Below are 41,125 nucleotides of genomic sequence, written 5' to 3' on the forward strand. Positions count from 1 at the left end.
AACACGGAAGGCCAACTTATATAGAAATGAAACTGAGTGATATTGAAAAATTGTTTGAAAGAAGATAGATTAAACTTGTTGAAGTGATCTTTATTGAGATAGTTCTTCTAGTTATTAAGGAGTCAGTATAGAATGTAAATATTTGTTTTGTAGATAAAGAGTGGCTGCTAATAACCCTAATTTTTTAGACTACAAAGTAGGACAGAAAGTAAGAAGTTGTAGGCTAGCGAAGAGATATACTCAAAAGGATTTAGCAAGTAAAATCGGTACAAAATATCAGGTCATACTACAGTATGAAAAAGGAAAGCGTAAAATTTCAATCAGAAGGTTATATAGCATCGCAGAAGCACTATCAGTTAGCATTATAGATCTTATTCCTGAACACACAATATCAAATGAAAACAGTTATCTCGAGAGTGAGGAGAAAGAGATATTAGATCTAGTAGAAAAGTATGAGAAAATTGAGAATCAAGAATTACGTAATGTAGTTTATTCATTAATTACATCTGCACAGGCTAGCAAGGAAAATAGTAGAAAAGTGGCAAGAATAGAGGTGGCAAAGAATCTAGTTAAAGCAGGAGTTTCTGTTGAAATAATTTTCCAAGCAACGGGCTTATCAACTGAAGAATATAGTAATGCAGAGGAAAAAACTACTTCTGTAGACTATAGGATGGGACAAAGGATAAAAAAGCTAAGGATAATGCGAAAGTACACTCAGGAAGACTTGGCAAAAAAAATTAGTACAACGCGTCAAAAAATAAGCGACTATGAACAAGGAAATATTGCTGTTCCACTTGAAAAGTTATATGAAATAGCAAAGGCGTTATCAGTCAGCATTAAAGATCTACTTACAAGGCGACATAGTGAAGCAAGCAGTGGTTTAATAGAGAAATACAGGGAAATTGAGGATCAAGAGTTACGCAACGGATTTTATGTACTGATCAAATCTTTATCTGAAGGTATGGAGATTATTGCAGGAAAGGTCAAGAAAGCGGAAAAAGCCGAAATTGCAAAGAATCTACGTAGATTAGGAATTTCTATCGATATTGTTTTACGAACAACTGGGGCAACTGAGCTACTTTTTTAAAAATACAACTTAAGAAATATCTTTTGCATTTTACATAAAAAATAAACAAAAAAAATGAAAAATTGATTTGACTTCGCCCGAAACCTATGGCTTTATGCCAATACTACCAAGAAAACAGTAGTAAATAATTAAAAAAAATTAGTAGCTAATAGGAGGTATATCTTATGAATAATAATAATAAAAGTAAAGATAAAAATGAATTTAGAGAAGAAATAGAGAGAATACGACAAAGCGGGGGAGGAAAGGCTTTACTTAATCATGAAATAGTAGCAATATTTCTAAGTGTAGTGCATGGTAAGACCCAAGCCCAAGCTATTGCTAGAAGGTTAACAGACAAGTATTCTGGAATAAGTAAGATCTTCAGCCAAGAGATGGATGATCTGAAAATGGTAGAAGGGGTGACTGATGATACAACAGCGATAATTTCGTGTGTTAAGGAAACTTTAGAGAGGGCACCAACCGAAGAGTTCAAGGAAGAACCGGTAATAGACGATTGGGAAAAGCTCGCAAAATATTTGAGTACGAGTATTGGTTACTCAGAAAGAGAAAATCTCAAAGTAATGTATTTGAATAAAGGGTATCGTTTAGTAGAAAAAGAGACTTATACTGGTACAGTTGATCATATACCTTTTTATATAACAGAAATAACAAGAAAAGCAGTACTTGCAAGAGCAACATCAATTATAATATCTCATAACCAACCTGGCGGAACTGTAAAGCCATCAGAACGTGATGAAGCTATGACTAAAGACTTAGCTTCAGCTTGTGCAACCATAGGTATAAAGTTAGCAGATCACATTATTGTTGCAGGCAACAACTATTTTAGTTTCAAGGAAAAAGGATTGTTATGACTGTGCTCGAACTTTTCTTTTCAAGTTTTAAGCAGTAATTTGAACCTAAAAAGCTTTTCTGATCCAAAATTGTATTTATGTTTTTTATTTTTGTTGAAATATAAATATACAAAAGTATTTGCAAATTACGGATTTATGTTTTATAATTCCTGGAAAAGAGCATATTGGGTTAATAATAAAGTCACAAATTGCGCTGTAGACTTAGATAATATGTTTAATATAGGAGGCTATATGACTAATAAAAAAATTACAGTAGTTGGTAATACTCGTAAGTTCAACATTGATCTTAGCAAATTACCGGACGAAATATTAAGTGATCTTGAAGGCATAAGTTGTACTGATATACAACAGTCTAACTTTGTGAGCAAAATTAATAAGCCTGGAGGCGCGATGCCTTCCCCTAGTAGAGATGCTCGTGAAAAGTCAATCAACTTTGGGAAAGGACTTGATCTTATTTATGGCACAAAACCTTTGGGTGATCAAGAAAATCCATTTGTCTTATTGCAAAAAATAAAGCCAAGTGCAAGCGAAAATAAAAAGTTGAGCTGGTTTAAAAGTGCAGTGGTAAAAGCAGGCAGCCCAAAAGAGATGCATAAAGTTGTGGATCAAGCTCTATCTGCTGGCATAAGAATAAATGCATGTCATGAAGGAGAATGGAGCTTTGCTGAGTATGTAATACTGGGTATGCATTTTCACAAGTTCAAAAAAGGTGATCAGAAAAAGATAATGAGTAAATTAATACTGAGAGGAGCAGAGTTTCATGACAATCTGTTGCAGAATAAACTGGTAGATGAAATTTATAAAGAACTGCAACCAGAGGTTCAGCCACAGATAGATAAGCAACTTAGGGAACAGAGAAAAATTGGTGAAAATGCTGTTCGAGGAGGAAACGTAATAGGTGTAGAGATAGACAACAAAACATGTATTACGGAATTTTCTGAGGATAGCACAGTAGAGGTGGCAAAAGTACTAGAGGGCTTAAACAGAAGTAGTATCATAAAAATGGGCGATAGCACAATAGAAGTCGAAAGCGAGAAAGGAGGTAAAAGAGACTATATAGGTGTGTCAGGCACCTTTGAGATAACATTTCCTACAAGCATTGGTGGGCTAGGAGTTGTAGTATACCACGATGCAAAAAATTACGGTCAAGTACAAGTGAGAGTAGCAGATAGGGAAATGTGGGATGAGCTACAAAGAAGAGGAGAAGTAGTAGGGAAAGATTGCCTCTTTGGTGGAATGACAGTTGAAGAGGCGGTAAAGAGAGGAAATTTTCCGGGGCGTGGCATCTTGGGTGAAAATAAGACCATAGAAGAAAGAGAGACAGTTAGTGAAGCATTGTCTTCGTCTTTGTGGGCAAATAGGGTACAAGGAGGTAGTCAGGAAACCTTTAGGGCACGTTAGGAGAGGAGTTTTTTTCCGTCCATTTGTAAAAGGATCTAAAGCAACTTCCAATTTCACAGTAAAGTTGAGCTATAGCAAAAAATCCTGTAATAGTATATTTTTTTGTGAAGGAAAGTGACCACCCCCTTAGATTACGAAGTAGGACAAAAAGTAAGAAGTTGTAGGTTAGCCAAGGAGTATACTCAGAGAGATTTAGCGGAGAAAATCGGTGTAAAATACTGGGTAATACTCCATTATGAAAAAGGAAAGCGTAAAATTTCAATCAAAAGGTTATATAGCATCGCAGAGGCATTATCAGTTAGTATTATGGATCTTATTCCTGAACACACAATATCAAATGAAGAAAATTATCTCGAGAGTGAGAGGAAAGAGATATTAGATCTAGTAGAAAAGTATGAGAAAATTAAGAATCAAGAATTACGTAATGTAGTTTATTCATTAATTACATCTGCACAAGCTAGCAAGGAAAATAGTAGAAAAGTGGCAAGAATAGAAGTGGCAAAGAATCTAGTTGAAGTAGGAGTTTCTGTTGATACAATTTTCCAAGCAACGGGCTTATCAACTGAAGAATATAGTAATACAGAAGAAAAAACTGATTCTGCAGACTACAGGGTAGGACAAAGAATAAAAAAGCTAAGGCTGATGAGAAAATATACCCAAGAGGGCTTAGCAAATAAAATTGGTGTAACACCCCAGAAAATATATGACTATGAACAAGGACATATAACCGTTCCACTTGAAAGATTATACAAAATAGCAGAGGCATTATCAGTTAACATTGCGGTTTTACTGTTAGGGCAAATAGAAGAAGTTGTGGCAAGAGATGAACTGAGCGGTTTAATAAAGGAATATAAGGAAATTGAGGATCAAGATTTACGCAACGGATTTTATGTACTGATCAAATCTTTATCAGAAGGTATACAGATTATCGAAGAAAAAGTTAAAAAGGCAGAAAAAATAGAAATTTCAAAGAATCTACTTAGATTAGGCATTTCTATTGACATTGTCTCGCAAGCTACTATATGAGAGATTTATGGTGAAAAAAGTAGGAGGTATGTTTGTTTCTATAAGAAAACCGGCTATTAAAGGTTACTATAACCCAGAGTATATAGACTCTATTGATTATAAAGTAGGGCAAGAAGTGGAAATTTGTAGGTTAATACAAAGATATACTCAGATAGACTTAGCAGATGAAATCGGCGTAACATATCAGGAAATACACAAATATGAACAAGGGTATAATCCTATCTCAATTGAAACATTATATAAAATAGCGAAAGCATTATCAGTTAATACTGCAGATCTACTTCCTGAACCAAAAGTACTAAATGAAGATTGTTATTTTGAAGGTGAGGCAGAAAAAATATTAAGCCTGGTGAGAATGTATGAAAAAATTGAGAATCAGGAATTACGCAAGGCAATCTACTCATTGGTTGAATTTGCCAAGGGCTACAAAGAAAGCAGCAGAAAAGAAGCAAGAGAAGAAGTGTCAAATAATTTAGTTAAAGAGAACATCTCTGTTAGTATTATCTTACAGGCAACAGGCTTATCTACTTGCAAATATACAGAAAAGAAAGTACGTACTGATTCTATAGATTACAAAATAGGGCAAAGGGTAGAAATCATACAGTTAATACGTGGGTATACACAAGAAGATTTAGCAAATAAAATAGGTGTAACACCTAAGGAGATAAACGACTATGAGCAAGGGTACATTGCCATTCCACTTGACACATTATATGAAATAGCAAAGGCATTATCAGTGAAAGTAAGGGTTTTACTGCCTGAAATAAAAAAAGATGAGAGTAATGAAGTAGAAATAAGTGAGACTGAGAATCAAGAATCATGGAGTAGATTGAGCGCATTAGTTGAAACTCTGTCTAAAAGTATGAAGGTTGTTAAGGAAAAAGTTAAAAAAGCAGAGAAAATCAAGGTTGCAAAAAATCTAGTTAAGGCAGGTGTTGCTATTGAAATCATCTCTCGAGCAACTAGCTTATGTGCTGGGGAATTTGCGTAATTTGAATCCCAATTGAAACTTATAGCAAAAATTTCATATAGAGCTACCTGGTTATTTTTTAAATTTTGAATATAAAAACCGACCTCCACAGAAGAGCTTACAGAGGTATTTATGGTCTCGGACGTCCTTTTTCATCTTTTTACAGTTACCACCATAATATAGCTCTAAAGCCTGTTAAATGGGACATGGCAATTTTCCTCGTATTTATGCCATAAAAACACCTATTTTTGATCTGTAGCTTTAATAAATGCAATCCAAAATAGCAAGTGGGCTATAAAGGCAACCCCATTCTTCTTCAGTTAAAATTTTAACACCCAGTTCCGTAGCCTTTTTATACTTTGATCCAGGTTTTTCGCCGACAACCAAGAAGTCCGTTTTAGGCGATACACTTGAACTCACAATTCCGCCTAAAGATTCTGCCTCTGCTTGCATCTCCTTTCTCTCTCTTGACAGCTTGCCAGTAAAAACCACTATTTTTCCGCTAAGAGGGGAATTAGCACTTACAGGCTCAATCTTTAGTTGAGAAGCGAGATTCTTTACCATTTCAACATTATCCTCTTCAGAGAAAAATTCCTCCAAGGAAGTTATAGTTTCTTCGCCTATGCCTATTATGCTCATTAATTTATCAGGAGCTTCTCTATCATAAGGTAATTGAGCCATCCAACCATCATAAGATTTGTAATGATTAGCTAGTATTTTTGCTGCACGCGATCCTACAAGTCTAATTCCCAAAGAAGATATAAATTTTTCAAGAGTTATGGTTTTTCTACTATTGATAGAATTCAATAAATTAGATATTAATTTTTCACCCCACCCTTCTTGTTCACTTAAGTTGAAATTTTTTAGTTTTTCTTCCAGAGCAAAAATGTCAGATATTTTCCTTATCAAACCAAGGTCATAAAAGAACTCTATTTGCTTATCGCCAAAACCTTTAATGTCAAGGACTTCCACAAAATGTTTTAACTTTCCTATTTGTTGTGCTGGGCAAACGTTTCCTCCAGAACATCTAGCTGCAGCTTCAAATTTATCTACTGCACATCCGCATTCATGGCAAGTATCGGGAAAAACAAACTTTGGTGTATTACGAGGACGAAACTTTTTGTCCACTTCTACAATCTTTGGAATGACGTCGCCTGCTCGAGCTACTACTACAACATCTCCTTCCCTTATGTCCTTGCGCTTGATTTCATCTTGATTATACAGATTTGCTTTAGTAATGAGAACTCCGCCTATGTTTATCGGAGCTAATTGAGCAACTGGTGTTAATTGGCCAGTTCTGCCTACCTGTACCGATATCTTCTCTATTTTAGTTTTTCCATGAGCTGCAGGAAATTTGTGAGCTATGGCCCATCTAGGAGCTTTATTTGTGTTACCTAGATGATCTTGTAGCTGTAAATTATTGACTTTATAGACTACCCCATCGACATCATAACCTAATTCATGGCGATTATCATACATTCTGTTATAAAACTTTAGCATTTCATCCACATTGTTTGCCAAGCATTGATGTTCATTAATGCAGAAACCAAATTCTTTCAGTTTATTTAACACTTCAAGCTGTGTTTTCTCTGTACCACCAATTAACGAGTATGCAAAATATTTCAGCGGTCTCCTAGCGGTAACTTCTGGATCCAATTGTCTTAGTGAACCTGACGCTGTGTTGTGTGGATTTGAGAAATTCTTATTTAACTTCAGAAAGTCATCATTTCTGATATAGACTTCCCCTCTCACCTCCAATCTACCCTTTATACCAGGTAAAGCTTGAGGAAAATCCTTTATGGTTTTTATGTTATCAGTGACATCTTCGCCTAAATTACCGTCACCGCGCGTTGCAGCTTTAATGAGTAAGCCATTTTCATAAATTGCAGTGAAACTTAAGCCATCAATTTTCAGCTCACACATTATTTTCAGCTCATCTGTATTTAGGAGTTCTCTGGACTTAGCAATAAATTCTTCAACGTCTTCTTGGCTGTAAACTTTGATTAACGAGAGCATAGGCACAATATGCTCTACCTTGGAAAACCTATCGTCAGGTGAAGCACCAACAGTTTGAATATCTGCTTTTTTCACCAGCTCATCGTATTCTGCATCAGTGATTTCTGGTTTATTTTTCCGATAGTATAGCTCGTTGTGGTGTTTTATTTCCTTTTGTAGTTTTAATGTATTTTCAGTCATAATTTTTACCTCAACCACTGTTTCAGTATACAGCGTCAATTGTAAATAAATTATTGACCGTTATATTCGCTTAGCTGGTATTTTACAAAGAAGCCACTAGCTTTGCTACTGCTTTTATATTTAATATATAATATTTAAATAAAAATAGAAAAGTATTTAATATAGATGTCTATTATTTGGAAACTTGTTTAGATTCTTCTTTTATTGATTCGACTTTGAATTTCTGCTGGCTCAGCTACTTCTTTGGCTTCTGCTGCTAATTTGCATTAATTTCTTTAGTGTTTTGACTGTAATAAACTTGGGATTGCCAATTGGCTAGATGTTTCATGACATCCGATTATGCTATGTGTTGATTTAGCGTCAATTAAGCAACCATAAGCAGCAACCTTAAATATAACTTTCTTTACTCTTTCAACTGCTATACTTAGAAAGTATAGAAATTGTCTCAGAAAAAGGCTGTTAAGTCAAATTTGTAAGTCAATGCTTAGTGTTATCATTAGGCTCGTTGTTAAGCTCATTATAATCAATAACTCTACTACCAGCATCATTAGGCTTATCAAAAAGAGTAGCTTTAGCAGTTAGGAGATCATACCCACGATTGTAGTCTAAAACACCATATCCATTATTATCTACAGCATTTTTATCTGCTCCTCCCTCTTCCACAAGACACTTTATTACTTCAAGATGACCCACGCGAGCAGCTATATGCAATGCAGTAGCACCAGTTTTGGCAGTAGCATTAATATCAGCTCCCTTTTTTATTAAGTATCTCACTACCTTAAGGCAACCTCCTCCAGCAGCATAAAATAGGAGAGTACAACCATCTTCATCTCTTAAATTGATGTCATACCCAGCTTTCTCTATAAAAAATCTGACTACCTCTAAATCACCATGAGAAGCAGCAGTATGTATAACTGTCCTCGTTCCTTTAGTGTTGTCTCGTACTCTTTTTGCCTCATCCGTAATCATACCAACCTCCTAACTTATAATAAAGTCTAGTAGTAGCTGCAAGGTTATTGTCTGCATAGGCTTCTTTTTCTATGAGATATTATCACCATACTAACCTTACTATGACCCAATATAACAGAAGAAGGCCGTTAAGTCAAGCTTACAAGGGTATTTTTGAAGAGTATTATTCTCTGGAAATTTGCTCGGAGTCTTTCTTAGCTGGCTCAATTACTACATCTTGAATTTCTTCTTCCGGCTTAGCTACTTCTTTAGATTCTGCCTCTTTAGATTTTGCTGCTAATTTGCGTTGTTTAATAACTTTCTTTAACGTCTTCACAGCTATAAAATTAATACTGAAAACACATGCAGAAGTTATTGCTAGTGCTGGCAGAGGAGCTAGACTGAATGTTGGTAAAATTGCCACGATTGTAGCAGATGTCAGTAAAAGCGCTAACTTTTTGCTTCCAATGATCTTATTTTTTTTAACCTTTATTGGGTTTAATTTTTTTGCTTTTAGCTTTTTGAAGCCTTTTTTGAACGTATTGCCCTTTTTTAGCTCTTTTTTTACAGGTTTTATTTTAAAGCTTTTTATTTTTTCTTTTATTCCTTTTTTATCTTTTTTTTGCTTTAGAGGTTTTCTCCATCATCTTTAGAGGTTGCTCATGTAGCGGTTTTGGCTTATCGTTTGAAGTTTTAGCTTCTTGCCCCTTAGCATGTTTTTTGGGCGAAATTATGTTTTTTAAACCTTTCTTTGCTTTGTGGTATAATTTCTTTAGTTTGCTTGGCATCGTTCAATATTGCAGAATCTATCTATTACTTCCTGGTTGTCCTCTATCATTGCCTTTGCCTCTTGCTGAAGAGATTTGATATTTTTTGATGTAATATTATCCATGTCAGGTGATGCTATTTTCAATTGTGATTGTATACGTATATATTTATCAGCTATAACTTGATCAAGTTGGTAGTTAACTGCATCTAAACTTGAGGCAAACATTACGTTCAACAGAGGTTTTATCCAACCTATTTTTCCAAATCTCCTTGAATTAGTTATACTTCTATCTGTTCTGCCAGTACCTATAGATAACAGTATAATATCGTCATTTGGAAATAACCTCTTACTACTTGCATATGCACAAGCTGCTGGATTATTTGCAAATACCCCACCATCCACTAATACTCTGTCTATCTGGTCAATTTTTAGATGTTTTGGTATGAAATAAGTAGGTGCAGCCGTTGTAGCTCTGAGTGCATCTTTTAGCCTGATAAAATTTCTATCTTCTCTCCAGCTCTTAAAAAAGAAAGGACGGTTGTTATGAATATCATAACTGGTAAGCAGTACATTACTTAAAGTGTTTTGTAGAGTATCATCACCAAAATATTTATCCAGTATAAATTCAATATTTTTATGTGGGTATTGTGCACAATTAATCCAAGATAATATTGATCGCCTGAAGAACGAAGACTTGAAAATATATGCTCCGTACTCTTGGTAAAGTTCAACCAAATCATTGGCAGAGTATTGAGGATTTCCCTGTTCATCTTTTTTACACAATCCTGCTACAACAATTCCACCGGTTGAAGTACCTGCTATAAGATCAAAGATTTCAGCTACCCTCTTTCTTGTTCTTTTTTCTATTTCTGCTAGAATAATGGCAGGTATTATCCCTCTAATGCCACCTCCATCAACGGATAAAATGTATTTAATCAATTGTAAATTTAGGTAAGGATATTAAGATTTAATTTTTCCGCTTAAAACCTGCAATTTAAACTCATCTAATTCTTCAGAAAGATTTTTTACCCTTTCCTCAAGTACTAACACTTTTTCCATTAAACCATATTCAATAAGTTTATCGTGAAATTGTACCCTTGAGTCTAGCTTGGATAACCACCATATAAATGCTACTGTTTGTATTAATAACGTGATAATTACTGTAATTGGGATTTTTTGATTTTGCATGTTTCTCCTAACTGTGTAATCTTTCAACTACTTCTTGTTTCCGGTTACGAAATATTACTGCTCAGATTCATGTTCTTTTTCAGCATTATAGAGCAAGTGTATAATTTCATCGTATGGTTTATCTTTATTGTGCCGTGATCTTAGCACAGCTACATCTCTTGGGTTTTTTCCATCTATATCTCTAATATTAGGATTTGCGCCTTTCTCCAATAAAAACTTAATAACTTCTAGGTGTCCTTCACCTGCAGCGTGATGTAAAGCTATTCTTTTAAATGCATTTCTATCAAGTGCGTTTATATTTACTTTTTCCTCTTCTATTAAAAATCTGATAATGTCTAAACATCCTTTTCTTGCTGCACAATGTAACGTTGTTCCACTCAAGTTTGGAGCCATATCCTTTACTAAAAGTTTTACTATTCCTAAGTTGCAATTACTAGTAGCCACTTGTAATGTTTTGTTATAATTATCTGTAGCTTTAGATTTTTGATAGCAATAAGTAATAACAACGCATACTATTAATAGTATGAACCATACGAAATGTAGTTTATCTCTTTCATTATACTTTATTTTTTTCATATTTGGCACACAGTTTCTTAATATTAAATAGATCATTACTCATTTTTTTCTTAACATTACTTACTCAAAGATGCTGACAACATAGTAAGGTAACCCGAGCTATTTAAAGTATGCTCCGCTCTATTAATTATCCATTCACCATCTAACGCTTGATTAAAACCTAGAAGATTAAGTTTAGCTTCTGCAAAAATTTGAGGATTACCAGGCATAGTTACATCTAAAGTTTCATTGTTACGCTTCAATTGTTTCAACTTGGCATTTGCTGCACTTAGTGCTGACTCTGCATTTGAGTAAAGTTCCAGCATAATATAACTTGGCTCACCGCTACCAACTGTTTCTTTAATAGTTTCGCCCTTTTCATAGCTATGCCACTTTGCCAGTACTGAATTATACTTATCACGTACGGTAAAATGCACTTTCCAATTTATCGTGTCTTGAGGTCTAATAGCTGTTGTTCCTAAAGCTTTTCCAGTTGCCGATTTTGCTTTGCCTTTTGGAATAAAAAGTATATATCCGCCAGCTAGCTTTGCCATTCCTTCACGCTCTGTTGCGATCTTTGTTAACAGACTTATATCACTTTCATCTATTTGGTTAATATGTGGTATCAACACATTTTCAAATTCTTCTGCAACTCTGCATCCATATCCGTGCTTTTCTGCTATTTCCTTAACCAAGTTACCTAGAGTAATTTGATGCCATTCTTTAGATACTTTCTCTTTTAATGATAGTCTTAAATTTGTTCCATGACCCTTTATTAGCAAGGTTTTAGGCGGACTCTGCACCGTAATTTCATTAATTGTATATACACCCATGGGCATCACTCCGATTTCCCTGTACCCTAAAGAAATATTCAATTCATTCGGAATATTTAAGTTTTCATCTCTGTAATCAACACACACTTCAACTACATCGTCTATTGTTCCTGATTCATCTGTAAGGCGCAATGATATGACTCTATCTTTCATTGATTCACATTTATCTATTATAAAATCTGGCTGCATTTATTCCCAGACCTTTAATTTTGACTTTTGTATTATTTTCTGAATAGTAGGAAGCTTTATCTTTAATCTTGCAGGCAAAAAGCTTCCGTATTCTGCAAGGCCTGGATTTTCAAGCAATACTTCCTCCACTGCTCCACTACTATACCCATAATGCTTCCAGCAAATCAGGTCTAGCATTTCTCCTTCTTTGGTTAAGTAATATATAGTCATCTATAGCTCTTCAAACTCAAACTAAATTCAACTTTTCTTGGTAGTCCATTAGGTAAAAAATACATCTGCTTTTCTTCTAACCTGGTAATTACGAACTGTCCTAAAATATTACCTAAACTATCTACTAAAACATGTGGTTTTTCAGCTTCTTTCATATTCTTTAATTGATTGAGCCCATTGAGATTATGTAGATAAATCGTTCCTTCTAAATCTATATCTTCTATACCTTGACCGATATTTTGTAATAGTGGCATATTTTCAATACACTCAATTGTGCTCCAACGATTTTCTCTATTATACTTTAAACTTGTTGGAGCAAACTTATACGGACCAAGAGACAACATTTTAATAAACAGGGTCTATGGTATCAAACAGAACATCACGTGATTTTTCTCTTATCCTTTTTATTACTTCATCAGCAAGGTTACGAACATCTTGATTTGGTGCTGCTTGTACACTTATGTTGAAATAATTATGTTGAGTTTGGTTAAAAGTTTTATTTTCATATTTGCTTTTTACGTACTCTTTCAGATTGAGATCTTTCTCATCTACTATAGATTTCTTTTCTGCAATAGCATGTTTAATTTTAACATTATTCCAGCTATTTTTAGAAATTCCTTTCATCACACTATTATTTGATAAAGGATTCCCATTATTAAAAACACTATTTTTAGAAAGTAAATTGCTAGCTTCTCCATCAACTAACGAAATAACAGTTTTTCTCTTCTCAAATTCTTTTATTGGACTATTTTCTGACACTTTCCCAAATACGCTACTAACTGTATCTCCCACCCATGAAAAAGCCTCTCCTATCGGTTTTATGATTGATTTCCAAAAACTAGCAAAGAATTCCTTCACTTTTTGCCAGTTAGTTATCACAAGTGCTGCACCTGTGATAAGTCCAGTAATTAAAAGTCCTATAGGATTACTCATTACAGCAAGTGTTATTGCTCTTAGTCCTGTTATTACTGCAGGAAAAACTGTAGCTGATAAAAATGAAAATACTCCAAGTAGGTTTGCTTTCAGACTAAAAATCGTACTTCCTAGCAATGTAAATCCGTATCCTAGTCCTACTGCTACAATTTTTAAACTTATCAAGGCTGCTACAGTACCCATGATCGCCGTGGTTAAAGTTGGATATTTTTCTGCAAACTCTGCTATATATCTAGTTTTTTCTTGTAAAAATTCAGCTATAGATTTTAAAGTAGGCAGCATCACTGAGCCCAGGTTCATACCAACTTCAGCTATTGCATTTCGAAGAAGTCGTAATTTATTAGCTGTAGTGTCTGCACGATTTTTGAATTCTTCTTGTAGAGAGCTCTTGTACTTTTCTGTATTAGCCAATAACTTTATTGCATCTTCGTATTTGTTAAAACTTCCAGCTAATAATGCAATATCATCTTGATATTCCTGACCGAAAAGTTTCATAAGGATTGTAGAACGCTCCTGGTTATCCATTTTCTTTAGAGTTTGAAAAAAGTAAAGTAGTGCTTCTTCCCCATTTTCACTTATCCTTTGTACCATTTCTTCTGCGGCTATGCCCATTTCTTCTAGTGCTGCCTTAAACTCTTTTCCTTGACCTTCAGCAGTTTGAAGCTTAGAAAGTAAAGCATTTATAGCAGTTGCAGCTTTCGCTGGTTGTTTGCCTAAGCTAATGAAAGCATTTACTAAGCTGCTGGTTTGTTCAAACTTTAATCCAAACTGTTTTGCAGTACCACCAACTATAGCAAGCGCTTGTACCATATCCTTTACTTTAGCAGCAGTGTTATCTGATAAGTGATTGATTACATTACCAACGTGTTCCATCCCACTAACATCAATTCCATAAACATTTGAAAGTTTAGCTATGGAATCACCCGCTTGCTCTGCAGACATATCAAATGCTGTTGACATTTTTGCTACTACTTCTGTAAACTTAAAAAGGTCTTCTTTCTTGATACCAAGTTGACCGCCGCTTGCAGCTATTTGTGCCAGTTCTGCGGCTGATAATGGTATAGTACGTGACATCTCTTTTAACTTCTTTGCAAATTTAGTTGCTTCATCCGTTCCTTTTTTAAAATCTACCACTTTTGTAACATCAGCCATAGCACTTTCAAAGTCAATCGCAACTTTAACTGGAGCTGCAAGCGTTAGCCCTAGCCCAATAGTCTCTACAATTTGTGACTTAAAATGTGCTTTACTTGCTAAAAAACTTTGGTGACTACGTATTGCAGACCCAAGCTTACCATACTTACCTTTTAGCACTTCAATAGAAGAACCAAGTTTATATTGATCTCTTACTAAGGATTTAATATCCTTTCCACTTTTCCTTACTTCTTCATTTAATGAATGCAAAGCATCTCTCTTTTTCAAATATGCTTCTTTTGCTTTTGTTGCAGAAAACTTAGCTTTATCAAACTCAGCTTTTAAAGTTTTGCTTGGTTTCTCTATTGTTTTCATTTGTTTAGCTAAAGATTTTACCTGATCTTCAAAGCCCTTCCAAGACCTCCTGCTAGTCAAAACATCACTACCCAACTGCTTAAACTTTGATACTGATTTTAAAGATGAGTCAAGCTTTCTTATATTCTCACCAAGACGGGTAAGTTGACTACTGCTTCCCTTTATTACAGTATTAAAACTGTCATCAAGTACCGCACCTATTTTTATTGATAATACTGACATTTGAACTCCCTAGCTAATTTGCTCCATGAAATAAACTCACTAATCTCCATATCAAGAATGTGCTCAACTCCACCACCTATGATAGAGCCAAGCACTAGTATTTCTAATCTCAAGTTTTTTGGATAATCGGTGAAAAAAAATCCTTTAATACCTCTTGAACTTTCACATAATCAGCAATATCTAACTCTTCAATCGCTTCTTTTGCAACTGATGTCAAATTGGCAGTCAAAGTTACTTCCTTACTCAGATCACTACCATTAAGGCGTTCTATTGCCAAATAGTCTCTAACTTTTGGACGTCTAACAGTAAGTTCTGAGACAGAAATACCATCAACTGTTATTGGGTTATTAAGTGTTATAGCTTGCATGTTCCTCCTTAAAAAGTTAATTAAATAAAAGTCTATATCGGCTTTTACATAACTAATTTCTTTGTATGGTGCTATAAATAGGATTAGCTTTGACAAGAATCTTTTCTGTGTTCAATTGAAGTAATAACTACTGTATGTTCTGGTACATCTATATAATAAAGTATACCTCACCCGTAGACTACGTTGTCCACTTAAGTTATGCTTTAATGGCTTTCCAAGTCCAATTGGATCAACTGTTAGACGCTCCATTATTGCCTTCTTAATCATTAACTTTACTTTTGCTGGAAGAGCCGGAATGTCTTTCTTTATGACAGATTCTGAATAGTCTATATTGTAAGGCTTAATCCCAGAAGGCATCTTGATGTTTAACCCTCTTTTCTTTATAGCGTTCGTCAGCAATCTTAGATAATTCCATATCTTCAATTTCTTCTTCCATTAATTCAGTTAATAACTTTAAAACGGACTTGTCTTGAGATTGTGCTACACTAACAAGTAAACCAGTTAGCTGCTCTATGGAATTTTTATGAGCTTTAGAATCCATATTAACTATATACCTACAACTTCTTATGTTTTAACATTTTTATGTAATTTTGTCAACCATATTAGATCCCTAAAACCGTTTGTAGCAAAGCCATCTGATCAACACCATTTATCTTTCTTATCATATTTTCAGCATCGATCTCTATCAGCTCACTGCCACCTATGGTAAGTTTATAGTAATGAGCAGCTACAGTACACTTCAGCGTTGCTTTTTCAGCAGGTTTCCAGCTACCAAAATCAAATTCTTTAAAAATGCCTCTTAAATTGATTATTACTCCTTCAATATCATTACCTTGCATTCCACCACGGAGCGTCAAAGCTACTGAATTTCCATTTATCAACCCAAATAGCCGAAAGAGCTCTGTATCGTATTCAGCAAAAGTGAAATCTGCTTCAAGCTTTTCCATGCCCATGTCAATATTTATTGGAATATCCATACCACCAGCACGGTACTCTTCTGTTTTTATGGTAAGCTTTGGTAGCGTTATCTCATCAATTTTTCCTGCATAACCCCGACCATCTACAAATACGTTAAAATTTCTCAGTATTTTGGGTAACACTTCGCTTTCTCCTAACTTATTACACTATTATTTACAAGATGGGATCTGAATATTATTTGCTCAGCTGGATATGGCGGTGTAAACTCAAAATCAAAAGACACTTTTCCGCTTGCAATATTTGCCGGTGTATTGAGTTCGGGAGTTGCATAACATTTTCCACTGATAATTGCTCCTTGCGCTTTTAAACTTGCAAGGTAAGAATTCACCCCCTCAATCACATCATCTATATAAGTTTTGGTGATATTGCGATCAACTGCCCAGAGATGAGCTCGAAGTAAACTATCGTTAATTAAATCTGCAGTGCGCCTTACTGATAGAAAAGCCCATTTCGAATCGTTTGAACATGTTCTATTTCCCCAAAGCCTATAGCCATTTTGATGAATTATCGTTGTTACTTCATTTTCATTTAAATGGTTTGCTCTACAATTTGTATTACCGAGCGTAAAATCAATAGGCCTGCTTGTTCCAACAATACCATTTATCTCTTTATTTGAAGGTGAGTGCCAAAATCCTTGTTCGCTATCTACTTTTGCTATTAAACCAGCTACAAATGGGCTTGCTGGCAAGGTTCCTTCTTTTCCTTCAATAAATACCTTAACCCAAGGGTCAACTACGTAAACTCTTGAGCTGCCTACACTTTTTCTCCATTTTATTGCTTCTTCATCATTAGTATTTGGTCCATCTGCAACAATAATTGCTCTTAATTTTTCTGCTATGGAAATTAAAGCACTCACTACTGGATTTACTCCATCTATTTCAGGTAACTGATGAGTAAACTGAGGTGCAATTAATATTCTTGGAGCAATATGAACTATGCTTTCACTACTGAGGAATGCCTCTATCCCTTGATACTCTCCAGTCTCTTTATCAACACCGCCAATTATATTTTGGATAGTTTCACTTTCTTTGAGCTTTGAATCGCTGTTTTCACTTTCTTTAACTCGAATAACTACTACTGTTGCACCAATCTGGGAAAATATTCCGTTTGTTGCAGAAGGTAAACTGCCACTCTTTCCAAGTCTTGCTGCTTCTTTTAAGCTTCCTGCAATTAACACTGGTTTATTTAGCGGAAACTTTTGCTCATCTGCTTCAGGTGCAGTACCAATTACACCTATCACTGATGATTTAGCTGTACGTACTGTCTTTGCTCCTGAGGTTACCTCAATAACATTTACGCCATGTAAAAATTCTTCAGCCATTTCTTTGTATTTTTTTCCTGAAATCATCTAGCAAAGTCTGTAGCTCATTTTCACTTTTGGCTTCTTCAATCTTTCTTTTGGCTAAATCTTCAAGCTCTTCACATTTAATTATTGCTTTTACTGCTTTTTTCACTTTTTCCTCAATTATTCTTGCCATTTCAATAACCGTAATACCACGGACTTTTGCTAAAGGTTCTATAATTTCTTTATCCTTTTCATCTATAGATTCTGGTGCTGCTAGAATGCTTTTTGCGGCTTCCGCTTGAATCTCATAAGATTTAGCTTTTTGGTGAGAATGACCTGCATATTGGTGAGTATGATTATCATAATAGAAACGCATACTATCAAATGCACAAAGCTTCGCATTATCCAGTAACTCCTTTTGTATATCTTCTTTAGTACGCTGAGCAATTTTTCCTCCTTCTGTTAAACAATAGCTTTTTTGCCAATCAAAATCTTCTGGTGCTTCATACCAATCATTTTCAGTTGGCTTGCTTTCAAGTGTTGTTGTTTCTACTTGTTTATCATTTTCAAATCTAATGTAGATAGACATTGTTTGTTACCTCCAAATCTCATACGTGTTAGATAATCCTGGACATTGCCAACCCCTGAGCGTCCTTTCCACATCTACCTCAAGCCCTGTGGTGAGAAAATTGCTACGTATGTTATAAATCCCCCACTGAATAAATTGACCATAGTTGTGTACATAATTTGATGCAAGCATACCTTGACTAACTTGTGTTCTGGAATACAGATAAAATGATGTGTAAAGTAATATTGCAACTGTTTTTCCTGCTGGAATCTCCACATTACCAGATCCGGCTAACTTGCTATCAGAACTCGTGTATTGGTAAACATTTTTCCATACTATTTTTGAAATACTTGATTTATTAGAATTAGTGTTATCAGGAGTTCCCACAAATAATCCTGCTCCCCCATACTCCGTACTCGAATACGATGATCCAACAAATTCCATTGTCTTATTTATGTTCACATTGGTTGTATTTTTTACAAATACTACTCCAAGTGCAGCATACGGGTAATAGTATATCTCATCATAACTACCCGAAAAACTTTTTGTGCATAACTCTCCGTAAATAAATGTTCCTTTACTTCCCTCTATAAAACTTAGTTGTCTTGGCCGATAAAAACTAACGTAATCTGTATTGTACGTATGGCTACCTGCTAGTAGTTGTAACATATAGTCAGTTTTTGTTATATCACTACTCCACTTTCCAAGCTCTGTCGTAAAAGTTCCGTGGCCAAAATAATTATTTTTTCTGCCAAGTACACCAAATAAGAAAGGTAATGACCCTGGTTCAACCATGTTGCGCTTTCTTATTTCATTTATAAGAGACGCTTTTAACTGTTCATCCCGAGTTTTTACCTCATTCAGGATGTTTTCAATTCGAGTTTCTATTTCCCTAATAATTGATGAGCCACTTGGCACATCATTAACAGTACGGAAGTTATTCACTAAACCTTTAAGACCATCTTTATGACTGTTACTAATGCTATTTATTGCTGCAATATTGGCATTCTTTCTCGTATCAAGTAGCGATAAATTTGTTGTTCCTTTTTCATCAATTCTCTTTAATAACTGCTTCTCTGATTCAGAGATCACTGCTAAAGAACTAGCTTTTTTATTATCCAGATCAGTTATAGCTCTTTTCATAAAAGTCCGGATGTGATAGGATAAGGGTAGATGATGATAAGGAGGTTGAATGCCAGCAGCATATAGTTATGATTTAAGAAAAAAAGCAATGGAAGCACTAGACGAAGGAGAAAGCAGAGAAACAGTGGCAGCAAGATTTAAGATTGGACGAACTACTTTATGGGAGTGGCAGCAAAGAAGAAAAGAAACAGGAGACTTTCAATCAAAAAAACTTGGAAATGGGGGTTACAATCACAAAATTACCGACTGGGATACCTTTGCCAAATTTGCCAGAGAACACGGAGGAAAGACTCTATCGGAAATGGCTAAACTTTGGAACAACGTTAGTATCCAAACGATCTATCGAGCCCTTAAAAAAATTGGATTTACGCGCAAAAAAAGACATATGGATACAAGGAAAGAAACGAAGAAAAACGTGCTGAATTTTTGAAAATTATAGCGACAAAAGAACCTAAAAACTTAGTGTATATAGATGAGTCTGGCATTGATAACACCGAAGACTACCCCTACGGATATTGCCAGAAAGGACAGCGGTTTTATGCCTTAAAATCTGGAAAGAAAACTCAACGAATCAGTATGGTTGCAGCCTTAAGTGGAAGAAAGATAGTTGTTCCGTTAACCTTTGAAGGCCACTGTAATATGGATGTTTTTAATGGATGGTTTGAGCAATTTTTGACACCGATCTTGGAACCTGGACAGACTGTCATTCTTGACAATGCTACTTTTCATAAGTCTGATAAGATTATCGAGCTTGCTAAAGGGGTTGGTGCAGAAATTTTGTATCTGCCGCCTTATTCTCCAGATTTCAACAAAATTGAGCATCATTGGTTTGCTATAAAAAACAGAGCCAGGAAAAACATTCCTCTATTCGAATCCTTTCGTCGTGCTGTTGATTCTGCCTTCCTATGACCTGTTTGGACTATTATGAGAAATGCTATAAGTGTTTTTTTGCACTATCAAGAAGTTCTTTTAGCTTACCATCTGTCATCTGTACAATTTCAGAAACTGCACTTTTGTCGATTATTGATTCCAATGCTTTAGCAAGATATGCTAATTGATCTGGTGTACTGTTTTCTGCTAAATCCTTAAGCCTCTTTTGTAGTGCATCAATTATTTCTTTTACTTTAGTCATTTGCGCAATATCAGAAATAGCTTTTTTATCTGCTATCAATTCCAGCGATTTTGCAAGATATGCCAGTTGATCAGGTGTGCTATTTGCTGCTAAATCCTTTATCCTTTGGTATATTGCTTCTTTCATTTCCAAAAATTTAAAAAAGTCTCAAAATTAAACCGCTCAAAATTACTCTTAAGTTGATTATGCTCATCTTCTCTTTCGGTAATATCTTCATCTATTTTCTTAATTGTGGTACGGATACGAACAACATCCTGCACAGCAATATTTTCTGGATGTGGTAGTGGATACCCTCTGCTTGTTTTATCATCTGACATTCTGCTAAGTGATAATGATTCGTAGATTTTTGACTTTAGGGCGATAAACAACCGTTCCACTCAAAGCTAATTTTACCCTTGTCTCATTACCATTAAAGTTTGTTAGCACATGAGTTCTCTCTACCCAGTTTTCCCCTATTGGTTTTCCTGATGTTAAATTTACTAATTGCCAATCCACGTTTTTTTGCACATACGCTTTAACATCTGCAGTGCCAGGTATCAGCGCATCATATGTTATGGTAATCTTAGTGTTAGCTCCTGCTGTAATGCTTCTAGTTACATAATCTGCACTCTTAGAAAGATTACCCATAACTAGCTGTAACCCAGGATATAGCACTGGACTTTTCTCTCGCCCTCCTTTTAGGCTTGCTTTTACCGTTAATTCCCCATTTATTCTTTCACGCAGTGCAAGCGGCAAATTATCAGACAAAAAGTTTTCTCTTCCCTCTTCATCTGTTAAGATAAATTCTACATTGGTATCAAATGCTACTTTTTCGACGTTTGTCAAAACAATTAAATCTGAAGTATTGGTTGCTGTAACTTTGCCAAGATCAATAACATGAGAATTTTCGCTAAATTTTGCAGCTAGTAGTCGAAACGTTAAATCTAAATTTTGATGTGGAGTCCAGGTACTTGCATTGCTAGATGAAAGTAATACTCCTACTTGATATGGCTGACTTGTTACCCAACGGCTATTTACTGCATCATATTTGCCAAGTTCTGCTATTTTGACTGCAGTACCCTGATCATCAGTAAGCAGTACTATTGCATACTCCTCTCCTGCATGGCAAAACACTGGTGGCCATTCTATACGTGTTGCTGTGCCATCTACTTTTATATCTTTCGGCTCAATATAACTTTCAGCAATGACAGTCTGCGAGGGCATTCCCACTGCTGTTTCTCTAATCTGCACAACAACACGTTTTTTGCTGCTATTTACGAACCATAGCTCCACGCCTCCTATGTGTCTGCTCTCATTTAGCGTAAATGTTTGGGCTAAAGGATCAACTCGTCTTGCTGCGATCACTCTTCTTCTTTCCTCTATGGTAATTGTTTTTTTACCAGTATACGTTGCTTCTCCATAACTTCCTTTATCACCGAAGAACTGTACTAACTTAGTCCCAGCAGGAATGTTTCTTGGTACAGTAAATCTTCCTTTTATTTTTCCTCTGTTATCAGCAATAAATGTTGCGATCATGTTTTTCTTTCAAATATTTTCTATGCTTGAGGTTGAATGCTTATGCCATCAAATTTTACTTCCTTAAGCTTTTCACCAGTTGCAAAACCTTCAATCTCAAAATTTTGAGTTGCTTCTCGCATAAATTCAGTTTCGTATGAGGTACTTGACAGCAGCTCTGTTGTTTCTTTAACATTAAACACTCTGGTTACTGGACTTTTCCAATTCGTGGTAACCTCCGTCCAGTGATCTATATTTTTATTTAGAGTAATTTGTGCCGGGACTGGATCAAAAGCTTGATATGGATTGATCTTTTCTCCTTTAGTCTGTAAAAGCTGCTCCAGTACCGGTTCAAGTTCATATGGCAACAAATAAGTTTTTTCTCCTCCATCAATATCAGCAATCGTTACATCTATTGGTAAAATTAGTTCCTTATTTACTATTGCTGCAGACTGCAAAATTCCTTGATCGCGCATATCATCATCAAAGAATGAATCAACAAATACTCCTTTTTTGGTGGTAAGTTCTCTTGAATTTGCATCATTGCGTAGACGTTCCTCTGCAACCAGCGCATAAAGATCATTTATTCCTTTTTTCATTGCTTCAAGCTCATTCATCGGTACAGCATGAATAGCATTATTCACTATTTTTACCCCTTCGCCTTTTTTCCACGTCTGATGAATGTAGCAGAGCAAAAGTTGTCCACTAGGCGCTCTAGGCATTGATGGTCGCCAAGGGTGAGAAATTCCTTTTATTCTTCTTACCACTCCTTTGCTATCGATAGTAATTAAATCATAGCGGGGCATTTTCCAGGTGTAATCAATCAGAACCAAGCTGTTATCAACTGCTCCTTTTACTTTGCATCCCTGTTCACTTATATCTTCAGGGCTTACATGAGTACGACAGCGGTAGGTTATTTGATAACTACTTCCAGGAGCTGGTTCTTTACCTGGTAATGACCAATCAACGTTTCCTGCGTTTAATTTGTAATCTATACTATTTTCATAAATAACATTGCCTTGTTTAACTTGAATAATCTCAAGTACTGCAGAGTCAGGTATCGGATCAATAGCTCCAGAGTATGAACCATGAGTAACAGTAATGGTTTTCTGAACAGTTATATCTACTTTTTTAATTTCACTTATTGGAAAATCATTCACCTTCAGTTCCATTACTCTTTGGCTATTTGGCTGAAAAGTATGTGGTTCTGATTCAACTGATTTTATATCCGGATCTTCATCAAAAGAAACACGAATACTGTGAGGAAGTTCAATCTCATAGCCATCAACATGAGCTTTGCCCTCATTAATCACAAATATTTTTTTTCCTCCTTCTCCCTCTTCCTTTTGCAGGAACATTACTTCAAGACCATTTACGACGTAGGAACCATTTGCTTCTTTGTCATAACGAGCAAGAGCAGTAGTTACTATGTTTGCTTGTGGAGGTGGTGAATGTTCTATTAATACTCCATTTTCAATGTTATAGATTGGATAAAACTCTCCTTCAGAAAAACGTGGAGAAAGACCTTCTGCTTGATAACCCCAAATGGTGGAAACTTTAAGCCTTGCAGCTCCTACTTCCTGATAGTTTCTTGTACCAATAGCAGGATCACGAAGGTTTTCATCCTCAAGTTCTGTAATCGTAGATTCTACATAATAAACACCTATGCGAACTGTGGTACTCAGTGGAATAACAAATTCTTCTTTTTCAACTTTTCTAACTGCACCGCGCAGATAGATTTTTCCTCCCTCAAGTGTAGCTTTACCAGTTTTTGCATCTATAATACAATTGCTTCCCGTTATAACATCACCATCACGAAATATTGCATCACCTATGCCTTTAAGCTTAGAAAGAGCATACTCCTGAGTCTCATTTAATTCTGCAGACTGTAGACCTCTTCCTGCAAGGAACAAACTTTTTTCGTACTCTTTGTCAGGATTAAAGCGGTTATAATAGGCGTTTAAAGTCATTTTATTCTAAAAGGTTACAACAAATGAAAAAGTTTCCCGAGTTGCAGATGTTCTGATAAGTGGTACAGTGTGTTCTAAAACTAATAAGATCCCTGGGTCTTCTATATCTTGTGGTTCAAAATACCTCTGTCCTATAGGTAATTCTTCTTTTACTTTAGTACCAACCATAACCCCTAATTCCCGTATAACTTGATTTGCTGCGTTTGTGAAATCGAAAGTAAATTTGAGATAGAGATACCGTCTTGCATGTCAATAAAAATGAGCTTAGATTTTGTTGATTCTTCTGATCTAAGTGTTTTTCTTTCAAAAAATAGACTATTGCCATATGTCAAAATGTTACAACAAAGGAAAAAGTTTCTCTTGTAGCTGCGGTTCTGATAAGTGGCACAGTGTGCTCTAAAACCAATAAAATCCCAGGATTTTCAATATCTTTAGGTTCAAAATATCTTTGCCCTGGTGGTAAAGCTTCTTTTACTTTGGTGCCAACCATAACTCCTAGCTCTTTGATTACTTGATTTGCTGCATCCGTGAAATCGAAGGTAAATTTAAGATATAAATTATTGGTTGGCATATTTGAAGATTTAAACCTTCCCGAAGGAGTTATAAGTTCTCCATTTTCATCACCTGTGCAAAAAAGGACTTCATCAACAATGCGTCTTCCAAGTTCATTAAGCAGCTTTGTAGAAGTAATAGGCTCTGCTGGTGTATTTTGAGTATACTCTACGGTAACTGTGCTACCTGCTGCAATAGAGCTATTTTCAAGACATTTAACAATACCAGTGTTACTATCAACTGTGTAGTCCTTGCTTGGTTTATAGACTGCCAACTCTTTAGAGATCTTTACCTCTTTAATAGGGTTATGATCAAGCGTTAATTCACCATTTGCGAAGATTTTTTCTACCTTGTGGCTACTTTCCCAGTTTGAATCACCTGTTCCCCAAGCAAGATATATAGATTGCTCTTTGATGCTTAGTGCAATAGCAGCTCTGCCTGATTGTGTGAGTATTGACATACAAATTTTACATTTAATCTCTATCAAACAAGGAAGCTTTCCATAGATAACCTTGTTTTGCGGTTTTTTATATGATCAGGATCAAAAGCCTTTTTTGAGCTTAAAACACCAAAAACCATATGGAGTAACTTACGCATTGCAGCTCCCACAACGGCCATATTATGCTTGCCTTTCTCTTTTAGCCTCTCACAAAAAGTCATAATGATAGGGTTGTGATTTTTAGCTACTATAGCAGGAAAATATATTGCCTTACGTAATGTTTGTGAACCGGCTTTGCTTAATCTGGGCTTGGCATATACAGAGGAACCTGACGTTATATTTTGTGGTATAGTTCCTGCATATGCTGCTAATTGCCTGGCATTTATAAAAGCTTTTATATCAGGAATTTCAGCTAAAATAGCTATTGCTGTTTCCTCTCCTATTCCTGGAATAGTTAATAGGAGTTGAAAATCTTCCAGCAATTCTTTGTGTTGTCTTAATAGTTCACGTATGGAGTTTTTTATTGTTTCTATTGATTGTTCTATGTTCATTGCAAGGTTTTCCCAAGCATTTATAACTTCTTCATGCAGTCTCTCTCTCTCTTTCTTTTCTAAATGATTATTTACGAATGTTAACTCATCTTTTAATGCATCTGAACAACGATAAAGATGCTTTAATTTTTTCTTCTCAGGAGAAGATGGCGTCCAACGAGAAGGTTCCTGTCTTTGGCAATAATCTACTATAATTTCTGCGTCAGTCTGATCATTCTTTTGCCGTACAAGCTTACTCCTTGCATAAGATTTTATGCAATAAGGATTTACAATGCTAACAAAATATCCAGCATTGTGCAGAAATTCAGCCAAAGCTTCGCTATAACAACCAGTGGATTCCATGCAAGCTTTTACTTCTTCTACGTTATGTTTTTGTAGCAAGTTCAGCAGGCCTTGAAACCCAGTATTATCGTTTTTAAATTTCCTTTTTCTAGTTTCACGTTTTCCTTTTTTACTTATGAATGAGAGAGAAACATCAAAGTGTTCTTTTGAAACATCTATTCCTAAAAAGTTGTTGATCATATATCACTCCATATGTTACCATTAAAATGAAAAGTAAGGCTAACCTTGTGAATACAGAATTAGAACCATTTAGGTCTTTCTAAGATACCGTCCAGCCTTAACTTTTGAGAAGGGATTCTTAACTCTATCACAGATTTTATATCTAAGATTATTAACAAAATTTTCCCTTCTCCATCCAATGCTTAAGCTTAAAACACTAGATGCTTTTTTCAAGATACAAGATTATTAGTTGGTACATTTGAGGGCCTAAACCTTCCAGATGGAGTTATAAGTTCACCGTTTTCATCACCTGTGCAGAATAGCACTTCGTCTGCAGTACGTCTGCCAAGTTCATTGAGCAGCTTTTCAGAAGTTATCAGCTCTGGTGGTGTGCTTTCACTATACTCTACAGTAACTTTATCACTTACTGGAATAGAGCTATTTTCCGTAAGTTTTATTACACCAGTACTGCCATTAACTGTATAGTCAATACTTGGCTGATAAGTTGTTTGCCCTGTAAAAACCTTCACATCTTTAATAGGTTGACGATCAAAAATAGGTTGATGATCAAATTTTATTTCACCCTTAACGAAAGTTTTTTCTACTTTGTGGCTACTTTCCCAACTTGAATCACCTGTTCCCCAAGCAAGATGGATAGATTGCTTTTTGATGCTGGCTGCTATTGCTGCTCTTCCTGACTGTGTGAGTATTGACATTTTTAATTAAGCCCCCTATATTATATATGTACGGTGAGTTCAAAATTCGTCCGCAAAAATCAAAATATTTTTTTATATCAGAAAAATTTTTTAGGAGAATAGCTCAGCTCCACAGCTAAACTTTCCAATGCCGCGAGCAAATGGTCCGCTAGGAATGTCAAGCCATTTATCTTCTTTTGAACCATTAGCCATTCCCTTAACCAGCTTCCGTGTTTGTAACAGCTCTTGAACTATACGCTCCATTCTATCTCTTCCTATACTGTGAAACTCCTCAGGTAGTCTATGCCGCTGTTTATACACTCCTGTACTTCCTGTATGGGTAAATGGATGTCCAGAAATTGCTGCTCGTGTAATTGCAGTTATAAGATGCTGCTTTGAATCTTTTTCGTTCATATTTTTTATTCTTAATCTTTCAGTTATGTCCTCTAACAATCCTGTTTCTTCATTTCTTAAATAAGTGCGTAAAGTGCGATCAGCCAAACCGTTTGCTTTAACAATTGCTCCATAAAATAATGCGTTCTGTCTTACAGATTCTCCTATTGATTTAAAAATTGTCGGTTTAGCTGCATCTTCCACAGACCAAAAAGCGTATGAACACCTAACACCATTAACAAGAGCAGATGTACCTCTAATGGCATCACGTGCTTGCTCAACAGTCGATATAGGTTTTTCACTTTTTGGCTTTCTCATATGATGAGCAGTAATTATTGATGCTCCAGTGCTACCTGCTAAATCAGATAATAAAGACATCAAATAATCGCCTACGGCTGGGTCAGTATTTAAATCAGCGTGCACAAATGATGCAAGTGGATCAAATACGATTAATTTTAAGTTTTTTATTTTATTAAGTTGTTTTGTTATCAATTCAAATTCAGGAGAAGTCTCTATAACTTTACCTGAAACACTCTTTATGATTGTAAGTGATCCACTAACATTTGGTAATGGTACAATAAAGAGCCTATCCTTATATTTTAATCTCTCGCATTGCGAATCAAGACGCTCTAAACGACGATGTATTTCACTCATATCATCTTCTGCAGAGAATATTACCACAGATCCATGCTCAGTAACAAGTGGGCCAAAACCACATGGCTGATCTTTTCTACTCGCAACTTTCAGTGCTAAATCAAGTAGAAGCATACCTTTACCAGTATCTCCCATTGCAGCTAGAATAGATGTCACTCCTAAAGGAAATAACCCTTCAACAAGAAACTTTTGCTCCGGTACTGGACCTATAAAACGTTCTACGCTCCATTCTTGAATATTAAGCAATTGCTTAACGATGATTTTTTTCAAGTTATTTTCAATGAATTCAGGAATATTCATCTTTTCTTCTATACCATCAGCTGAATCCCATCCCTTTGGTTTATTCTCCGGTATTTCAAGAAGAGTAAGTGATAAAACACCAAGAAAAGTAAGCTTTTTCACAACTTTCTCAGCATATTGTTTACCTGGTTCATCATTGTCTGGCCAAATAATAACATGCTTGCCCTTAAGTGGTGACCAGTCTGTTTTTTCTATTGGTGCATTTGCTCCTAACATTGCAGTTGTGGCAGTCATACCTTGCTCTATCAGAGCATCTGCACACTTTTCACCTTCAACTAAAATCACCTTATCAGATTTCATGATACCTGGAATATTATATAAAGGCCTGGTCTCTGGTAGAGTAAAACTAGACCTTTTTACATCAAAAGGAAGATATCTTTTTCCTGAATCAGTGTTATAACGATAAACTGTAACAATCACTTGATCACTTTCATCGTAATAGTTCCATGATGCCGTTGGTTGCCCCAGAGTGTTATTTTTTTCCGAACAACCAATCCACTTAGCAATATCTTCTATCGTGTCAGTAAATTGATTTTTTCCAGTAACAGCAGCCCAAAGATCAAAAATATCTCCTCCTTCTTCGGTAGAAAAATCGTGCCATAATCCTGCTTTACTGCCAGTTAACTCTACTATCATACTTTGTCCTTTATTGCCTTGTAGATCACCTACATAGAACTTATCACCACGAAAAGTTCCTCTTGGCAGTAAATAAGAAAGACATGACCTTATATTTGATAGGAGTTGAGTTCTTAACTGTTCTTTCTTCCCTAATAATTTATAATGTCCATTTCTTTGTGAACAATAAATATCCATACCTACCTGAAGAATTTTTATGTTCTAGCTATAACGTTAGCAGATTTCCAACATCCATTAATCTTGTTGATGAATTTTGTTGGTATAGATCTACCGTTTCTAAGTTCATATACTACTTGCAAGATATTTGTACGTTTATTGGGTTGAAATATTACTATTCCAGATGTATAAAAACTTCTTAAAGCGTTAGCACCAACGAGAGCTTGAAATGGATTCTTTTCCAATATAGAGGTAGGTACTTTTTTGGTGTGATTTGTGATGATTATTCCAGCCATAGGATTAATCTTGGAACGTAGTTTTTCTATTGCATGCTGCAGACCATAGTTAACGGAATTATAAGGAGAATCAATCACAACTAAATCAAACTTTTCCTCTACCATATTTTTTATTTTTTCTATACCTTCTTCATTTAAGGTCAAATTCATCTTGTTCGTCACAATTAAGTTTTCTGTTGCTAAATGAGGAAGTTTGTTGAGTTGTTGTATACGTTCTCTAATGTAATCATATTCCATTTCGTTTTGTAGATAGAATATTTTTAGCGGTCTTGTAGGCTTCATGCCAAGAAATGATCTTCCTGCTGCCAGATGTACTAATAGAGAAAGAAGAAAATGACTTTTGCCAATCTTTGGAGTACCACCTATGACCAAAAGACCACCTGGTGTCAAAATTCTTGGGCCTATTATATCTTGTGGCATTGGTGATTTGTCATTTAAGTAATGGTTTACAGAAAATGCTTTTCCTTCGTTTTGTTTTTCTTGTAATATGGAACTTCTTTCATCTTTACTGTTCAACCATGTTTCAGCAGAATCTATATTACCTTTAACTAAAGTCCAAAGGTCTATTATATTTCCTTTCTTTTCTTCGATCAGGTTGTACCAATTTCCTGCATTTTCTCCTTCCATTTCAACTATTATCTTATTTCCATTTCTACTGCCAATATAGAATTTATCTTGGTAAGATTTGCCTTCAGGTAACAAATAAGATAAACAATCTTTGATGTTATTAATTAATAATGATTTTATTTTCAAAGCATTTTTAGATGAAAAATCCATAAAATTCTCCTTGTTTATTCCAAATTTGTTCAACATATTTTTTAGACGTTTAAAGTCAAGATTAGCCAGCTCACAAACAGTTTCAAAAGATCGTGAGCGAATCCATTGACAAGCCTCTTTTTTAAGTTTAGGGTTTTTTCCTGCTGCATCCTGAATAGCTCTAGTAATAACAGCAGCCCACAACTTTCCTTCGTCATACTTCAAAATGGTAACCAATCATCTTGAAAACTTTTTTGTAATTCTGGAGTAATAACTGTAGTAATCCTATTCCTATCTCCATACGTATTATTAGTTTCAACGCCTACTTTCGCTGTAAACTCTAAATCGTTGAAATCAGCTATAGAGTTGATTTTTCTAGCAGTAACTGCTTTCTCTGAAGTGTCATTTGCATGAATATTTCTGGATGATTCCAAAATACTACGCAGCATAGAACGTCCAGATTCTCCCCAGATGTCTTCTTCACCTTCTGCTTTGCCATTTTTGATACCTATAATCTGAAAAATCTTGCGTTTTGCATATGGACCTTCAGTGACAGTAAATTCAGTGTTTAAATAGATGCTGCCAGTAGTGTAGTTTTTAGTGAACCAATTTTCATAACCTCCAGGCTTTATTGCCATTTTTACCTTGACTATTGTACCTTTCGGTATTAAACTGCTCTGCAGTTTTGCATTATTAAAATCAGTTAAAAAATCTTGTAGCATACGCTCTCCTATAAGTTGACTTTAAAGTGAAAGTTAGCTATTCCATTAGCTGCCAATGACCATTTATCTTATCGACAAGTTTGTTTGGCACGCGTTCACCATTGCGAAGCTCAAATACTATCTGGCGTGCACTGCTTTCTTCATCATGAGCAAACATCACCATACCAGTACTGTAAAATCCACGTAAAGATCCAGCACCACTTAGGCCTTGAAATGGATCTTCTTCGAGCATCTTTTTCGATAATTTTTTTGTATGATGAGTGAGTACAATACAAGCATCTGGATTGACAGCACTGCGTAGCTTCTCAAGAGTCTTTTGCAGAAAGAACAGCATAGCACTATTATCATTTTCATTTCCATATTCACTGCTAAAGATGTTACGTAATGGATCTATGGCCAAAACATCAGGTTTAAAGCGTTCATTTACAATCTCCTTAATTTCACTTATTTCATCATGATTAAATGATAAGTGCACTTTTGGCGTAATGATTAAGTTGTTAGCAGCTACATTCAAAAGTTCATTATCAAGTTGTTGCAAACGTTCTTTCATATATTCATATTCAATTTCAGTTTGCATGTAGAAGATTTTCAAAGGTCTATTTGGTGTCATACCGAGAAATGATCTACCAGCAGCCATGTAAACAAGCCAAGAGATCAAAAAGTCGCTTTTGCCAATCTTAGGAGGGCCACCAAATACTAACAAACCTCTTTTAGTTAGAATTCTTGGTGAGATTATATCCTCTGGTATTGGCGATCGATCGTCCAAGTATTCTTTCACACTGAAAAAAGGAATTTTTTGACCAATAGTTAAAAAGTTTTGTAGCATATAATAACCTCCTATATGTTGGGCGTGACAGGTTGAATTGCAAAAGCTTTAGTTTTAATTTTTGTAAGAAGTTTTTCTAGATGCGGTTCTTCAACCATATTAAGGCAACCACTTCGATCTTTAGCAGGATATCCCCAAGAATTAATCGTCTGACAGACAAATGAACGAATTTCTGTACCATCATCTTTCTTGATTCCAACCATGCTAATTACTTCATCAACAATGCCAGGAATTTCACTTGCGGTTTTAGCACCTTCACATTGAGGTAGCCAAGTCGAGCGATTGAAATCATCAAGGTATTGCCCAAGAGTTCCAACTATAATGATGTCTTTATTTGGAATATGTTGAAACTGATTGAGCCAAGCCATCATTTCTTGAGCAAGTAACCCGTAAGCAGCTCTCATATCTTGTTTTCCTGATCTTTCAGAAAAAGCTTCAGGTTGCATTTTTGACCATAAAAGACATAAACGCGAGGCTACTGTAATACTATCGATAAAAATACATCGATACTTGAGAAACTCTGAAGAAAGCTCTTTGTATTTACTGGATACATGCTCATAGTGTCTTTGGCTATATGCTGAGTCAGATTTTAACGCAGGATTAGGACCACCTATGAGACATGCAATATCTCTTGCCTCATTCCAAGTACGAATACTTACAGAATCCCCTTGCCAATCTTGAACAGCAAGTAAACCTGCCTCAAAATCAAGACAAAGTGTTGGTTCATTTATGGTCTTTAAGAGACTAGTTTTACCTATACCATAAGGACCAAAGATGACCATTTTTATACCTGTTTGAACTTTTAGCCGTTCATTGCTGTTCATTATTTTCATTTTTCTCCCAGTACCTAAATATATATGTACGATGACCTAGGCAATTCGTCCGCAATTTGCAAAAAAAAAATTTTGAGCAAATATAATCGAGAGCTTATAACTTCTCTAAAACTGAGAATTTATTGCGTATTCGTTCTAGTGTGCGATAGATAGTTGTCTTTGGTATTTTGGTTATTACAGAAACTTCAGTAATAGTAAATACCTTAAGTAATTGACATAAATTACTATCTTTTTCAGACAAAGTTGAAATTATATTATTTATATCAGTGCGAATTATCGCTTCGATTTCCGAGTTCCTATGATCTGGAATATCGTCGTTTATATCATCAAAAGTTATATTACGTTTTAGACATAACTGATTGCGTAACATATTGCGAGCACAATAATTAGCTAATCTAGCAACGAAAGTACTAAAACTACTTCTTTTCTCATCGTGCTGGTTAAGATATTGCCAAACCTGACAAAAAAGCTCTTGTTCTATATCTTCGAGACTTTCGTTAATAAAACAGCTTTTGGATTTAAGGCGCGAAGCTTGAAATCTCACATGTTTAACAATTGTAGAATCGATTCCTTGATAAGAATTCTTCATAAAAACTCCAAAAGTTTCATGAATAGAGATTTTTACCAAGACTTTGTATGACTAATTTATTATAAAAAAGTAGTAATAATTTTTTTATCTAAAAGAATAAAATCTTTAAAAATTAAAATAAGATTTAAACGTTTTGATACACTACTGAAGCTACTTTTTCATAGGTAAAAAACTACCAATTTCATACCTAATTTCTGAGTTACTAATTAGTATTTCAGAAAGCAGTGATCGTTAAGTTATTGATAATATTGTCTTTTTTATGTTCTATTCCTAAAAGCCGTTTCTAAAGTTAAGTGGCTAAAATCGGCCAGTAAAGAGGGTTTGCGGATTACTGAAGTCTTATATATATTATATATATATTTAAATACAGGTAAAATATAATATATGATAATATAATAATATAAATATTGGCGTAATATAAGTTATGTAAAATAGTTATTAAGATAAGTAAAGATGAAAAAAACTCAAATGGCAGGATATGAAAATTTTTTTAATTTTTTTTCAAAATTGCGGACGAATTTGCGAGTCATCGTACATATATATTATACAGGGCATTGAACTTTAATTACACAAAGGAGTTTTTGTACGTCAATCTTAACGCTAGATCTCGGCAAGCAAACCGGCTGGGCAATTCTGACAGATGGAGTAATTGAAAGTGGAAGCAAAAGCTTTCATGGTAGTCGTTTCAGTGGAGGTGGCATGTGCTTTTTGAGTTTCCGTAATTGGCTTAACTCTTTAGAACATAAGTTCACTGCAGTGTATTTTGAGGAAGTAAGAAGACATTTAGGAACAGATGCAGCGCATTGTTATGGTGGTTTTTATGCCGTTCTGACTGCTTGGTGTGAAGAGCATCATGTGCCATACCAAGGTGTTAATGTTAAAACTATAAAACGCTTTATAACAGGCAAAGGCAATGCAAGTAAGAGTGAAGTTATTGAAGCTGTAAAGAGAAAAGGTTTTTTACCTAGAGATGATAATGAGGCCGATGCTTTGGCATTAATGTTCTATATTAGTAAAGATATTAATAAGACAAAAAACCCATAAAAAGTGGGTCCTTTCAGCTAGAATGGCGGATTTGGTGGGTCAGACCCCAGGCCTTCTCTAGCGTCAGATATATTTTGAATATTAACTTTTTAATTATTAAGATATGAATTTAGCAATCCACTACTATCCTACTCGAAACCTAGTTGAATATGAGCGTAACCCACGTAAAAATGACGATGTGGTCAACAGAATGTGTGCTTCTATTCGGGAATTTGGCTTTCGTATACCAATAGTTGCAAAAAGCGATGGAACTGTGGTTGATGGTCATTTAAGACTTAAAGCAGCAAGAAAACTTGGTATGGAAAGTATACCAGTGGTCTTAAGTGATAATTTAAATGAACCACAAACCAAAGCTTTTCGACTGCTTGCAAATCAATCAGCTAATTGGGCAAAGTGGGACGATGATCTTTTAAAGGTGGAAATTCAAGAATTAGAAGATTTACAGTTTGATCTTAAAATGACAGGATTTGAATTAGAAAAAGTTCAGCGCTTTCTTGATAATCTTGATGGAAGGGAAGAACAAGGGGAAAAATTTTCTGATTTAGCTGGTGATGACAAAAAAGTGGAAATAACAAAACCAGGTGATCTATGGATTTTAGGTGGTCATCGAATCTACTGTGGTGATAGCTCTGTAGTTGAATCATATAAAGCGCTGTTAGATGATAAAATGGCAGACATTACTGTTTGTGATCCTCCATATAATGTTGATTATGGTGGTAGCCAAGATAAAAAAATATTAAACGATAATCAAGGTGAAAAGTACGAACTTTTTCTCTACGATATCTGTTCCCATATTTTAGCATATACGAAAGGTGCAATTTACATTTGCATATCATCATCAGAGTTTTCAACGTTGCAAAAAGCATTTGAAGAGGCAGGAGGAAAATGGTCAACATTTATCATTTGGGCAAAGAATCACTTTACGCTAGGCAGATCAGATTATCAAAGACAATACGAAGCAATGCTCTATGGATGGAAAAGCGGCAATAAACGTGAGTGGCATGGAGGAAGAAATCAAAGTGATCTGTGGTTTTATGATAAGCCAACGCACAATACACTACATCCAACAATGAAGCCAGTAGAGCTAATGGAAAGAGCAATAGTTAATAGCAGTAGATCAGGAGATATCGTACTTGATCCATTTAGCGGCTCTGGAAGTACACTGATTGCATGCGAGAGAACAGGAAGAATTTGTAGGACAATAGAGCTAGATTCAAAATTTGTAGATGTAACTATAAAACGTTGGCAAATATATACCGGAAGAGATGCCATTTTAGCCGGTACTGGCAAAACCTTTTCAGAGATTCAAGAAGAAAATTTGTAAAAAAGAAGCAAAAAAAGTGGAAAAGATCACACAAACGGAATGGGCAAGAGAGATAGGAGTATCAAAGCAATATGTCTATTATCTAGTAAAGAAAGGAATAGTTGAGTTGGAGGATGGTTTGATCAGTAGAGAACAAGCAAATGAAGCGGTGGCAGCAATAAGAGATCCAAGTCAGCCACTTAGGAGGAAAAATCCAGAAAACGAAAATACAAATAACCTTTCTACAATGTTGCTAAAAACGCGAATAAAAAATGAGATGGAACGTGGTAAACTGCTTGAGGCGAAAGCTAAGGCTGGGATTGGTGAACTTGTAGCAGTAGAGGAAGTAAAGCGCGATGCATTTAATGTAGCAAGAGTTGTCAGTAATAATTTGCTTAATATTCCAAATAGAGTTTCAGCACTGCTTGCATCACTGAGCGACACTGAAAAGATTCATAAGACGCTAACCGAAGAGATTACAAACTCATTACAAGAATTATCTAATACTAAATTTCAAATATAAAAAAGATTTTGAATATAAAATGGCTGATAACTTAAGTTTGGAGTTAATAAAATGTCTCATCAATCAACCTGGATTAGATGTTAATGTCAGAGGATTAAATGGAAAGACACCACTACATTGCGCTATAGAGTTTGACGAGTTAAGCATGGTGGATTTATTACTCACGAAGAAGAACATTAATCCTTTTGTTGAGGACAATGAAGGCAAAACCTCCTTAGATTATGCCAAAGAAGGTAAAAAAGCAGAAATATTACAAGCATTAATCAATCACAAATACGGATCAGAACAAGATAGCTTACTTCATTTAGCTGCAATGATAGGTGAAGTTAATGCAGTGAGATATTTGATCAGAAAAGGTATTGACGTTAATGTACGAAATGCTCTGCATCATACACCATTACATCTAGCATCAGGAATAGGACATGAGAATATTGTCAAAATTTTAGTGGAAGAAGGAAATGCTGAAATAGATGTCTTTGATGCACGAAATCAGACACCAATGCACTATGCAGTTAATAACAAAAAGTTAGAGATAGTAAAGTTACTGCTGAAACTTGGAGCAGATGTAAATAGTGCACGCATGGGACAAAACTCAATGAAATTGTCGCCTGTTCATATAGCTGTAAGTAATACTAATTACGATGAAAGAGATTTGTGTCTTGATATTCTCAAATGCTTAATAAAGGAGCCTAATGCTCAAGTAAATTTGCAAGACTACGAAAATAAAACGCCACTACATTACGCTGAAAGACTTAAAACAATAGAGGTTTTACTAACTCGAGAGGATATAGATCCTTTAATCAGGGATGATAATGGTAAGACACCATTTGATTACGCTAAACCTGAGATAAAGAAGGCTTTGATGAGTAATAAATACGGTTCTGAAAAGAATAGTCTACTACATTTAGCTGCACAAAGAGGAGAAATTGAGCTTGTAGAGTCTATCTTAAAAGAAGAAATCGATATTGATATTGTAAATAATAAAGGTTTATCACCGGTTTACCTTGCTGCGGAAAAAGGGCATTTACATGTAGTAAAGTTATTGCTGAAAAAAGGAGCAAATTATACACCTGTTTTACATTTAGCAATTAAATCAAACAATTTAGAGTTACTTAAAGTTTTATTTACTGAAAAAAATGGTGCATTGCTCTGCAGAGATACCGTTATTAATTTTCCAACCCTTCATAATAAATATATAGCACAGAGAGAAATAGCAGATAAAAGGATGAAAAAACATAATAATATTATCTGCATCTGTATTACAGTTAGCGCAGTAGCAATGGCAGCATATATAGGTTTAACAGCAACAACAATAAGCAGTGCAATCATTTTTGCAACAACAACAGGGATATTTGCGCTTATTATAGCACTAATGATAAGTGAGATGAGCAAAAGATATATAGAAAAGGAATTTCAGAAAAAGATGTTTATGGAATTGGAAGAGTGTAGTTCTACTGTTAATGATGTTGAGATAGAACCAATTATGAGTAGATGCAGACAATGATATACGCCACATCTTTCTCTGAAGGTTTAAAACCAGATCCAGAGCTTAAAGTATCAGAGTGGGCAAATGAGTATCGAGTTTTAGCGCCAACTGCAGCATCAGAGCCAGGTAAATGGAGAACAGAAAGAACTCCTTATTTAAAAGAAATCATGGATTCACTTTCTCCGTCCTCACCAGCAGAAAAAGTAGTATTCATGAAAGGAGCGCAGATTGGAGGAACAGAAGCTGGTAACAATTGGATAGGCTATATTATAGATCAGACTCCTGGTCCAATGTTAGTTGTGCAGCCAACAGTTGAAATGGGAAAGCGTTGGTCAAAAGGAAGATTTGCGCCGTTAATAGAGAGTACGCCATGTTTAAAGAGTAAAGTAAAAGACCCAAGGTCAAGAGACTCAGGCAATACTGTACAAAGTAAGGAATTTCCAGGTGGAATAGTAGTAATAACTGGAGCAAACAGCAGTGTAGGACTGAGGTCTATGCCAGTAAAATATCTCTTTCTTGATGAAATAGACGCCTATCCAGGAGATTCAGGTGGTGAAGGAGATCCAGTGCTGCTCAGTATTGCTCGAACTAATACATTTGCACGGCGAAAGATTTTTTTAGTATCAACACCAACGATTCATGGAATAAGCAGAATTGAGAAAGAATTTGAAGCAACAGATAAGCAGTACTTTTTTGTACCATGTCCGTATTGTAATTACTATCAAGTTCTAAAATGGTCACAAATTAAATGGGAAAACAACGACTCAAGAACAGCACATTATGTCTGCACTGAATGTAGCGGCAAAATAGAAAATCATCAAAAGACAGAGATGCTTGAGCGTGGAGAATGGAGACCTACTAATAGAGTAAAAGGTGAGAAAAAAGGATTTCATCTTTCAAGTCTTTATAGTCCAGTAGGCTGGTATAGCTGGACTCAAGCAGTAGAAGATTTTCTTCATGCAAAAGAAAGTGAACAATTACTAAAAGTATGGATAAATACTACGCTTGGAGAAACCTGGGTAGACAAAGGAGAAGTACCAGATTGGAAGCAATTATTTAACAGGAGAGAATTTTTTCCCGTAGGCACAGTACCTAGGAGAGAAGTGGTGCTTACTGCAGGAGTAGATGTCCAAAAAGATCGTTTAGAAGTAGAAGTTGTAGCATGGGGAAAAAGCCGCGAAAGTTGGTCAATAGAATACCGAGTATTTGAAGGTGATACTGGAAGAGGAGAAGTATGGGGAAAACTCTCTGAGCTCTTAAATCATCATTTTATCGGTGAAAATGGTCTTGAATACATGATAAGTATGATGGCGGTTGATGCTGGGTATGCGACACAAGAAGTATACAATTGGGTAAGAGGTCATCAAGGCTCTGGAAGAGTAATGGCAGTGAAAGGTGTAAATAAAGCTCTAGTACCACTTAGCAGCCCAAGTAGAGTAGATATAACAGTTGGTGGTCAAAAGCTAAAAAGAGGAATAAAGCTCTGGCCAGTGGGAGTATCGATTTTAAAGTCAGAACTTTTTCAATTACTTAATGTTTTAAAGGACGGTGAAGAAGCTCCAGCAGGATACTGTCATTTTCCCGAGTATGCACCTGAATATTTTAAGCAGCTAACGGCAGAGCAATTAGTCAGCAAAGTAGTAAAAGGTTATACCAAACAAGAGTGGCAAAAGGTAAGAGAAAGAAATGAAGTATTAGACTGTAGGATTTATGCAAGAGCAGCATCGATAGCACTGGGAATAGATAGATGGCCAGAGAGTAAATGGAATAGTTTAAGTGAAAAACCAGAAAGTAAAAAATCAAAGAAAATAGTGAAAAGCAAATGGATCAGCGAGTAGTAAATGTATAACGAAGATTATCTAATTCAAGTTGAACAAGCAATAAAGAAGCTTCAGAGTGGCGAAAGAGTGGTATCAATTGCATATGGTGACCATGTGGTGAGATATGCTGAAGTTCAGATAAATGATTTGCTCAGCCTCAGACAACGCATCAAAGGTGAACTAAAGATTGCTGGAATGAAGCCTAAACGAAAGATTATTTTTGCAACAAATAAAGGAGTTATATGAGGGAAAATTTTCTGAGAAAAGTTGTAAAAGAGGAATATTCTGAATTTTTAGAGCAATTAAAAACTTTTATAAAACTATGGGAGAATAGAGAGAGTCCAGTAAATGGAATAATAGATTTGTCACATTGGCAAGAAAATGTGAATTTTAAGCTAGACAAAGAGAATGGTATAGTTGGAGTAATTCACAAGGCAACACAAGGGCTAAAATATGTGGATTCAAAGTATGCGAAGAGAAGAAAGAAAGCTGAAGAAGAAGGATTACTCTGGGGAGCATATCATTTTGGCACAGAAGGAAACGGCAAGAATCAAGCTGATCATTTTCTAAAAACGGTAGGCGAAAGCAAAAATACCATACTTGCGCTGGATATTGAAGAAAACAAAAGTGGCAAAAATATTGCAGTTAAGCAAGCTGAGGAATTTATAAAGAGAGTTGAAGAAGTAACAGGAAGATTACCCCTAATTTATGGCAGTAGCTATTTTCTTAAGGATTTTGCCACGCCAACTTTGACAAAATGTCCATTATGGATAGCAAGCTGGAGAAAAGAGCTCACATTACCAAAAGGCTGGAATGATTGGATTTTATGGCAATATACTGACGGTAAAACAAATCCAGAGCCACATGAAGTAGAAGGAATCGGAAAATGTGACAGAAATAAATTTAACGGAACTTTGAAAGAATTAAGAGAATTTTGGTTAGTATGATGCTGAAAAATTTCAAACAACTATTTAGTAAGCCAAAAATCAAAAGTTCTGCTTGGGATGCAGCAGGCTCAGGAAGAAGAGTAATGTATTGGCAGGGGGAAACAGGAAGTATAAACAATTTACTCTCTCAAAGCCTTGAAACTTTGCGTAGTAGATCACGTGATATGGTAAGAAAAAATCCATATGCAGCAAATATAATTGATACAATAGTAAGTAACTCGATTGGAACAGGAATAAAACCACAATCAAAGGCAAGAGATGGAGAATTTCGAAAGAAGGTGCAAGAATTATGGCTAAGATGGACAGATGAAGCAGATAGCTGTGGAATAAGTGATTTTTATGGATTACAAGCTCTAGTATGCAGAAGTATGATAGAGGGAGGAGAATGTTTTGTACGTTTAAGAACGAGAAAGCTGGAAGATAGATTTTCTGTGCCATTACAACTGCAAGTACTTGAGTCTGAACATTTAGATAATAAAACAAATCAAACTTTAGGAAATGGTAATGTAATAAGAAACGGGATTGAGTTTAACAAGCTTGGGCAAAGAGAGGCATATTACTTATTTAGAGAACATCCAGGAGAAGGTTCGTTTGGAGAGTCAGTGAGAGTACCAGCAAACGATGTTTTACATATCTATAGACCACTAAGACCTGGGCAAATTAGAGGGGAGCCTTGGCTTTCGAGTATACTTCTGAAACTTTATGAGCTTGATCAATACGATGATGCAGAATTAGTGAGAAAAAAGACAGCAGCAATGTTTGCAGGGTTTATTACAAGACTTGATCCTGAGGCAAATATTTTAGGAGAAGGCGAAGCGAATGAGCAAGGAGTAGCATTATCAGGTTTAGAGCCAGGAACAATGCAGCTTTTAGACCCAGGAGAAGACATAAAATTTTCAGAACCGTCAGATGTTGGAGGAAGTTATGAAGCGTTTATAAGACAGCAACTGAGGGCAATAGCAATAGGAACAGGAATAACATACGAGCAACTAACAGGAGATTTAACCGGCGTTAATTATTCATCCATTCGAGCAGGGCTGATAGAGTTTCGCAGAAGGTGTGCAATGTTACAGCATAACGTGATAGTGTTCCAGTTTTGTAGACCTATTTGGAATAGATGGCTAGAATTAGCAGTGCTTTGTGGAGAACTAAGTATAGATGAAAAAGTAGTAAAAGCAGCGAAAGAAGAAGTAAAATGGATACCACAGGGATTTGATTGGGTGGATCCACTGAAAGATCAGCAAGCACAACAAATGGCAGTAAGAAATGGATTTAAGAGTCG

42 protein-coding genes and 4 pseudogenes (1 of these 46 cut by a window edge) are annotated in these 41,125 nt (G+C 35.5%); 15 read left to right on the plus strand and 31 right to left on the minus strand.

What is annotated here, in order from left to right; genetic code table 11:
- The 6 genes and pseudogenes from OPR28_RS06650 to wmk (OPR28_RS06675) form a co-directional block, all read left to right on the plus strand.
- A pseudogene (locus tag OPR28_RS06650) lies at nt 1–68 on the plus strand (DNA mismatch repair endonuclease MutL); its annotated part reaches 123 nt to the left of the window's first position; the annotation flags it as partial.
- Between the two features lie 92 nt (nt 69–160).
- Nucleotides 161–1,087, plus strand: a complete 927-nt coding sequence (gene wmk, locus OPR28_RS06655; protein WP_264378220.1) for a WO male-killing family protein Wmk — start codon at nt 161–163, stop codon at nt 1,085–1,087.
- Between the two features lie 164 nt (nt 1,088–1,251).
- Entirely contained in the window at nt 1,252–1,938 is a 687-nt protein-coding gene (locus OPR28_RS06660; protein ID WP_213863505.1) for a JAB domain-containing protein, read from the plus strand.
- Between the two features lie 231 nt (nt 1,939–2,169).
- Nucleotides 2,170–3,339 (plus strand): hypothetical protein, encoded by a 1,170-nt coding sequence (locus OPR28_RS06665; RefSeq protein ID WP_213863506.1) that lies wholly within the window; start codon nt 2,170–2,172, stop codon nt 3,337–3,339.
- Nucleotides 3,340–3,453: 114 nt separating this feature from the next.
- Nucleotides 3,454–4,365: a WO male-killing family protein Wmk gene (wmk, locus tag OPR28_RS06670; protein ID WP_264378221.1), complete on the plus strand. Its 912-nt coding sequence runs from the start codon at nt 3,454–3,456 to the stop codon at nt 4,363–4,365.
- Nucleotides 4,366–4,372: 7 nt separating this feature from the next.
- Nucleotides 4,373–5,356, plus strand: a complete 984-nt coding sequence (wmk, locus tag OPR28_RS06675; protein ID WP_264378222.1) for a WO male-killing family protein Wmk — start codon at nt 4,373–4,375, stop codon at nt 5,354–5,356.
- 240 nt (nt 5,357–5,596) lie between these two features.
- On the opposite strand, the gene ligA is transcribed toward wmk (OPR28_RS06675), so the two are convergent.
- From ligA to OPR28_RS06760, 17 genes are all read right to left on the minus strand, one after another.
- On the minus strand, nt 5,597–7,531 hold the full coding sequence (gene ligA / locus OPR28_RS06680) for an NAD-dependent DNA ligase LigA (RefSeq protein WP_265023731.1): 1,935 nt from the start codon (nt 7,529–7,531) through the stop codon (nt 5,597–5,599).
- Nucleotides 7,532–8,008: 477 nt separating this feature from the next.
- Entirely contained in the window at nt 8,009–8,500 is a 492-nt protein-coding gene (locus OPR28_RS06685) for an ankyrin repeat domain-containing protein (RefSeq protein WP_213863554.1), read from the minus strand.
- A 163-nt stretch (nt 8,501–8,663) separates the two neighbouring features.
- Nucleotides 8,664–8,903: a hypothetical protein gene (locus tag OPR28_RS06690; RefSeq protein WP_213863553.1), complete on the minus strand. Its 240-nt coding sequence runs from the start codon at nt 8,901–8,903 to the stop codon at nt 8,664–8,666.
- Nucleotides 8,904–9,251: 348 nt separating this feature from the next.
- Entirely contained in the window at nt 9,252–10,187 is a 936-nt protein-coding gene (locus tag OPR28_RS06695) for a patatin-like phospholipase family protein (protein WP_213863551.1), read from the minus strand.
- 21 nt (nt 10,188–10,208) lie between these two features.
- The gene (locus tag OPR28_RS06700) at nt 10,209–10,436 is read right to left on the minus strand and encodes a hypothetical protein (protein ID WP_108784223.1); all 228 of its coding nucleotides are present in this window, start codon (nt 10,434–10,436) and stop codon (nt 10,209–10,211) included.
- A gap of 54 nt (nt 10,437–10,490) precedes the next feature.
- Entirely contained in the window at nt 10,491–11,012 is a 522-nt protein-coding gene (locus OPR28_RS06705) for an ankyrin repeat domain-containing protein (protein ID WP_010962680.1), read from the minus strand.
- Between the two features lie 56 nt (nt 11,013–11,068).
- The gene (locus OPR28_RS06710) at nt 11,069–12,013 is read right to left on the minus strand and encodes a phage late control D family protein (RefSeq protein WP_265023732.1); all 945 of its coding nucleotides are present in this window, start codon (nt 12,011–12,013) and stop codon (nt 11,069–11,071) included.
- On the minus strand, nt 12,014–12,223 hold the full coding sequence (locus OPR28_RS06715; RefSeq protein ID WP_151807928.1) for a tail protein X: 210 nt from the start codon (nt 12,221–12,223) through the stop codon (nt 12,014–12,016).
- Nucleotides 12,220–12,567, minus strand: coding sequence for a phage tail protein (locus tag OPR28_RS06720; RefSeq protein ID WP_151807927.1), 348 nt, complete (start codon nt 12,565–12,567; stop codon nt 12,220–12,222). The genes OPR28_RS06715 and OPR28_RS06720 overlap by 4 nt, the downstream gene beginning before the upstream one ends.
- 1 nt (nt 12,568) lies before the next feature.
- A complete protein-coding gene (locus OPR28_RS06725; protein ID WP_265023733.1) occupies nt 12,569–14,884 on the minus strand; it encodes a phage tail tape measure protein in 2,316 nt (771 codons plus the stop codon).
- A gap of 109 nt (nt 14,885–14,993) precedes the next feature.
- The gene (locus OPR28_RS06730) at nt 14,994–15,251 is read right to left on the minus strand and encodes a phage tail assembly protein (RefSeq protein WP_007303022.1); all 258 of its coding nucleotides are present in this window, start codon (nt 15,249–15,251) and stop codon (nt 14,994–14,996) included.
- Nucleotides 15,252–15,362: 111 nt separating this feature from the next.
- Nucleotides 15,363–15,608, minus strand: a complete 246-nt coding sequence (locus OPR28_RS06735) for a type II toxin-antitoxin system RelE family toxin (RefSeq protein ID WP_015589015.1) — start codon at nt 15,606–15,608, stop codon at nt 15,363–15,365.
- Nucleotides 15,592–15,792, minus strand: coding sequence for a hypothetical protein (locus tag OPR28_RS06740; RefSeq protein WP_265023734.1), 201 nt, complete (start codon nt 15,790–15,792; stop codon nt 15,592–15,594). Before OPR28_RS06740 ends, OPR28_RS06735 begins: the two co-directional genes overlap by 17 nt.
- 61 nt (nt 15,793–15,853) lie before the next feature.
- A complete protein-coding gene (locus tag OPR28_RS06745) occupies nt 15,854–16,351 on the minus strand; it encodes a phage major tail tube protein (protein WP_265023735.1) in 498 nt (165 codons plus the stop codon).
- Between the two features lie 11 nt (nt 16,352–16,362).
- On the minus strand, nt 16,363–17,550 hold the full coding sequence (locus OPR28_RS06750) for a phage tail sheath subtilisin-like domain-containing protein (RefSeq protein ID WP_253303051.1): 1,188 nt from the start codon (nt 17,548–17,550) through the stop codon (nt 16,363–16,365).
- The gene (locus OPR28_RS06755; RefSeq protein ID WP_155968663.1) at nt 17,543–18,103 is read right to left on the minus strand and encodes a hypothetical protein; all 561 of its coding nucleotides are present in this window, start codon (nt 18,101–18,103) and stop codon (nt 17,543–17,545) included. The genes OPR28_RS06750 and OPR28_RS06755 overlap by 8 nt, the downstream gene beginning before the upstream one ends.
- Before the next feature lie 6 nt (nt 18,104–18,109).
- Nucleotides 18,110–19,225 (minus strand): hypothetical protein, encoded by a 1,116-nt coding sequence (locus OPR28_RS06760; protein WP_265023736.1) that lies wholly within the window; start codon nt 19,223–19,225, stop codon nt 18,110–18,112.
- A gap of 49 nt (nt 19,226–19,274) precedes the next feature.
- Here OPR28_RS06760 and OPR28_RS06765 point away from each other — a divergent pair.
- Nucleotides 19,275–20,134 (plus strand): IS630 family transposase gene (locus tag OPR28_RS06765; protein WP_264705388.1). Its coding sequence is split into 2 segments (ribosomal slippage): nt 19,275–19,599 and nt 19,599–20,134, totalling 861 coding nucleotides; the frame shifts between segments, so codons are not numbered across the junction.
- Nucleotides 20,135–20,162: 28 nt separating this feature from the next.
- Here OPR28_RS06765 and OPR28_RS06770 read toward each other — a convergent pair.
- From OPR28_RS06770 to OPR28_RS06835, 14 genes and pseudogenes are all read right to left on the minus strand, one after another.
- Nucleotides 20,163–20,483, minus strand: a pseudogene (locus OPR28_RS06770) (hypothetical protein); the annotation flags it as partial.
- A complete protein-coding gene (locus OPR28_RS06775; RefSeq protein WP_141457048.1) occupies nt 20,480–20,674 on the minus strand; it encodes a hypothetical protein in 195 nt (64 codons plus the stop codon). The pseudogene OPR28_RS06770 and the gene OPR28_RS06775, both read right to left, overlap by 4 nt.
- Before the next feature lie 4 nt (nt 20,675–20,678).
- Nucleotides 20,679–21,872, minus strand: coding sequence for a hypothetical protein (locus OPR28_RS06780; RefSeq protein ID WP_182365006.1), 1,194 nt, complete (start codon nt 21,870–21,872; stop codon nt 20,679–20,681).
- Between the two features lie 20 nt (nt 21,873–21,892).
- On the minus strand, nt 21,893–23,821 hold the full coding sequence (locus OPR28_RS06785) for a DUF4815 domain-containing protein (protein WP_265023737.1): 1,929 nt from the start codon (nt 23,819–23,821) through the stop codon (nt 21,893–21,895).
- 6 nt (nt 23,822–23,827) lie between these two features.
- Nucleotides 23,828–24,055, minus strand: a pseudogene (locus OPR28_RS06790) (hypothetical protein); the annotation flags it as partial.
- Between the two features lie 94 nt (nt 24,056–24,149).
- Nucleotides 24,150–24,833 (minus strand): hypothetical protein, encoded by a 684-nt coding sequence (locus OPR28_RS06795; protein WP_264706695.1) that lies wholly within the window; start codon nt 24,831–24,833, stop codon nt 24,150–24,152.
- 23 nt (nt 24,834–24,856) lie between these two features.
- On the minus strand, nt 24,857–25,885 hold the full coding sequence (locus OPR28_RS06800; RefSeq protein WP_265023738.1) for an IS110 family RNA-guided transposase: 1,029 nt from the start codon (nt 25,883–25,885) through the stop codon (nt 24,857–24,859).
- A 218-nt stretch (nt 25,886–26,103) separates the two neighbouring features.
- Nucleotides 26,104–26,580: pseudogene (locus tag OPR28_RS06805) on the minus strand (hypothetical protein); the annotation flags it as partial.
- A 90-nt stretch (nt 26,581–26,670) separates the two neighbouring features.
- Nucleotides 26,671–28,719 carry an AAA family ATPase gene (locus OPR28_RS06810; RefSeq protein WP_265023358.1) on the minus strand — a complete coding sequence of 683 codons (2,049 nt, stop codon included), beginning with the start codon at nt 28,717–28,719 and terminating at the stop codon, nt 26,671–26,673.
- 17 nt (nt 28,720–28,736) lie between these two features.
- Nucleotides 28,737–29,987: an AAA family ATPase gene (locus OPR28_RS06815; protein WP_264378233.1), complete on the minus strand. Its 1,251-nt coding sequence runs from the start codon at nt 29,985–29,987 to the stop codon at nt 28,737–28,739.
- Complete coding sequence (locus OPR28_RS06820) at nt 29,972–30,472, minus strand: hypothetical protein (protein ID WP_182364992.1); 501 nt, start codon at nt 30,470–30,472, stop codon at nt 29,972–29,974. The genes OPR28_RS06815 and OPR28_RS06820 overlap by 16 nt, the downstream gene beginning before the upstream one ends.
- A 37-nt stretch (nt 30,473–30,509) precedes the next feature.
- Nucleotides 30,510–31,298: an AAA family ATPase gene (locus tag OPR28_RS06825; RefSeq protein WP_264686980.1), complete on the minus strand. Its 789-nt coding sequence runs from the start codon at nt 31,296–31,298 to the stop codon at nt 30,510–30,512.
- A gap of 11 nt (nt 31,299–31,309) precedes the next feature.
- Entirely contained in the window at nt 31,310–32,131 is an 822-nt protein-coding gene (locus OPR28_RS06830) for an ATP-binding protein (protein ID WP_265023357.1), read from the minus strand.
- 94 nt (nt 32,132–32,225) lie between these two features.
- Nucleotides 32,226–32,720 (minus strand): sigma-70 family RNA polymerase sigma factor, encoded by a 495-nt coding sequence (locus tag OPR28_RS06835; RefSeq protein WP_010962699.1) that lies wholly within the window; start codon nt 32,718–32,720, stop codon nt 32,226–32,228.
- 591 nt (nt 32,721–33,311) lie between these two features.
- On the opposite strand from OPR28_RS06835, the gene OPR28_RS06840 reads away from it, so the two are divergent.
- The 8 genes from OPR28_RS06840 to OPR28_RS06875 all read left to right on the plus strand — a co-directional run.
- The gene (locus OPR28_RS06840; RefSeq protein WP_265023752.1) at nt 33,312–33,764 is read left to right on the plus strand and encodes a crossover junction endodeoxyribonuclease RuvC; all 453 of its coding nucleotides are present in this window, start codon (nt 33,312–33,314) and stop codon (nt 33,762–33,764) included.
- Between the two features lie 103 nt (nt 33,765–33,867).
- Entirely contained in the window at nt 33,868–35,088 is a 1,221-nt protein-coding gene (locus OPR28_RS06845; protein WP_265023356.1) for a DNA modification methylase, read from the plus strand.
- 16 nt (nt 35,089–35,104) lie between these two features.
- On the plus strand, nt 35,105–35,590 hold the full coding sequence (locus OPR28_RS06850) for a hypothetical protein (RefSeq protein ID WP_265023355.1): 486 nt from the start codon (nt 35,105–35,107) through the stop codon (nt 35,588–35,590).
- A 19-nt stretch (nt 35,591–35,609) separates the two neighbouring features.
- Nucleotides 35,610–37,094 carry an ankyrin repeat domain-containing protein gene (locus OPR28_RS06855; protein ID WP_264707515.1) on the plus strand — a complete coding sequence of 495 codons (1,485 nt, stop codon included), beginning with the start codon at nt 35,610–35,612 and terminating at the stop codon, nt 37,092–37,094.
- Nucleotides 37,091–38,914, plus strand: a complete 1,824-nt coding sequence (locus OPR28_RS06860) for a phage terminase large subunit family protein (protein WP_265023354.1) — start codon at nt 37,091–37,093, stop codon at nt 38,912–38,914. The genes OPR28_RS06855 and OPR28_RS06860 overlap by 4 nt, the downstream gene beginning before the upstream one ends.
- Nucleotides 38,915–38,917: 3 nt before the next feature.
- Nucleotides 38,918–39,142 carry a gpW family head-tail joining protein gene (locus OPR28_RS06865; RefSeq protein WP_114517459.1) on the plus strand — a complete coding sequence of 75 codons (225 nt, stop codon included), beginning with the start codon at nt 38,918–38,920 and terminating at the stop codon, nt 39,140–39,142.
- Entirely contained in the window at nt 39,139–39,843 is a 705-nt protein-coding gene (locus tag OPR28_RS06870) for a glycoside hydrolase family 25 protein (RefSeq protein WP_265023353.1), read from the plus strand. The genes OPR28_RS06865 and OPR28_RS06870 overlap by 4 nt, the downstream gene beginning before the upstream one ends.
- The coding region (locus OPR28_RS06875; protein ID WP_265023740.1) for a phage portal protein at nt 39,840–41,125 on the plus strand (1,286 nt) is incomplete at its 3' end. The genes OPR28_RS06870 and OPR28_RS06875, both read left to right, overlap by 4 nt.

The organism is Wolbachia endosymbiont (group A) of Epistrophe grossularia, from assembly GCF_947251435.1.
Classification (GTDB): domain Bacteria; phylum Pseudomonadota; class Alphaproteobacteria; order Rickettsiales; family Anaplasmataceae; genus Wolbachia; species Wolbachia pipientis.

Excerpts from the sequence above, each read along its gene's own strand:
- OPR28_RS06660 (WP_213863505.1), top strand. The coding sequence starts at position 1,252 with ATGAATAATAATAATAAAAGTAAAGATAAAAATGAATTTAGAGAAGAA.
- OPR28_RS06665 (WP_213863506.1), top strand. The coding sequence starts at position 2,170 with ATGACTAATAAAAAAATTACAGTAGTTGGTAATACTCGTAAGTTCAAC.
- wmk (WP_264378222.1), top strand. The coding sequence starts at position 4,373 with ATGGTGAAAAAAGTAGGAGGTATGTTTGTTTCTATAAGAAAACCGGCT.
- ligA (WP_265023731.1), bottom strand. The coding sequence starts at position 7,531 with ATGACTGAAAATACATTAAAACTACAAAAGGAAATAAAACACCACAAC.
- OPR28_RS06685 (WP_213863554.1), bottom strand. The coding sequence starts at position 8,500 with ATGATTACGGATGAGGCAAAAAGAGTACGAGACAACACTAAAGGAACG.
- OPR28_RS06700 (WP_108784223.1), bottom strand. The coding sequence starts at position 10,436 with ATGCAAAATCAAAAAATCCCAATTACAGTAATTATCACGTTATTAATA.
- OPR28_RS06705 (WP_010962680.1), bottom strand. The coding sequence starts at position 11,012 with ATGAAAAAAATAAAGTATAATGAAAGAGATAAACTACATTTCGTATGG.
- OPR28_RS06710 (WP_265023732.1), bottom strand. The coding sequence starts at position 12,013 with ATGCAGCCAGATTTTATAATAGATAAATGTGAATCAATGAAAGATAGA.
- OPR28_RS06715 (WP_151807928.1), bottom strand. The coding sequence starts at position 12,223 with ATGACTATATATTACTTAACCAAAGAAGGAGAAATGCTAGACCTGATT.
- OPR28_RS06720 (WP_151807927.1), bottom strand. The coding sequence starts at position 12,567 with ATGTTGTCTCTTGGTCCGTATAAGTTTGCTCCAACAAGTTTAAAGTAT.
- OPR28_RS06725 (WP_265023733.1), bottom strand. The coding sequence starts at position 14,884 with ATGTCAGTATTATCAATAAAAATAGGTGCGGTACTTGATGACAGTTTT.
- OPR28_RS06730 (WP_007303022.1), bottom strand. The coding sequence starts at position 15,251 with ATGCAAGCTATAACACTTAATAACCCAATAACAGTTGATGGTATTTCT.
- OPR28_RS06735 (WP_015589015.1), bottom strand. The coding sequence starts at position 15,608 with ATGCCTTCTGGGATTAAGCCTTACAATATAGACTATTCAGAATCTGTC.
- OPR28_RS06740 (WP_265023734.1), bottom strand. The coding sequence starts at position 15,792 with ATGGATTCTAAAGCTCATAAAAATTCCATAGAGCAGCTAACTGGTTTA.
- OPR28_RS06750 (WP_253303051.1), bottom strand. The coding sequence starts at position 17,550 with ATGGCTGAAGAATTTTTACATGGCGTAAATGTTATTGAGGTAACCTCA.
- OPR28_RS06755 (WP_155968663.1), bottom strand. The coding sequence starts at position 18,103 with ATGTCTATCTACATTAGATTTGAAAATGATAAACAAGTAGAAACAACA.
- OPR28_RS06760 (WP_265023736.1), bottom strand. The coding sequence starts at position 19,225 with ATGAAAAGAGCTATAACTGATCTGGATAATAAAAAAGCTAGTTCTTTA.
- OPR28_RS06775 (WP_141457048.1), bottom strand. The coding sequence starts at position 20,674 with ATGTCAGATGATAAAACAAGCAGAGGGTATCCACTACCACATCCAGAA.
- OPR28_RS06780 (WP_182365006.1), bottom strand. The coding sequence starts at position 21,872 with ATGATCGCAACATTTATTGCTGATAACAGAGGAAAAATAAAAGGAAGA.
- OPR28_RS06785 (WP_265023737.1), bottom strand. The coding sequence starts at position 23,821 with ATGACTTTAAACGCCTATTATAACCGCTTTAATCCTGACAAAGAGTAC.
- OPR28_RS06795 (WP_264706695.1), bottom strand. The coding sequence starts at position 24,833 with ATGTCAATACTCACACAATCAGGCAGAGCTGCTATTGCACTAAGCATC.
- OPR28_RS06800 (WP_265023738.1), bottom strand. The coding sequence starts at position 25,885 with ATGATCAACAACTTTTTAGGAATAGATGTTTCAAAAGAACACTTTGAT.
- OPR28_RS06810 (WP_265023358.1), bottom strand. The coding sequence starts at position 28,719 with ATGGATATTTATTGTTCACAAAGAAATGGACATTATAAATTATTAGGG.
- OPR28_RS06820 (WP_182364992.1), bottom strand. The coding sequence starts at position 30,472 with ATGCTACAAGATTTTTTAACTGATTTTAATAATGCAAAACTGCAGAGC.
- OPR28_RS06825 (WP_264686980.1), bottom strand. The coding sequence starts at position 31,298 with ATGCTACAAAACTTTTTAACTATTGGTCAAAAAATTCCTTTTTTCAGT.
- OPR28_RS06830 (WP_265023357.1), bottom strand. The coding sequence starts at position 32,131 with ATGAAAATAATGAACAGCAATGAACGGCTAAAAGTTCAAACAGGTATA.
- OPR28_RS06835 (WP_010962699.1), bottom strand. The coding sequence starts at position 32,720 with ATGAAGAATTCTTATCAAGGAATCGATTCTACAATTGTTAAACATGTG.
- OPR28_RS06845 (WP_265023356.1), top strand. The coding sequence starts at position 33,868 with ATGAATTTAGCAATCCACTACTATCCTACTCGAAACCTAGTTGAATAT.
- OPR28_RS06855 (WP_264707515.1), top strand. The coding sequence starts at position 35,610 with ATGGCTGATAACTTAAGTTTGGAGTTAATAAAATGTCTCATCAATCAA.
- OPR28_RS06860 (WP_265023354.1), top strand. The coding sequence starts at position 37,091 with ATGATATACGCCACATCTTTCTCTGAAGGTTTAAAACCAGATCCAGAG.
- OPR28_RS06865 (WP_114517459.1), top strand. The coding sequence starts at position 38,918 with ATGTATAACGAAGATTATCTAATTCAAGTTGAACAAGCAATAAAGAAG.
- OPR28_RS06870 (WP_265023353.1), top strand. The coding sequence starts at position 39,139 with ATGAGGGAAAATTTTCTGAGAAAAGTTGTAAAAGAGGAATATTCTGAA.